This is a genomic window from Novosphingobium sp. PhB55, assembly GCF_004368805.1.
GTDB lineage: Bacteria > Pseudomonadota > Alphaproteobacteria > Sphingomonadales > Sphingomonadaceae > Novosphingobium.
This window is the reverse complement of record NZ_SODQ01000009.1, coordinates 1-57,671: the sequence shown is the minus strand read 5'-3', so window position 1 is coordinate 57,671 and position 57,671 is coordinate 1. Positions and strand designations below refer to the sequence as shown.

At 62.9% G+C, this 57,671-nt stretch carries 47 protein-coding genes and 1 riboswitch (1 of these 48 running past the window's edge); of the genes, 25 read left to right on the top strand and 22 right to left on the bottom strand.

Features of this window, described 5'->3' with window-relative positions; all coding sequences use genetic code 11:
• The 3 genes in view from pfkB to EDF57_RS21645 are tightly spaced (at most 52 nt apart) and all read left to right on the top strand, a layout consistent with a single transcriptional unit that may run on beyond the window.
• Positions 1 to 22, top strand: the end of a protein-coding gene (gene pfkB, locus EDF57_RS21655; RefSeq protein ID WP_134095785.1) for a 1-phosphofructokinase. 959 nt of this gene lie to the left of the window's left edge; only the last 22 of its 981 coding nucleotides appear in the window; its start codon lies off the left edge, out of view; it ends in the stop codon at positions 20 to 22.
• A complete protein-coding gene (locus EDF57_RS21650) occupies positions 22 to 1,713 on the top strand; it encodes a fructose-specific PTS transporter subunit EIIC (RefSeq protein WP_134095784.1) in 1,692 nt (563 codons plus the stop codon). Before pfkB ends, EDF57_RS21650 begins: the two co-directional genes overlap by 1 nt.
• Before the next feature lie 52 nt (positions 1,714 to 1,765).
• Entirely contained in the window at positions 1,766 to 3,127 is a 1,362-nt protein-coding gene (locus EDF57_RS21645) for a carbohydrate porin (protein WP_134095783.1), read from the top strand.
• Positions 3,128 to 3,182: 55 nt separating this feature from the next.
• Here the strand turns inward: EDF57_RS21645 and EDF57_RS21640 are convergent, their stop codons facing one another.
• Both EDF57_RS21640 and EDF57_RS21635 read right to left on the bottom strand, forming a co-directional pair.
• The gene (locus EDF57_RS21640; RefSeq protein WP_243841205.1) at positions 3,183 to 4,373 is read right to left on the bottom strand and encodes a CoA transferase; all 1,191 of its coding nucleotides are present in this window, start codon (positions 4,371 to 4,373) and stop codon (positions 3,183 to 3,185) included.
• An 81-nt stretch (positions 4,374 to 4,454) separates the two neighbouring features.
• A complete protein-coding gene (locus EDF57_RS21635) occupies positions 4,455 to 5,207 on the bottom strand; it encodes an FCD domain-containing protein (RefSeq protein ID WP_134095781.1) in 753 nt (250 codons plus the stop codon).
• Between the two features lie 127 nt (positions 5,208 to 5,334).
• On the opposite strand from EDF57_RS21635, the gene EDF57_RS21630 reads away from it, so the two are divergent.
• From EDF57_RS21630 to EDF57_RS21620, 3 genes are read left to right on the top strand one after another with little or no spacing between them, the layout of a single operon-like run.
• Positions 5,335 to 6,093: an electron transfer flavoprotein subunit beta/FixA family protein gene (locus EDF57_RS21630; RefSeq protein ID WP_134095780.1), complete on the top strand. Its 759-nt coding sequence runs from the start codon at positions 5,335 to 5,337 to the stop codon at positions 6,091 to 6,093.
• On the top strand, positions 6,093 to 7,022 hold the full coding sequence (locus tag EDF57_RS21625; RefSeq protein ID WP_134095779.1) for an electron transfer flavoprotein subunit alpha/FixB family protein: 930 nt from the start codon (positions 6,093 to 6,095) through the stop codon (positions 7,020 to 7,022). Before EDF57_RS21630 ends, EDF57_RS21625 begins: the two co-directional genes overlap by 1 nt.
• 37 nt (positions 7,023 to 7,059) lie before the next feature.
• Positions 7,060 to 8,709, top strand: coding sequence for an electron transfer flavoprotein-ubiquinone oxidoreductase (locus tag EDF57_RS21620; protein WP_132262166.1), 1,650 nt, complete (start codon positions 7,060 to 7,062; stop codon positions 8,707 to 8,709).
• A gap of 110 nt (positions 8,710 to 8,819) precedes the next feature.
• On the opposite strand, the gene EDF57_RS21615 is transcribed toward EDF57_RS21620, so the two are convergent.
• The 4 genes from EDF57_RS21615 to EDF57_RS25625 all read right to left on the bottom strand — a co-directional run bounded on the left by EDF57_RS21615 (position 8,820) and on the right by EDF57_RS25625 (position 14,063).
• A complete protein-coding gene (locus EDF57_RS21615; RefSeq protein ID WP_166675360.1) occupies positions 8,820 to 10,403 on the bottom strand; it encodes a glycoside hydrolase 43 family protein in 1,584 nt (527 codons plus the stop codon).
• A 65-nt stretch (positions 10,404 to 10,468) separates the two neighbouring features.
• Positions 10,469 to 11,224, bottom strand: a complete 756-nt coding sequence (locus EDF57_RS21610) for a FadR/GntR family transcriptional regulator (protein ID WP_134095777.1) — start codon at positions 11,222 to 11,224, stop codon at positions 10,469 to 10,471.
• 53 nt (positions 11,225 to 11,277) lie between these two features.
• Entirely contained in the window at positions 11,278 to 13,770 is a 2,493-nt protein-coding gene (locus EDF57_RS21605; RefSeq protein ID WP_134095776.1) for a glycoside hydrolase family 2 TIM barrel-domain containing protein, read from the bottom strand.
• A complete protein-coding gene (locus EDF57_RS25625) occupies positions 13,767 to 14,063 on the bottom strand; it encodes a hypothetical protein (RefSeq protein WP_166675348.1) in 297 nt (98 codons plus the stop codon). The genes EDF57_RS21605 and EDF57_RS25625 overlap by 4 nt, the downstream gene beginning before the upstream one ends.
• A gap of 408 nt (positions 14,064 to 14,471) precedes the next feature.
• On the opposite strand from EDF57_RS25625, the gene EDF57_RS21600 reads away from it, so the two are divergent.
• Together EDF57_RS21600 and EDF57_RS21595 are read left to right on the top strand one after the other, a co-directional pair.
• Positions 14,472 to 16,901 carry a TonB-dependent receptor gene (locus EDF57_RS21600; protein WP_134095775.1) on the top strand — a complete coding sequence of 810 codons (2,430 nt, stop codon included), beginning with the start codon at positions 14,472 to 14,474 and terminating at the stop codon, positions 16,899 to 16,901.
• A 121-nt stretch (positions 16,902 to 17,022) separates the two neighbouring features.
• Complete coding sequence (locus tag EDF57_RS21595; RefSeq protein WP_134095774.1) at positions 17,023 to 19,335, top strand: glycoside hydrolase family 3 N-terminal domain-containing protein; 2,313 nt, start codon at positions 17,023 to 17,025, stop codon at positions 19,333 to 19,335.
• A gap of 481 nt (positions 19,336 to 19,816) precedes the next feature.
• Here EDF57_RS21595 and EDF57_RS21590 read toward each other — a convergent pair whose 3' ends face one another.
• Positions 19,817 to 20,134 carry a hypothetical protein gene (locus EDF57_RS21590; RefSeq protein ID WP_134095773.1) on the bottom strand — a complete coding sequence of 106 codons (318 nt, stop codon included), beginning with the start codon at positions 20,132 to 20,134 and terminating at the stop codon, positions 19,817 to 19,819.
• Positions 20,135 to 20,307: 173 nt separating this feature from the next.
• Complete coding sequence (locus tag EDF57_RS21585; protein ID WP_134095772.1) at positions 20,308 to 21,018, bottom strand: TetR/AcrR family transcriptional regulator; 711 nt, start codon at positions 21,016 to 21,018, stop codon at positions 20,308 to 20,310.
• Positions 21,019 to 21,107: 89 nt separating this feature from the next.
• On the opposite strand from EDF57_RS21585, the gene EDF57_RS21580 reads away from it, so the two are divergent.
• Positions 21,108 to 21,518: a DUF1905 domain-containing protein gene (locus EDF57_RS21580; RefSeq protein ID WP_243841204.1), complete on the top strand. Its 411-nt coding sequence runs from the start codon at positions 21,108 to 21,110 to the stop codon at positions 21,516 to 21,518.
• A gap of 119 nt (positions 21,519 to 21,637) precedes the next feature.
• Here the strand turns inward: EDF57_RS21580 and EDF57_RS21575 are convergent, their stop codons facing one another.
• The gene (locus EDF57_RS21575; protein ID WP_134095771.1) at positions 21,638 to 22,369 is read right to left on the bottom strand and encodes an SDR family oxidoreductase; all 732 of its coding nucleotides are present in this window, start codon (positions 22,367 to 22,369) and stop codon (positions 21,638 to 21,640) included.
• A 189-nt stretch (positions 22,370 to 22,558) separates the two neighbouring features.
• Between EDF57_RS21575 and EDF57_RS21570 the strand changes: the two genes are divergently transcribed.
• Positions 22,559 to 23,455, top strand: a complete 897-nt coding sequence (locus EDF57_RS21570) for an AraC family transcriptional regulator (protein WP_134095877.1) — start codon at positions 22,559 to 22,561, stop codon at positions 23,453 to 23,455.
• Here EDF57_RS21570 and EDF57_RS21565 read toward each other — a convergent pair.
• The 4 genes from EDF57_RS21565 to EDF57_RS21550 form a co-directional block, all read right to left on the bottom strand.
• The gene (locus tag EDF57_RS21565) at positions 23,420 to 23,683 is read right to left on the bottom strand and encodes a hypothetical protein (RefSeq protein ID WP_134095770.1); all 264 of its coding nucleotides are present in this window, start codon (positions 23,681 to 23,683) and stop codon (positions 23,420 to 23,422) included. The genes EDF57_RS21570 and EDF57_RS21565 overlap by 36 nt on opposite strands.
• A 169-nt stretch (positions 23,684 to 23,852) precedes the next feature.
• A complete protein-coding gene (locus EDF57_RS21560) occupies positions 23,853 to 24,020 on the bottom strand; it encodes a DUF1328 domain-containing protein (protein WP_132265397.1) in 168 nt (55 codons plus the stop codon).
• Between the two features lie 141 nt (positions 24,021 to 24,161).
• Positions 24,162 to 25,304: an MFS transporter gene (locus EDF57_RS21555; RefSeq protein ID WP_243841203.1), complete on the bottom strand. Its 1,143-nt coding sequence runs from the start codon at positions 25,302 to 25,304 to the stop codon at positions 24,162 to 24,164.
• Between the two features lie 160 nt (positions 25,305 to 25,464).
• Entirely contained in the window at positions 25,465 to 25,698 is a 234-nt protein-coding gene (locus EDF57_RS21550) for an alpha/beta hydrolase (RefSeq protein WP_208324929.1), read from the bottom strand.
• A 561-nt stretch (positions 25,699 to 26,259) separates the two neighbouring features.
• A riboswitch (cobalamin riboswitch) is annotated at positions 26,260 to 26,505 on the top strand.
• Between the two features lie 243 nt (positions 26,506 to 26,748).
• Between EDF57_RS21550 and EDF57_RS21545 the strand changes: the two genes are divergently transcribed.
• The 4 genes from EDF57_RS21545 to EDF57_RS21530 all read left to right on the top strand — a co-directional run bounded on the left by EDF57_RS21545 (position 26,749) and on the right by EDF57_RS21530 (position 31,225).
• Entirely contained in the window at positions 26,749 to 28,782 is a 2,034-nt protein-coding gene (locus tag EDF57_RS21545; RefSeq protein WP_134095768.1) for a TonB-dependent siderophore receptor, read from the top strand.
• 50 nt (positions 28,783 to 28,832) lie between these two features.
• Positions 28,833 to 29,567: a DUF4198 domain-containing protein gene (locus tag EDF57_RS21540; RefSeq protein WP_134095767.1), complete on the top strand. Its 735-nt coding sequence runs from the start codon at positions 28,833 to 28,835 to the stop codon at positions 29,565 to 29,567.
• 423 nt (positions 29,568 to 29,990) lie between these two features.
• Positions 29,991 to 30,425 (top strand): MarR family winged helix-turn-helix transcriptional regulator, encoded by a 435-nt coding sequence (locus EDF57_RS21535; protein ID WP_208324928.1) that lies wholly within the window; start codon positions 29,991 to 29,993, stop codon positions 30,423 to 30,425.
• 53 nt (positions 30,426 to 30,478) lie between these two features.
• The gene (locus tag EDF57_RS21530) at positions 30,479 to 31,225 is read left to right on the top strand and encodes an SDR family oxidoreductase (protein ID WP_134095765.1); all 747 of its coding nucleotides are present in this window, start codon (positions 30,479 to 30,481) and stop codon (positions 31,223 to 31,225) included.
• Between the two features lie 157 nt (positions 31,226 to 31,382).
• Here EDF57_RS21530 and EDF57_RS21525 read toward each other — a convergent pair whose 3' ends face one another.
• Positions 31,383 to 33,767 carry a DUF5695 domain-containing protein gene (locus EDF57_RS21525; protein WP_134095764.1) on the bottom strand — a complete coding sequence of 795 codons (2,385 nt, stop codon included), beginning with the start codon at positions 33,765 to 33,767 and terminating at the stop codon, positions 31,383 to 31,385.
• 632 nt (positions 33,768 to 34,399) lie between these two features.
• Between EDF57_RS21525 and EDF57_RS21520 the strand changes: the two genes are divergently transcribed.
• Together EDF57_RS21520 and EDF57_RS21515 are read left to right on the top strand one after the other, a co-directional pair.
• Positions 34,400 to 37,288, top strand: coding sequence for a TonB-dependent receptor (locus EDF57_RS21520; RefSeq protein WP_243841202.1), 2,889 nt, complete (start codon positions 34,400 to 34,402; stop codon positions 37,286 to 37,288).
• 163 nt (positions 37,289 to 37,451) lie between these two features.
• Positions 37,452 to 38,285: a glycoside hydrolase gene (locus tag EDF57_RS21515; protein WP_134095762.1), complete on the top strand. Its 834-nt coding sequence runs from the start codon at positions 37,452 to 37,454 to the stop codon at positions 38,283 to 38,285.
• Between the two features lie 87 nt (positions 38,286 to 38,372).
• On the opposite strand, the gene EDF57_RS21510 is transcribed toward EDF57_RS21515, so the two are convergent.
• On the bottom strand, positions 38,373 to 39,284 hold the full coding sequence (locus EDF57_RS21510) for a LysR family transcriptional regulator (RefSeq protein ID WP_134095761.1): 912 nt from the start codon (positions 39,282 to 39,284) through the stop codon (positions 38,373 to 38,375).
• 117 nt (positions 39,285 to 39,401) lie between these two features.
• Between EDF57_RS21510 and EDF57_RS21505 the strand changes: the two genes are divergently transcribed.
• Complete coding sequence (locus EDF57_RS21505; protein WP_134095760.1) at positions 39,402 to 40,154, top strand: glucose 1-dehydrogenase; 753 nt, start codon at positions 39,402 to 39,404, stop codon at positions 40,152 to 40,154.
• Between the two features lie 922 nt (positions 40,155 to 41,076).
• Here the strand turns inward: EDF57_RS21505 and EDF57_RS21500 are convergent.
• Positions 41,077 to 41,964: an AraC family transcriptional regulator gene (locus EDF57_RS21500; RefSeq protein ID WP_134095759.1), complete on the bottom strand. Its 888-nt coding sequence runs from the start codon at positions 41,962 to 41,964 to the stop codon at positions 41,077 to 41,079.
• Positions 41,965 to 42,078: 114 nt separating this feature from the next.
• Here EDF57_RS21500 and EDF57_RS21495 point away from each other — a divergent pair, with 114 nt between their 5' ends.
• On the top strand, positions 42,079 to 42,906 hold the full coding sequence (locus tag EDF57_RS21495; protein WP_134095758.1) for an oxidoreductase: 828 nt from the start codon (positions 42,079 to 42,081) through the stop codon (positions 42,904 to 42,906).
• A gap of 315 nt (positions 42,907 to 43,221) precedes the next feature.
• Here the strand turns inward: EDF57_RS21495 and EDF57_RS21490 are convergent, their stop codons facing one another.
• The 6 genes from EDF57_RS21490 to efeU all read right to left on the bottom strand — a co-directional run bounded on the left by EDF57_RS21490 (position 43,222) and on the right by efeU (position 49,686).
• Positions 43,222 to 43,713, bottom strand: a complete 492-nt coding sequence (locus tag EDF57_RS21490) for a MarR family transcriptional regulator (protein WP_134095757.1) — start codon at positions 43,711 to 43,713, stop codon at positions 43,222 to 43,224.
• The gene (locus EDF57_RS21485; RefSeq protein ID WP_134095756.1) at positions 43,710 to 44,891 is read right to left on the bottom strand and encodes a serine hydrolase domain-containing protein; all 1,182 of its coding nucleotides are present in this window, start codon (positions 44,889 to 44,891) and stop codon (positions 43,710 to 43,712) included. Before EDF57_RS21485 ends, EDF57_RS21490 begins: the two co-directional genes overlap by 4 nt.
• Positions 44,892 to 45,466: 575 nt before the next feature.
• Positions 45,467 to 46,318 carry an iron uptake system protein EfeO gene (efeO, locus tag EDF57_RS21480; RefSeq protein ID WP_208324927.1) on the bottom strand — a complete coding sequence of 284 codons (852 nt, stop codon included), beginning with the start codon at positions 46,316 to 46,318 and terminating at the stop codon, positions 45,467 to 45,469.
• A 40-nt stretch (positions 46,319 to 46,358) separates the two neighbouring features.
• Positions 46,359 to 47,663 (bottom strand): iron uptake transporter deferrochelatase/peroxidase subunit, encoded by a 1,305-nt coding sequence (efeB, locus tag EDF57_RS21475; protein ID WP_134095755.1) that lies wholly within the window; start codon positions 47,661 to 47,663, stop codon positions 46,359 to 46,361.
• On the bottom strand, positions 47,660 to 48,841 hold the full coding sequence (efeO, locus tag EDF57_RS21470) for an iron uptake system protein EfeO (protein ID WP_134095754.1): 1,182 nt from the start codon (positions 48,839 to 48,841) through the stop codon (positions 47,660 to 47,662). Before efeO (EDF57_RS21470) ends, efeB begins: the two co-directional genes overlap by 4 nt.
• Complete coding sequence (gene efeU / locus EDF57_RS21465; RefSeq protein WP_208324926.1) at positions 48,841 to 49,686, bottom strand: iron uptake transporter permease EfeU; 846 nt, start codon at positions 49,684 to 49,686, stop codon at positions 48,841 to 48,843. The genes efeO (EDF57_RS21470) and efeU overlap by 1 nt, the downstream gene beginning before the upstream one ends.
• 333 nt (positions 49,687 to 50,019) lie before the next feature.
• Here efeU and EDF57_RS21460 point away from each other — a divergent pair, with 333 nt between their 5' ends.
• The 7 genes from EDF57_RS21460 (at position 50,020) to EDF57_RS21430 (ending at position 57,193) form a co-directional block, all read left to right on the top strand.
• Entirely contained in the window at positions 50,020 to 50,748 is a 729-nt protein-coding gene (locus EDF57_RS21460; protein WP_166675347.1) for an energy transducer TonB, read from the top strand.
• Positions 50,745 to 51,254 (top strand): RNA polymerase sigma factor, encoded by a 510-nt coding sequence (locus EDF57_RS21455; protein ID WP_134095752.1) that lies wholly within the window; start codon positions 50,745 to 50,747, stop codon positions 51,252 to 51,254. Before EDF57_RS21460 ends, EDF57_RS21455 begins: the two co-directional genes overlap by 4 nt.
• A gap of 99 nt (positions 51,255 to 51,353) precedes the next feature.
• Positions 51,354 to 52,343 carry a FecR domain-containing protein gene (locus EDF57_RS21450; RefSeq protein WP_166675346.1) on the top strand — a complete coding sequence of 330 codons (990 nt, stop codon included), beginning with the start codon at positions 51,354 to 51,356 and terminating at the stop codon, positions 52,341 to 52,343.
• Positions 52,344 to 52,471: 128 nt separating this feature from the next.
• Positions 52,472 to 54,946 carry a TonB-dependent receptor gene (locus EDF57_RS21445; RefSeq protein WP_134095750.1) on the top strand — a complete coding sequence of 825 codons (2,475 nt, stop codon included), beginning with the start codon at positions 52,472 to 52,474 and terminating at the stop codon, positions 54,944 to 54,946.
• 26 nt (positions 54,947 to 54,972) lie between these two features.
• Positions 54,973 to 56,538, top strand: coding sequence for a PepSY-associated TM helix domain-containing protein (locus EDF57_RS21440; protein WP_134095749.1), 1,566 nt, complete (start codon positions 54,973 to 54,975; stop codon positions 56,536 to 56,538).
• Positions 56,535 to 56,822 (top strand): DUF3325 domain-containing protein, encoded by a 288-nt coding sequence (locus tag EDF57_RS21435; RefSeq protein ID WP_134095748.1) that lies wholly within the window; start codon positions 56,535 to 56,537, stop codon positions 56,820 to 56,822. Before EDF57_RS21440 ends, EDF57_RS21435 begins: the two co-directional genes overlap by 4 nt.
• A 32-nt stretch (positions 56,823 to 56,854) precedes the next feature.
• Positions 56,855 to 57,193 carry a hypothetical protein gene (locus EDF57_RS21430; RefSeq protein ID WP_243841201.1) on the top strand — a complete coding sequence of 113 codons (339 nt, stop codon included), beginning with the start codon at positions 56,855 to 56,857 and terminating at the stop codon, positions 57,191 to 57,193.
• Positions 57,194 to 57,671: the final 478 nt, after the last annotated feature.

Here is a 57,671-nt window from a genome sequence, read left to right as displayed (position 1 = left end):
GATCGAGGCCGGAGAGGAATGATGGGCAAGCTCTACGCAGTTATCGAAGCGGCCGATTCCGCCGTCCAAGGTGTGCTTGCCGGTGAGGCGCTGCGCAAGGCCGCGCGTGCCGGCGGCCGCGATATCGAGATCGAAGTCCGCACCGGGCAAGGCGTGCTCAATCCCTTGCCCGAGGATTTGCAGCCGGGCGACACGCTGCTGCTGGTCGCCGCCAATGACGATGCGGCGGCCTCGCTTCCCCTCGTCCCGCATCGCCGGGTGACGCTGGAAGCCGTGCTGGCCGATCCGGAAGCCGCACTTGGGCAGGCTCCCCAAGCGGCAGCGGATACGCCGCGCGTGGTGGCGATCACCTCATGCCCCACCGGCATCGCGCATACCTTCATGGCCGCCGAGGGACTTCAGGAAGGCGCGAAACAGCTCGGCTACCCGATCCGCGTGGAGACGCAGGGTTCGGTCGGTGCCGGTTCGCCGCTGACGCCCGAAGAAATCGCGGCAGCCGACGTCGTGATCATCGCCGCGGACCGTGAGGTGGACCGCGCGCGCTTCGCCGGCAAGCGGGTCTTTGCCTCCAGCACCAAGCCTGCCATCTCCGGCGGCAGGGCGCTGATCGAACGGGCGCTGACCGAAGCGAAAACGCAAGGCGGCAGCCTCTCGACCGAGGCAGGCACCGCCAGCACCGAACGCGCCGGTCCCTACAAGCACCTGATGACCGGCGTTTCCTTCATGCTGCCCTTCGTGGTCGCGGGCGGCCTGTTGATAGCCATGGCTTTCGCTCTGGGTGGCATCGATGCCAACAGCGCGGCGGCCGAGGGCACGCTGGCGAATGCGCTGTTCCGCATCGGCGCGCAGGGCGGCTTCGCGCTGATCGTGCCGGCGCTCGCGGGCTATATCGCCTATTCCATCGCCGACCGTCCGGGTATCGCGCCGGGCATGATCGGCGGCATGCTGGCCGCCAATCTCGGCGCGGGCTTCCTGGGCGGAATCGTCGCCGGTTTCATCGCCGGTTACGGCGTCGAGTGGCTCAACCGGCTGATAAAGCTCCCGAAGAACCTCGCGGGCCTGAAGCCGGTGCTGTTCCTGCCGCTGCTGGGCACGCTGCTGACCGGCTTGCTGATGATCTACGCGGTGGGCACGCCGGTTGCCGCCGCCCTCGCCTTCCTCACCGAGTGGCTGCGCTCCATGCAGGGATCGAGCGCGATCCTGCTGGGGGTAATCCTGGGCGCGATGTCTGCCTTCGACATGGGCGGGCCGGTCAACAAGGCGGGTTATGCCTTCTCGGTCGGCCTGATCGCCAGCCAGGTCTATACGCCGATGGCCGCGACGATGGCGGCGGGCATGGTGCCGCCGCTGGCCGTGGCCCTTGCCACCCGCCTGTTCCGCGACCGCTTCACCACCGAAGAGCGGGAAGCCGGAGGCGCCGCCGCCGTCCTGGGCCTCGCCTTCATCACCGAAGGCGCGATCCCCTTCGCGGCGCGCGATCCGTTCCGGGTGATCCCGGCGCTGATGGCGGGTTCCGCGATCACCGGAGCGATCTCGATGGCGGCGGGCGTCGAACTCAAGGTGCCGCATGGCGGCGTGTTCGTCCTGCCGATCCCCGGCGCGGTCACGCATCTGGCAGTCTACGGCCTGGCCATCGTGGCGGGGGTGCTGGTGAGCGGCGTCCTCGTCGGTCTGCTCAAGCCGCGCCCCGTACCGGCAGACGCTGCCGCCTGAACGACAGCGGCCCGGCACAAGATCGGGCCGCCTCAAGAGAGGATTTCATTCGATGCGGTTCGCACTGCTCAAGGGCGCCTGCTGCGCAGGCGTCGCCGCCCTTTCCTTGTCCGCTGCCACGGCGCAGGAGGTCACCTCCGAAGACCCGCCCGCCGAAGACCGGCCCGCCGAAACCGCGAAGCCCTGGCAGCCGCTCGCGGATGACGGGATCACCCTCGCGCTCAGCTATACCGGAGAGGCGGCCACGAACGTCAGCGGCGGCCTGCACCGCGATGCCGCTTTCGCGGGGCAGGTCTATGTCGGCGCGGATCTCGACATGGATCGCATCGCCGGCATCGGCGGCGGCACGCTCCACGCCGCGATCACCAACCGCCACGGAGAGAGTCTTTCCGCCCTGGCGCTGGGCAACAACACCTCGGTTCAGGAGATCTGGGGCACCCAGAACACGCACCTCGCTATCCTGACCTGGGAGCAGAAGCTGCTGAACGACCGCCTCATGATCGAGGCCGGCCGCAGCCAGGCGAACATCCATTTCCTGAACTCACCGATCTACTGCAATTTCCAGGGTAATTCAGGCTGCGGCAATCCGACGTTCGTCTTCAAGAACAGCAACTTCACCTATTTTCCGGCATCGAGCTGGATGATCCGCGCCGAGGCCGAAGTCGTGCCGCATGTGACCGTCCATGTCGGCGCCTACGAGGTCAATCCCGACCGCAAGCGCGCCAATGACCATGGCTTCAACTTCAGCACGAAGAACGCCACCGGCGTGATTGTGCCGTGGGAACTGGGCTATGCGCGCGAGGGCGAACGCGGGGGCGGTGGCTTGCGTCTTCCCGGCCACTACATTGTCGGCGGTTGGTTCGACCGCGGCGACTATGCCGATCCCCTGCGCGACGATCAGGGCGCCATCGCCATCCTCTCGGGGCGGGATCCAGCGGTACACAAGGGTCGCTCGGGCCTTTACTTCCGCTTCGACCAGCGCCTGACGCGCCCCGATCCCCATTCCGAGCGCGGCCTCAGCGTGTTCGGCGTGGCGATGGCCAACCTGTCGGGCCGGGTGGAAGAAAGCCGCTTCTTCGATATGGGCGCGGTGCAGACCGGCACTTTCGCCGGTCGCGATGCCGATACCATCGGCTTCATGATCAGCGACCAGCGTTTCAGCGACCTCGCCATGGAGCGCATGCGCGCAGCACGGCTCTCGGCCGGCGGGAACGGGAACATCCACCGGCACGAATACATGATGGAACTCGCTTATGGCGCCCAGCTTGGCCCGGCGATCCGGATTTCGCCGAACATTCAGTACATCCTCCACCCCGACCAGACCGGCGCCCCGTTCCGCACCCGCAACAACAAGGACGCGCTGATCCTCGGCTTCAAGTTCACGATCGACGCCCCGACGCTGCTATCGCACTAGCTCCTCACCCTGGGGCTTCAGAACGAGAGAAATACCCAGCGCCCTTCCAGCCCGCTCAGAGCAACTGGTTCGATCCGCGCAGGGCGGCCACCGTTTCCTCGCTCAGGCCGAGTTCCTCCTGCAAGACGGCTGCGCCGTGTTCTCCAAGTTCGGATACGAACGGGCGCACCTGCACCCGGCTTCCGCTCATGGTGAACGGCGGGTTCGGCACCAGATAGCTCCCGGCCGCATCATTGACGTGCGACATCGCCCCGCGCGCGGCAAGTTGCGGATCGGTCAGTACCTCGTCCATCTCGCGGTAGCGTCCGCAAGGCACGCCGTGCCGGGACAGGATCTCCTCCGCCTCCGCGGACGAACGCTGGCTGGTCCACTCCTCCACCAGGCAGAGCATGGTCGCCCAGTTCGCATTGCGATCGGCATTGGTGAGGAAACGGGGGTCTTCCCGCCATTCCGGATGGCCCACCGCTGCGGTGAGCTGCTCGAAGTTCTTCGGGCTGGTGGGCGCAACCATGACGAAGCCGTCCTGCGTCCTGAGCGGCGTATAGAGCGGCCGCCGCGGGCCGCCGGGGAACTGCGCCTCCTGCGTTTCGAACACCAGCATCCCCACCATCGCTTCCAGCATGGACAGATCGATGTACTGTCCCTTGCCGGTGCGCTCGCGCTGGTAAAGGGCGGTCTGGATCGCGCCGAAGGCGTGGGTACCGCCCAGCACATCGGCCACGAAAATGCCCGAAGTTGCGGGCCGGCTGGCATCGTCCTGGTAATGCAGGTTGACCATGTCGAAGCCGCTGGCGGCATGGATCACCGGGGCATAGGCGGGGAAGTGCGCCTTGGGACCTTGCTGGCCATAACCGGAGATCGAGCAATAGATCATGCGCGGATTGATGGCGGCAAGCGTCTCGTAATCGAGACCGAAGCGCTTCATCACGCCGGGACGGAAATTCTCGACCACGACGTCGTGGCTTGCCGCCAGCCTCTGGATGAGGTCACGCATTTCAGGCGACTTGAGGTTGCAGGCAAGGCTTCGCTTGCCCGCATTGAGATGGCCGAAATAGGCCGAATGACCATCGCGAACCGGCGGACGCGCGCGGACCTGATCGCCTTCCAGCGACTCGATCTTCAGCACGTCCGCGCCAAGGTCCGCCAGCATTCGCGTGGCGAAGGGCCCGGCCATGACCGATGTGAAGTCCAGCACTCGCACGCCTGCCAGTGCGTCTCCGGGCCCGCGTTCCGCCTGTTCGTCCACCCTCACCGCTCCCATAGGTCCATATATCTAATGGTCCTACCTATTACACCAATGGGAGTTGCGGTCAATGACCGCCCGAGATCAGGCCTTGCGCGCGCTTCCCGATCCGGCCTGCGCCTTGATGTTCTTGCGGACGTGGCGATAGACACGCTCCAGATGCTTGCGCATTTCCTCCGCGGCGGCCTCGGCGTCGCGGGCACGCAGGAAGCGGATCAGCTTGAAGCGGGAGTCGATCAGCGTTTCCTGCAAGGTCTCGTAACCCGGCCCCTGCACGAATTCGTGAAGGACGCCGGACAGGGAATCGACGAAGATCCCGAACATGCGGTTCCCGGTCGCGCGCGCAAGCACGTCGTAATAGGCCGCCGCGCATTCGTAACGCGCTTCCACCGAGGTCTCCGCGCGCGTACGTTCGGCGATCTGTTCGAGTTCGGCGAAATGCGCCTCGGTCCCCCGCTCGCAGGCCAGGCGCACGACGATGTCCTGGATTGCGATGCGCGCTTCGGTCAGTTCGTCGAGAGTGACGTCGCCGAGGTGGACATAGTCCTGCATGGCCTGGACGATCCGGTCCGGCTCGGCGGACTGGATCACCGCCCCGCCCTTCACGCCCTTCAGGTTGCGGATGATCCCCGCGACCTCCAGGCTGCGCAGCGCCTCGCGCAGGGCGCTGCGGCTGACCTGGAACTGCGCGGCAAGTTCTCGCTCGGCAGGCAGCTTGTCGCCCGCCTTCAGCGTACCGGCCGCGAGCTGGGCGCGGATCTGTTCGCAGATGACTTCGAACGCGCGCTGCGTCTTGATCGGCGCGAACGCGGGTTTTTCGGTATTTGCTGTGGCCACGGCTGTTCTCTCTTCGACGATGCCCCAAGGTATCCCGATCCCACCCGCTTGAGCAATGCCCCGACCACTGAGTTGACAGACAGATACAAAACTATAATGGTCCGACCATTCAAGATGGAGTGGAGAGATGAAGATCCTCGTGCCCGTAAAGCGGGTGATCGACTATAACGTGAAGCCCCGCGTGAAGGCGGATGGCACGGGTGTTGACCTGGCCAACGTCAAGATGAGCATGAACCCGTTCGACGAGATCGCGGTGGAAGAAGCCATCCGCATCAAGGAAGCGGGCAAGGCGGAAGAGATCGTCGCCGTCTCGGTCGGCCCGGCCAAGGCGCAGGACACGCTGCGCACCGCGCTCGCGATGGGCGCCGACCGCGCGATCCTGATCGAAACCGATGCCGAAGTGGAACCGCTCGCGGTCGCCAAGATCCTCAAGGCGATTGTCGCCGAAGAGAATCCCGGCCTCGTGATCCTGGGCAAGCAGGCGATCGACGATGATTCGAACCAGACCGGTCAGATGCTCGCCGCTTTGCTGGGCCGCCCGCAGGGCACTTTCGCCAGCAAGGTCGAGATTGGCGGCGATCTGGGGGGCGATCACGTTGCCGTGACCCGCGAAGTCGATGGCGGTCTGGAGACCGTGAAGCTGTCGCTCCCCGCGATCGTCACCACCGACTTGCGCCTCAACGAGCCGCGCTACGCTTCGCTGCCCAACATCATGAAGGCGAAGAAGAAGCAGCTCGATGTGAAGACCGCCGCCGACTACGGCGTCGACATAGCACCGCGCCTCAAGACCCTCAAGGTCTCGGAGCCGCCGGTGCGTGTCGCCGGCGTCAAGGTTGCCGATGTCGACGCGCTGGTTACGAAGCTCAAGGAACTGGGAGTCGCCTGATGAAGACGCTCGTTTGGGTCGAACACGACAACGCGTCGGTCAAGGACGCGACGCTCCACACCGTCACCGCTGCTGCCAAGCTGGGTGAAGTCCACCTGCTGGTCGCCGGTGCGAACTGCCGCGCCGCTGCCGAAGCCGCTGCGAAGATCGCCGGTGTCGCCAAGGTGCACCTGGCCGACAACGCCGCCTACGAACACGCGCTGGCCGAAAACGTCGCGCCGCTGATCGTGGACCTCATGGGCCACCACGACGCGTTCCTGGCGCCCGCCACCACTACCGGCAAGAACGTCGCCCCGCGCGTGGCCGCGCTGCTCGACGTGATGCAGCTGTCGGACATTCTCTCGGTCGAAGGCGAGAAGACCTTCACGCGCCCGATCTATGCCGGCAACGCCATCGCCACCGTCGAATCGAGCGACACCAAGCTGGTCATCACCGTACGCGGCACCGCCTTCGAGAAGGCCGCTGCCGAGGGTGGTTCGGCTGCCATCGAAGACGTTGCCGGTGCCGGTGACGCAGGGCTTTCGAGCTTCGTGGGTGCCGAACTCGCGAAGTCCGAGCGTCCGGAACTGACGAGCGCCAAGGTGATCGTCTCGGGCGGCCGCGCGCTGAAGGATTCGGAAACCTTCGAGCAGGTCATCATGCCGCTCGCCGACAAGCTCGGCGCTGCCGTCGGCGCATCGCGCGCCGCGGTCGATGCGGGCTACGTGCCGAACGACTACCAGGTCGGCCAGACCGGCAAGATCGTGGCGCCCGAAGTCTACATCGCCGTCGGCATCTCGGGCGCGATCCAGCACCTTGCGGGCATGAAGGACTCCAAGACCATCATCGCCATCAACAAGGACGAAGACGCCCCGATCTTCCAGGTAGCCGATGTCGGCCTGGTGGCAGACCTGTTTACCGCCGTGCCGGAACTCACCGGCAAACTGTAAGCCTTCTTTTCCGACCCTTCTTCGAGATGCAAAGACCATGATTGAACGCGAAGAGATGCCGTATGACGTCGTCATCGTCGGCGGTGGGCCTGCCGGCCTTGCCACGGCGATCCGGCTGAAGCAGGTCGATCCGGCGCTGTCGGTCTGCGTGCTGGAGAAGGGCTCGGAGATCGGCGCGCACATTCTTTCGGGCGCGACGATCGATCCCAGGGCGCTCGACGAACTGCTGCCCACCTGGCGCGAGGACGGCTGCCCGCTGGCGGAAACGCCGGTGACCGACAACTGGCACTGGCATCTCACGAAGAAGAAGAAGTTCGGTCTGCCGCACCTGGTCATGCCGCCGTTCATGTCGAACGAGGGCAATTACACCGGCTCGCTGGGCAATCTCTGCCGCTGGCTGGCCGAACAGGCCGAGGCGCTGGAGATCGAGATCTTCCCGGGCTTCCCGGCGGCCGAGATCCTTTATGACGAGAGCGGCGCCGTGATCGGCGTGCAGACCGGCGACATGGGCGTCGACCGCGAGGGCAATCCCAAGGCCGACTTCCAGCCGGGCATGAACCTGCTGGGCAAATATACCGTGTTCTGCGAAGGCGCGCGCGGCCACCTGACCAAGCGGCTCAAGGCCAGGTACGACCTGGAGGCGGATTGCCAGCCGCAGATCTACGGCATCGGCATCAAGGAACTCTGGGATATCCCGGCCGACAAGCACGTCCCCGGCCGGGTCATCCACACCCAGGGCTGGCCGATGAGCGAGACCGACAGCTGGGGCGGCGGCTTCCTTTACCACCAGGCGAACAACCAGGTGGCGCTCGGCTTCGTGACCGCGCTCGATTACAAGAACCCCTACGTCTACCCGTTCGAGGAATTCCAGCGCTGGAAGCAGCACCCGGATATCCGCGCGATCCTGGAAGGCGGCAAGCGCGTGGCTTACGGCGCGCGCGCGATCAATGAGGGCGGCTGGCAGTCGGTGCCGATGCTGGCCTTCCCGGGCGGCGTGCTGGCGGGTTGCTCGGCCGGTTTCGTCAACGTGCCGCGCATCAAGGGCACGCATACCGCGATGAAGAGCGGCATGCTGGCGGCCGAGGCGATGGCCGCGGCGATCAACGCGGGCCGCGCGCAGGACACGCTGGGCGAATATGACACCGCCGTGCGCGAAAGCTGGATCGCCAAGGAACTGAAGCTCGTCCAGAATGCCGAGCCGATGGTCGCCAAGTGGGGCGGGGAAATCGGCACGGTGCTGGCCGGCGCCGACATGTGGCTGCGCACGCTGTTCGGCTTCGGCCTTGCCAAGCCGATGAAGCATCACACCGACGCCTCGACGCTCCAGCGCGCCGATCTCTACCAGCCGATCGCCTATCCCAAGCCCGACGGCGTCATCAGCTTCGACCGCCTGACCAGCGTGTCCTACTCGTTCACCAATCACGAGGAAGACCAGCCGGTCCACCTGAAGCTCAAGGATGCCAGCATCCCGACCGCGATCAACCTGCCCCTCTATGCCGGGCCGGAAGCGCGCTATTGCCCGGCGGGCGTCTACGAATTCGTCGATCCGGACGGTGCGGGTGCCAAGCTCCAGATCAACGCGCAGAACTGCGTCCACTGCAAGACCTGCGACATCAAGGACCCCACCCAGAACATCGAATGGGTGACGCCGGAAGGCGGCGGCGGCCCGAACTATCCGAATATGTGATCGAGAGGTCTCTCGCGAAAAGGACGAGGCGTCGGGGGTTCCTCCGAGGCGCCCAAATCGGTGCTGGCAATCGTGAAAACAGCAGCTTGACCGCGACGAAGCAAGCGACATCACTGTCCGTGCATGTCTTGCCTCGCTCGGAACCAGTCGAAATCGGCGACACCGCCTTGCGCCAGAGTGTTGAACGAGAACAGTCCCGGGCGAGTGCCCTTCCACCAGCCATACCACGCGAGTTTAAGAGGTTCGCCAGCGACGGCAAAGCTTCGTCCATCGTCGAGACTGTAACGATAAGTGGCTATGCCGTCTTTGGTCACATTCGCCGCGAGCACCACGCTGCGAACCGAGCCAGAGACGTCGGCGATCGCTGATTCCTGGCCTGCTCGGGAAAGCACGATCCGATTGGCCCCTTCATCGCGCACCACACCAAGCCAGGACGGCTGCGCGTTGAACAGCGTCAGGCCTGCCCTTTGGCCATTGGCCATTCGCCCGATCTCCAGCCGGGTCACATAGCCTGGCGCCGGTCCTTGCATGACCTGCGTAAGGGTGTTTCGCGAGGTGACGATCTGGGACGCCGGAAGCGCCGTGAGGCTGAGGAAACCGGGTCGGGCACGCAGGCTCCATGCGCTATCGTCGGGGTTGTGATTCCACTGCCACTGGATGGAGAGCCGCCGCGCCCCGAATTGATCGGAACCTTGCAGGCGATCCGAACCTCCCGATTTCCGGGTATTCGGCATGGGCCAACGAGCGACGGGCAGACCGGCATCCTGTCCGGAAACCGGCGCTCCAATGATCGGCCAATCCTGCTGCCAGGTGAGCGGCTGCAAATGTACAATGCGGCCGAAGGCTCCCGTAAGGTTGAAGTGGAGGAACCAGCCGTTCCCGTCCGGTGTCTCCACCCAGCCACCCTGATGCGGTCCCTTGAGCTTCAGGTCGCCGCCGGGAAGCAGCACGTCGCGCCATTCATAAGGACCCTCGAGGCGGCGCGATCGACCGACAGCTTGCGGCCCGGTCCCCACCCCGCCGATGGGGGCGAAGATATAATACCAGCCATTGCGCTTGTAGAGCTTGGGGCCTTCAAGGACCGGAAGCCTCTTCTTGTCCTCGGCAATGAGCTGGCCCTCATCGAGAACGCCGGTGCCGTCGGCACGCATGCGGTGCAGAATGAGCGGACCTGCACCGACTTTGCTGTGAACGAGCCAAGTGGTCCCGTCCTCATCCCAGAAAGGGCAGGGGTCCTCAAAGCCGGGGCCGGAAATTACTGTGGTCGGGGCGCTCCAGGGACCTTCGGGCCGGCGCGCGGTGGCCATGAAGATGCCTTCATCCGGGGTAGCCCAATAGACGAAGAAGCGGCCGCCGTGCTCCCGGATCGACGGTGCCCAGGGGCCGCCACCGTACTTCGTGCCGGCCGTGTCCCGCGGATTGGCGTCCGTGATCTTGAACGCTCCCACCAGATTGTAGGCCGGAGTGTCAGGAAGCCGGGCAAGAACGTGCGAGACGAGGGTCCAGTGCACGAGATCGTGGGAGCGCAGCACCGGCAGACCCGGCGACATGTGGAAGCTGGACGCCACCAGATAATAGGCGTCCCCGCTGCGGATCACGTCGGGGTCGGAGTAGTCGGCGTAAAGGAGCGGGTTCTGGTAAGTGACGGGTGAATTTTCGGCGCCAACCTTCGCTCCGGCCGTTCCGAAGCCCATCAGCAAGCCGGCAGCCACGGCCGGCAGCAAAGCACGAACCGAAACGCGGAGAAGTGAGCGCATAGTCACAAAGCTTCCACCGCGTTTCTGGTGTCTTCGAGGGCCTGCTCGATCAAACGGTTCATGCTTTCCGAGGCGCGCCTGGAGTCCCGGGCCGCAATGGCCTCGCACACTTCGACGTGCTCGGGGATGGCATTGCGCGGCAATGTTCGCGCCTGCTGCTTGAACTGGGTCGTCCACCTGACGGCTGCTCCAACGCTGGCGGTCAGGACCATCAGCGCGCCGTTACCGGTGGCCTTCAGGATCGTCTGGTGAAAATCGCGGTCCGCGTGGCGACCTGGTTCGCTCGCCAGAGTATGGCCGCGCATCGCGTCGATCGATCGACGCAGAGCCTGTACATCTTCGCGCGAACGCCGCTGGGCGGCAAGACCGGCGGCCGCGGGCTCGATCAGCCCGCGAAGTTCGAAGATGTCGCGGATGAACCCGAAATCGGGCTTGCCGGTAAAGGCCCATTCCAGAACATCGGGATCGAGAACATTCCAGCATTCTCGCGGAAGAACGCGCGTACCCGCCTTGGGCCTGCTTTCGATGAGACCCTTGGCCGACAATACCCGCAAGGACTCGCGATAGGCGCTGCGCGACACGTCGAGTTCCTGCGCGAAAACGACCTCCCCGTAGAGTATGGAGCCGGGCGGATAGTGGCCGGACACGATGTCCCGGCCGATCTTCTGTACGACCGATCCATTGAGCCGGCGCCCGGAACTTCTGATATTCGCGCCGCCGGATATTGCCGCGTCAGCACTTCGTGCGATGGCATTCATGGCGTGGTTCTCTCTCCCTCACGGCCTTCCGACGTGTCCGGCTTTCGCCGGGCCTATTCGAAGGCGACCCTTGCATTGGCCGCGCGAAGCCCCGGCGAATGGGCTGTGATCCGGAGCGTTCCCTTGCCTCGGCCGCGCAGGATCGCGAGCGCCTTCCCCCTGAAGGTCCTGGTGTGGCTGGCTTTCAGCGAGCCCACGGCCTGCGGATTGGCGCTGCCAAAGGCGGCGAGTTCGCCGGAGCCTTCCAGCGCAAGGGTCACCGGCCGCATGTCGTCAGGCAGAACCCGTCCCTTGGCATCCACCACCTCGATCTTGAGATAGGCGAGCGCATCGCGGCCGCGGCGCTGGGACAGCGGCTCGGCCGACACCCGCAAGGATACTGCCTCGCCAACGGTTTCCAGGTGAGTGCGGCCAATGACCTTGCCGTTTTTCCAGGCGACGGCCTCGAGTGTGCCGGCCGCGTAGGGCACGGGCAGTTCCGCCGTCATCTTGTCGCCGGCTGCCAGCGCTTTCTCACCGACCGTCTGACCGTTGAGGATCACCTGGACTTTGTCGCCGGCCGTATAGACGCGCACCTTGAGGGGTTTGCCTTTGTGGTCGTTCCAGTTCCAGCTCGCCAGCTCGTCCGGCCAGCCCCAGTTGGCGGTCCAGGGGAAGGTTCCATCAGGCGCAGGGCGCTGCACCGTCATGGTGACAGGAGCCAGGCCCCATGCAACATCGCGCGCCAGCGAAGAGGCTTTCTGGCATCCGATGAGGTCGAGATCGCCGCACCAGGCGTTCACCCAGGGCCACGCCGCGAAGTAATAAGGCAGGCTGCCATTCTTCAGGAATGCCGTCGCGCCGATCCCCGCCTCGCCGATGTAGTCCATCGCCGTCCACAGGAACTCGCCGAGGAAATAGGGCGCGCGGTCCATCAGCGCAGCGTAGTCGAAGACCTCGCGCGCGAAAGTCTCGGAGCCGTAGACGACCCGCTCGGGGTGGCTGAAATGCTCGCGTTCGATGTCCTCGAGCCGGTAGTTGTACCCCGGCACGTCGAGGAACATCGTGGAGGCGTTATCGACCTTTCCGGCAAATCCCGGACGCGCGGTATCGACTCCGGCGATCATCTCCTGCCCCAGGACACCGTTGAGCCCGGCGGTCACCGGCCGGGTCGGATCCAGCGTCTTCACCGCATTGGCGAGCTTCCATTCCCATTCGACGCCTTCGTCGCTGGCACGAAAGGGGATTTCGTTACCGATGCTCCACATGATGACCGAGGCGCTGTTCCGGGCAGGCAGAACCATGCCCCGGATCACCTCTTCCCAGTGCTCCCGGAAATGAACCGAGAAGTCCTGGGGCTCCTTGTGCTCGTGCCAGGCGTCGAAGGCCTCCTCGATCATCAGCATGCCCAGACGATCGCAAGTTTCCCTGAGGCTGCGCGAGGCGGGATTGTGTGAACTGCGGATGGCATTGAAACCGCGCTGCTTGAGCAGGCGGATCCGCCGCTCGTCGGCATCGCGAAACGCGCAGGCGCCCAGCAGCCCGTTGTCATGATGGACGCAGCCGCCCCGCAGCTTGATAACCTCGCCGTTGATCGCCATCCCGCGAGCGGGATCGAAAGTCACGATACGGACACCGAAGGGCTGCTCCAGCCTGTCGACGACCTTGTCACCGCGGCGCAGCTCGGTTTCGAGCCGATAAAGGTTCGGATGATCGGGCGACCAAAGCCGGGGGCCCTGCACCGTGAGCGTCTGGCGTACTTCGCTTCCCGCAGCCACACGACCTTGCGCGGCAGTGCGACCTTCGGCATCGATGAGGCGGGTGACGATTTCGTAGCCCGCCGCCTCGCCTTCGAGCGATGTCGTCAGATCGACCTCGGCCCGTCCGTCTGCGAACCGGCGAGTCCAGGCCGCAACGCCCCATCGCGCGATCCGGCACAGTTTAGGCAGCACATCCAGCGTCACCTGCCGATAGATGCCCGACCCCGCGTACCAGCGGGTATTGCGCCCTTCGTTGCGAACCCGAACCGCTACGACATTGTCGCCCTTGCGGTCGAGATAGGGCGTGAGATCGATGGCGAACGGGATATAGCCATTCACGTTGCTGGAGACCGGATGGCCGTTCAGGAAGACGTCGCTTTCGAGATAGATCCCATCGAACGTCAGTTCGATGCGCGCATCGGGAGCATAGCCGGCAACGCTGAAGCGCTTGCGATACCAACCCTCACCGCCAACGGTGAAGCCGGTCGCGCCTTTGCCAACGGCTGTCTTGTCGAACGGGCCGATCTGGGCCGGCTCGGCGCCGCCAGACACATCCTCGACACTCCAGTCATGCGGCAGGTCAACGACGCGCCATGTACTGTCATCGAGGCCGGCCTGTTCGAAACCATCCCCGCCACCGCGATGGAATTTCCAGCCATCGTCGAACGGAATATCCCGCAGCGGCCAGCTTGCTCGCTGCGGCAAGACTGGTGGTTTTGCCGCAGCCACGCCGACCATGGGAAAGACGGCACCGGCTCCTGCGACCATGAGCGCCTGGCGCCGATTGGTGTCAAATTCGAAGCTCACATGACTTCTCCCAGCCTGGCCAGTTCGGCATCGATCCGTGCCAGAGGCTCCCGCTGCACAACCCCGAAGACGAGCAGCGATTCGAGCGAGAAGTTGCCAAGGTGCGGCTTGATCATCTCATTGCCGATGCGCCGATCCATTCCTGGTATCTGTTTGTTAACGATCGCCCAGGCCGCCGGGATCGACTGCAGGATAGCGATCGGCGTCTCTCGCGAACTGAGTATCCGGGGAAGCCTGCGCGGTGGATCGTAGGCCTTCGCAGGCGGATAAAGTGGCGCGTCCAAATTGGTCATCCTCTCATGGAATTGTCTTGAGACGGCAGTGCGAGCGCCGGTTCGACGAGCGGTGGCCGCAGCGCATGGCGCTGTTCAACCAGTCCTGCGCGCCATGTGCGCTGATCCATCGGTCCTCTCCTGCTTTCTCGGTCGCCGCGATCATCGCCCCCCCGATGGGCTCGGGCTTATTTTGTGCCTTGTCTAAATAGCAACGGTGTGTTGTTTTAAGTGGCAAGGACGGCATGTCAAGCCAGCTCCGGGACGGGAAGAGGACGATGGAACCATCGGATTTGCCGCAGCCATTGCGAAGATCGATCGCGCCCGGTCCCAAGCTGAGGCGGGCATCCGGAGCGAGGACCTTCGCCTTTGACCGCGGTCCTGCGTGAGCGCTTGCTGCGAGCAAGAAAACAAAAAACGGGAGGGAATATGATCAAGACAGGATGCAACCTGCTGCTGGCGTCCACCAGCTTGTTCGCCGTGGCGACGCCTGCATGGGCGCAATCGGCGCCGGCCACCGAAAACGCCGCGGACGTCATCATCGTCCAGGCGCGCCGCCGCGACGAGGACGTTCAGGATGTCCCCGCAGTCATCGATACCGTGACGTCCGAAGAGATCGCGAAGCTCAATATCCGCGACTTCAAGGAAGTTCAGACACTCGTTCCCGGCCTGGAACTGACAACGGAATCCAACGGCGTCGGCGGCAGCGCCAAGATGCGCGGCGTCAATTTCGACGTGAATGCCAGTGGCTTCAACTCCACCGTCGAATTCTACATGAACGACGCGCCGATCGTGGCGGGCATCGTTCTTCAGCAGATGTTCGATATCGGCCAGATCGAAGTCCAGCGCGGTCCTCAGGGCACGCTGCGCGGACGCGCCTCGCCTTCAGGATCGATCACCGTCGCCAGTCGCAAGCCCGATCTCTATACCGTTGGCGGCACGGTCGACATGACGGCCAACGACATCGGCACGCAGAATATCAAGGCCGCGCTCAACCTGCCCGTCATCGAGGGCATCGCCGCCATTCGTGTCGCCGGCGTCTGGGACGAGAACGAGGACAACCGCGTCAAGCCGCTCGACACCAGCTATGGCGGCCGCGATCCCTTCGCCCGTACCCGCGCCGGACGCGTCAGCGGCCTGATCCAGCCGACCGACTGGCTGAGGTTCGAAGGCGTCTACCAGCATATGCAGCGCAATGCGGTGGGATACGATCAGGTCGCCTCCTTCAGCGAGGTCAATCCCGATGCCGCACCAAGCCCGGTCTACATCGATACGAGCGACCGCCGCACCGATCAGGTCGAGCCGCGCCGGATCAAGCAGGTCTACAACATCTACAACTGGCGTGCCGAAGCGAACCTGGCCGGCCAGACCCTGATCTATCAGGGCCAGCACTATACCCAGAACGTCCATGCCAGCACCTCCCTCGACTCCGCAGTGGTGTTCCCCGGCGATACGATCTTCCAGGCGACCCACACCCGCACCAAGTCGACGTCCCATGAAGTCCGCCTGCAGAACCAGGAACGCCTGTTCGGCATGGTCGACTACGTTGTCGGCTTCTTCGACCAGAAGAACGACGCGCCGACGGATCTCCTGCGCAGCACGGCGGTTCGCCTGCCGCTCCTGTTCGGCGGCGGCCTTGCGACTGCGGTCACGACACCGATCGGCCGCTTCGGTGGCAATCACGAGCAATCGATTTTCGGTAATCTGACGCTTCACGTAACCGATTCCACCGAAGTATCCGGCGGCCTCAGGCATATCGACTACAATTCGGAAAATACGCTGGTTGTGGGCGGCAATACCGTCTCCACCGATGGGCAGGATGCCAAGAAGTGGATCTATACCGGCTCCATCAAGCAAAACATCACGCCCAATCTCATGGTCTACGCCAGCACCGGCAGTTCCTGGCGGCCGGGCATCAACGTGGTCGGCGATTTCAACATCCTGCCCTCGGCTACCGAAAAGAGCTTCACCAACCTTCCTGCCGAAACCTCGAAGTCCTATGAAGTCGGTTTCAAGAGCACGCTCATGGGCGGTCGGATGCGTTTCAACGTCACCGGTTACCATCAGAAGTTCAAGAACTACCCCTACCGCGTGTCCAACGGCGTCTACTACGTCAATACCGTGGCGGACAGGAACAGCGCCGGACAGGTTACCGGCATCCATCAGGAAGTCGGCCAGTTCAACTTCGTGGGCGCTGTCCCTGTCGAAGTGAACGGCGTGGAAGGCGATCTCTCCTTCGATATCTCCGATCGCTGGACGATGGGCCTGCTCGCCAGCTATTCGCTCGGCAAGATCAAGAACGGCACGGTTCCCTGCAACGACCTCAATGGCGACGGTGTGCCCGACAACGTCCTGTCGGCACCATCACTTGCGCAGCTTCAGGCCGCAGTCGGCTCCGAGAACCTGGCCACCTGCCAGGTGACGCAGCGTTCCGCTTTCCAGCCCCCCTTCTCGGCCACGCTCCAGAGCGAATACAGCCTTCCGATTTCCAATAGGTTTGATGGCTACCTTCGCGGTTTGGTGACCTACAACGGCAAATCCCAGAGCGATCCCACCAACATCTACGACAACGTCGGCGACTATGCCCTGGTCAATCTCTACGCGGGCATTCGCGATCCCAAGGGAATGTGGGAGGTTTCGCTCTACGCCAAGAACCTGTTCGAAGTGGAAAAGGCGCTTTCCCGCACCAGCCCGCTTTCGACCAGCTACCAGCAACTCGGCTTCGGCGGGTTCGGACCGAACGGCCCGATCCTCACCGGGCCAACGGCCGCGACGACGACCAGCACTTACACCGGCATCACCATGACGCCGCCGCGCGAGTTCGGCCTCAATGTAAGGTTCTCGTTCGGTTCGCGCTGATTGGCGCGAACCGAACCTCCGACCTGGGCGGGTGATCCAAGATCACCCGCCCTCTTGTCGTTCACAGCCAGACGCAAAAAATCACGGGCGCGCTTCAACGCCCTATCAGGAGGATCTCGAAATGCGCCGTATTGCAGCAAAGTTCGCGGCCAGTCTGCTGCTGGGCAGCGCGCTTATTCACCCGGCTGACGCGCAAGCGGGACCCAAGCCCTCATCCTCCCAGCTTCCGGCAAACGACGCCGCTATCGAGGCCCGCGTCGAGGCGCTCCTGGCAAAGATGACCGCCGAGGAGAAGGCCGGCCAGCTCAGCCAGTTCTTCTATTTTGCCCAGATTCCAGCGATGGCCAAAGGCGTGGACGATCAGATTGCCGCCGGCAAGGCTGGCTCGATCCTTTTCACGACCGATCCCAAACTGCTCAATCGCGCGCAAAAGATGGCCGTCGAGCAGACCCGCCTGAAGATCCCCCTGCTGGTGGGTTTCGATGTCATTCATGGCCTTCACACGATCTTTCCCGTGCCCCTCGCAATGGCGGCATCGTGGGATCTGAAGCTGGTCGAACGGTCGCAGGCGGTAGCGGCGCAGGAGGCGCGGGCGGTAGGCATTCATTGGACTTTCGCGCCCAATGTCGACGTTGCCCTCGATGCCCGCTGGGGCCGCATCGTCGAGGGCGCGGGCGAGGATCCGTACCTGGGATCGGCGATGGCCGCGGCGCAAGTCCGGGGATTCCAGGGATCGTACATCGGCGCGCCCAGTCACATCATTGCCGGGCCGAAGCATTTCGCAGGCTATGGCGCTGCCATGGGCGGGCGTGACTACGACCAGTCGGAAATCTCGGAAAACCAGCTTCACAACCTCTACCTGCCACCATTCAAGGCCGCGATCGACGCAGGCGCGGGCAACATCATGGCCGCCTACATGGCGCTCAACGGCGTGCCCGCAGCCGGGAACCACCGGCTGCTGACCGACACACTGCGCACCGAGTGGGGCTTCAGGGGCTGGGTGGTCAGCGATGCCGGCGGCGTCGATGCCCTCAGGACACATGGCATTGCAAAGGATGGAACCGAGGCTGCCGTCAAGGCGATCTCGGCCGGCACGAACATGGAAATGGTGCCGCCGGGGCAGAAGGCGCACATGCCTTCGCTCGCGGCCGCCATCACCGAGGGCAAGCTGACCACCGCTGAACTCGATGCCATGGTACGACCGGTCCTCGCCGCGAAGTTCCGCATGGGCTTGTTCGAAAACCCCTATGTCGATGAAGCACGCGCTGCCAAAGTCCTCGCCGATCCGGCCCATGCCGTCGCCGCCCGCGCGGCTGCCGAGCGGTCGGCCGTATTGCTGCGCAACGAAGGCGACCTGTTGCCGCTCGACCGCAGGAAAGTCCGGTCGCTCGCCGTGATCGGGCCGCTTGCGGATTCCCAGCGTGACATGCTCGGCCCTTGGATTTTCTCGATGAACAACCCCAGCGCCGAAAGCCTGCTGGCCGGTATCCGCGCGAAAGTCGGGCAAGGCGTCACCGTGTCTTATTCCGAAGGTGTCCGCATTCCCGCACGCGTGAACCCCTCACCCTTCGACATGATGGATGGCAAGCGGACCAAGCCCGAACCCATCGACGAAGACGCCGAGATTGCAAAGTCGGTCGCCTTGGCTCGCCAGTCGGACGCCGCCATTCTGGTGCTCGGCGAGGCGCAGAACATGAGCGGCGAGAAGGCCTCGCGGGCGAGTTTCGACTTGCCCGGACGCCAGAAGGAACTGCTCGACGCGGTGGTGGCCACCGGCAAGCCGGTGGTCGTCGTCCTGATGAGCGCCCGTCCGCTCACAGTGCAGGACAGCAAGGCCGCGGCGATCCTCGACATCTGGTATCCCGGCAGCCAGGGAGCAGCGGCCGCCGCGAACCTGCTGTTCGGCGATGCCGTGCCCGGCGGCAAATTGCCGATCAGCTGGGTCCGCAGCGCCGCCCAGACCCCTATGACTTACGCGCGCCTGCCCTCCCACGATCCGACCGATGCCGCCAAGCGCTATCAGGAAGGGAGCAACGAACCTGCCTGGCCCTTCGGCTTCGGGCTCAGCTACACGAGCTTCGCCTACTCCAATCTGAAGGTGCTTACGCCCAAGGTTGCGCACGGCAGTCCGGTGAACATCACTGTCGATGTCGCCAATAGCGGCCCGCGAAGCGGCGATGAAGTGGCGCAGCTTTACATCCATCAAAAGCACGGCACCTCCTCCCGGCCGGTCCGCCAACTCAAGGGCTTCGAGCGCGTGACCCTGAAGCCGGGCGAGAAGCGGACGCTTACCTTCACGCTCAGTCCGGAAGACCTGCGCTACTGGAGCGACGCCACGCGGAGCTGGATCGAGGACAGCTCGGACTTCGAGGTCTGGGTTGGCGGCGATTCCACGGCATCGCTCGGCGGATCGTTCGAGGTGGGCGAAAGATAAGGGGCCTTTGACATGATCCGCAGCGTTCCACGATGCGCGCTCCTCGCCGCCAGCGCGCTTGGAGCGATCTGGTTTGCCTCGGTAGTGATCGCGGACACCGCCTGCCCCGATGATAGACACCCTTTCATCGCTGAGCGAAAACGCGGATCCCGGAATGGGTGAACCGCCGCATCGGTGACCGGCAGCCTGGCGCCACAAAAAGTCGCCTGGACTGCGTTTCCAGCCTACAGCAAGGCGTCGAAGGTTTGCCCTTCCGGGCTTCAGCCCTTCCGGGCTTCTGCCGCCAGTGCAAATTCTGACCGAGAGCGCCGGGGAACCGGGCGAGTAGCAAAAGGACCTCTTTCTGCCCACTGGCGAGAAAGAGGTCCCCTACCCCGCTCGATCGGGCACGGATTAAGCGGGGCGACCACCAAATTGCACGAGGCCCTCCCTTGTTTGAGGGGCGGGCTGGCTGGCCGCTACTGATCTGAAACCGGCGGCCTCAGTGGGGCTTTACCGCGTCGAGTTCGGTCTGGATGGTCGCTAACTTCTCATCGGTGAGCTGATCGCCGGCAAACTGCTGGAGCTGAGCAAGCGTCATTCCGCGGCCCATCTCGATCTGCGGGCTATTGACGATCTCGGGAATATGCTTGAGCAGAATGGCCTTCGATGCCGGATCATCCAGCATCGTGCCGAGATCGGTTTCCTGGACCTTGTAGGCAGCTTTGGTTTTGGCAGCTGCAGGCGGGGTTTCGGCATAGGCCGTCACGGATCCCGTCATGGCCAGAGCCAAAAGTACCGCCGAGAGAAGTGCGCGCATTGATAATCCTTTCCCGAACAGGAGCTGGGATCGATGCGCGTGGCGGCTCCAGCGCCGTCATCTCGATGCATCTATCCGCTGTTCAAACAGGACTATCGGATCGAGCCAGCACCAAGTCAATATAGCTACACATTGTATTATTTCGTCACGGCGATCATGAATTCGATCTCAGATCACCAGGACCCCGCCCCTCCGACAATGCGCTCGACAAGGGATCTCGCGACAACTTTCGCCTCATCGTCTTTGAAAGGTTCCGCTTCGGGACGTACGGCGATCGTTCCCCCCGTCACGGCCATCACCAGGTCTGCCGCGCCTTCCGGATCGCGCATTTTGAACCCTCTGGCAGGGCCATACTCGCGAATCGACGTCGCTATGAGCGCATGGAGGCTGCGGTAGCCCTTCTGGTTGTGGCCACTGAACCCCGATCCCGCCGTTCCTGTCAGATTGCCTGCAAGCCTGGTAATGGCGCGAACTTCGGGTTTCGTCCCCCAAAGCAGCATCGCTTCGACATAGCTGATCAGCTGCTCGACAAGATCGTGCGACAGCGCCGGATCGCGTTTGGTATTGAGTTCGGACCACGATGCAATCTTTGCATCGATCACGGATTGAAGAAGGTCCGCCTTGTCCGAAAAGCGCTTATAGAGGGTAGTGCGCGGAATGCGAAGGCTGGTGGCAACGGCATCCATTGAGGTGCCTTCATACCCCAACTCCAGGAACATTCGCGTGGCTTCGGTCAGGATGTCCTGTGTGATCTTAGCGGAATCGGCGGCTACCGGACGCCCTCTTCTTCTGACCGGTTTCTGATCTGCCTTCGCCGCCACTGATTGCCGCACCTCGTCCTGCATTTTTGACGTAATCCGCGCTTTGGAATATCGATTGCCCATGTGGTAACCGATTTGGGACGACGCACAACCGGCACGTCGATGCCTCGCCGTTCCCGTGGAAGCCACCCTTTCCGATAAACGACGCTCAGGTGCCGACTATCGTTCGTGCCGGCGAGGCTATCGCGCGTACCGTAGTTGCCATAGACTGGTTCGCCATGCCGTTCGACACTTCCCCTCTCGCGCGCTTCACCTTCGCGGGCGAAGTCTTCGAATGGCGCGGGCCCGCCCCCTTCTTCTTCGTTGCCGTGCCCACCGATTGCGTGGATGAGGTGCGCTATGCCGCCCGGATAGCCAGCTATGGCTGGGGTGTGGTGCCCGTGCATGCAGTCGTAAATGAAATCCCGTTCACGACCTCTCTTTTTCCGAAGGGAGACAGCTATCTTTTGCCAGTCAAGGCAGCGGTCAGGAAGGCCGGCTCGATCAAGCTCGCCGACAGAGTGACGATTGAAATCCAAATCACTGCACAACGCGATTTCGATGAGCAGCGTCCAACGATCTAAGGCGAGGGATAGCTCGCTGCGGCCTGGGCGCATTCCGCAAGCTGCCGCACTGGCCGCCTGAGCAGGACTTTGGCTGCAGCGAGTTACGGGGGGCAATATGCGAATGCCCCCCATCCCGGTCAGATCGTTGAGCGAACCGGCCGCACGATCAGCGTGTTGACGTCCACATCCGCCGGCTGCTCCACCGCATAGGCGATGGCGCGCGCGATCGCGTCCGGGGCGAGCGCGATGGAGCGGAAATCGACCATCGCCTGCGCCGCGACCGGATCGGTGATCGTGTGGGCCAGTTCCGATTCCACCACGCCCGGCGCGATGGTGGTGACACGAATGTCGTCATGCTCCATGCGCAGCGCTTCGGAGATCGCGCGCACCGCATATTTGGTTGCGCTGTAGACGCCGCAGGTCGGCCACACGGCATAGCCGCCGATCGAGGAAATGTTGACGAACTGGCCGCTGCCCTGGCCTTTGAAGCGAGGGAGGGCGGCGGCTATGCCGTGCAGGACGCCGCGGATGTTGACGTCGATCATCCGGTCCCATTCATCGACCTTCAGGCTGTCGAAGCGCGACAGCGGCATCAGGCCCGCATTGTTGACCAGCACATCGACGCGGCCATATTCGGCCTCCGTCGCGGCGATGAACGCCTCGAAATCGGCGCGGTCGGTGACGTCGAGCGACCGGAAGGCAACCGCGCCTCCCGCTGCGTTCAGTTCCTCCGCCAGCGCGGCAAGCCGGTCGGTGCGGCGAGCGCCCAGCATCAGCTTGGCGCCGCGCGCCGCCAGCAGCCGCGCCGTGCCTTCGCCGATGCCGCTGCTGGCGCCGGTAATCGCGATGACCTTGTCCTCGATAGCCATGATAGTCACTCCTGTTGGGGCGGACCGAACCATCGATCCGATGCCCTCTACATGGCGCTATCTGGTCGGGAGGCGGTAGAACGGTCATCCGGGATGATTGCACGATATTCCAGATTGCCCGCATCGGGGTGGATCGGCCGTGGCCAGCCGTGTAGGCTGATCTTACCGACCTCTGAGGAAGTAGCGTTGATGGCGCATCAGGAACTGGCTGAGCAGATTGCCCGATACGCCGAGCGCGACGGCATCATGGATATGCCCATCGCTCGACTGGCGCTGGTCCGCTCGGGCCAGCGCGGCGAGCCGGTGCATATGGTGCAGCGCCCGGCGCTGTGCATCATCGCACAGGGGGGCAAGCGCGTGCTGCTGGGCGATGCGGTGATAGACTATGGCCCCGCCAACTATCTCGTCGCCTCGCTCGACCTGCCCATCACGGGCGCGGTGACGCAGGCGAGCGCGGACGCGCCTTATCTCTGTTTTTGCCTCTATCTCGACCCCGCCCTGCTGTCGGAGATCGCGCTGACCCTGCCGCCCCTGCCGGCGGGCGCGGATGAGAGCAGCGGGATGACGTTACACCCGATGACGCCTGAACTGATAGACGCGGCCACGCGGCTGACGGCACTGCTCAGTGATCCGGCGAATGCGCCGCTGCTCGCACCGCTGATCGAGCGGGAATTGCTGGTGCGGCTGATGACCGGGCCGGGCGGAAGCGTGCTGCGAGCCATCGCCAGCGGCGAAAGCCGCACCGGCCAGATCGCGCAGGCGATCGGATGGCTCAAGACCCATTTCCGCGAGCCTTTCAGCGGTGCGCACCTTGCCGCCCTTGCCGGCATGAGCCTGTCGAGCTTCCATGACCATTTCCGCCGCGCCACCGCCATGACCCCGCTGCAATATCAAAAGCAGCTGCGGCTGCAGGAAGCGCGGGCGCTGATGCTGGCCGACCGGCTCGACGCGGCAGAGGCGGGCTTTCGCGTCGGCTATGACAGTCCTTCCCAGTTCAGCCGCGAATATCGTCGCCTCTTCGGCGCCCCGCCCGTCCGCGACATGGGACGGCTAAGGGCGAAGCCGCAGATGGCGATGGTGATCTGAAAGGGCCGGGGCGGAATTGCTCAGTTTCAAGTTCGGTTCTGACGTCGGAACAACCAGGGAACCGGCGAGCTGTTCGAAAAGCCGGCGCTCAGCCTGGATACGATGCGCGGCAAGAACCTGGCAGAGTATTCCCTCGTCACCAGGGCAGTGCCAGAAGTCGGATACGTTGGCCAGCGCCTCACGCAGCGTTTTCGCCGCTTCCCGGTCTGCAGCCGTGATTGCAAGCATAGTCAACTCTTGTTCCTCTGAATGCTGGATTCCAGCAAAACAGCTGGCCTAGAAGTGATACCGGATAACCGTGCGGCAGAAGCGCTGCTATGAGCGCTTCTGCCGCACGGCCTTTACCAGGACCCAAACAAACGTCTCTACACAGAGCGTTTCATCGAGCCGAAAAGCTTCAGGGTACCCTTGTGCCGCGACCAAAGAAGAAGCCGAGAACCAGGATTACGGCCGCCACCAGCAGGAAGACCTTTGCGAGGCTGGCCGAGAGGCCCGCAACGCCGCCAAAACCCAGAAGCGCAGCGATCAATGCGACGACAGCAAAAATTATTGCCCAGCGAAACATGAGTGCTCTCCCTTAGACTAACTACACCAACGCTGCGCCGACATGTTCGGAGCAGCTCGTTCTTTAGAACTTTCAAGCTGTCCCGATGTTCCACGAAACCTTGGCAGTGATATCGCGCATGTAGATGTCCTTGTTGATCGGTCAGGAGACTGGCGAGAGTTCGGATCGTTGCCCGGCTCGACGCGCAGCCATTGCGGCAAGGAATGCGGCAAGGACCAGCAGAGCCGCGCTGACCTCGAAAGTGGCGCGCACGCCGGTGGCATCGAAGATGGCGCCGCCCATGGTCGCGCCGAGCGTGATGGCCAGTTGAATGACGGCGACCATCAATCCGCCGCCGGCCTCGGCATCATCGGGAAGCACCTGAGAGAGCCAGGTAAACCATCCTACCGGCGCCGGTGTGGCAATCAGGCCCCATGCCGCAAGCAGCAGGACGGTCGGCCAGAACGAGCCACCGAAGCTTGCCAATGCAAGGGCCACGCCAGCCATCAAGGCCGGTATGACCACGAGCACCCTGCGCAGGTTCATTGCGACGAGCGGCCCTATGGCGGCCGTTCCGGCAAGACCCGACAGGCCGATCAGCAGCAGGATGATCGATAGCCAGGATATGTCGACATGTGTGACGGTTTCGAGGAACGGGCGCAGGTAGGTGAAGAGGGCGAACTGCCCCATGAACAGGACAGCTACGGCGATCAGTCCGATGAAAATGCCGGGCTTGCTCAAAAGGGTGATGACGCTCGCTTGCCGCGATCCGTGCTGCGCAGGGAGCCTGGGGAGGCTGACTGCCTGCCATATCAGCGCCAGCGCCGCGAGCGGAACAAGACAGAAAAATGCGCCGCGCCAGCCCACGACAGAGCCGAGCAAACTGCCCATCGGCGCCGCCACGGCCGTCGCCAATGCACTGCCGCCCTGAAGCGTCGCGATGGCCCGTGGAAGAAACGCTCCATTCGAGATGCGCATGAGCACTGCCGTCGACATAGACCAGCAACCGCCGATTGCGATTCCGAGAACGGCCCGCCCGGCCAGCAGCACCGGATAGCTCGGGGCGAAGGCGACGATGGCGCCGGATACGATCATAAGCCCCGTCAACCACAGGATCACAAGCTTGCGATCGAGCTTGCGCGTGAGCGACGATATCGAAAGGCTGGTCAGAACAGCGAACAGACCGGACGCGGCAATGGCCTGTCCGGCCTGCCCTTCGCTGACGATCATGTCGCGCGCCATCGGGGTAAGGAGGCTGACCGGAAGAAACTCCGACGACACCAGCACGAATGCACACAGTGTCATTGCCAGAACTGCACTCCATGGTGCAGCGCCGGGCCCCGCGTCATCCGCGGTCGTGGTTATCGAAACATGCATGCTTTTACCTTGAATGCGCGGATCTGTTGCTGCGTGCCATGTCGATGCTCGGCAGCACGGCAGAGGCACCGCTCGCTGGGGCGCCTGATCAATTGGTGACGAAGCCCTGCTCCGCCATCCTGGTGGCATAGAGGTTCGCGCTCTGCTCCTTCACCGCGCCCATTGGATGGCCGACGACAAGGGCGCCGTGGCGGCGGCCTCGATCCAGATCGTCGGCCATGAAGAAATTGCCGGCGACGGTCATGCCGTATTGGTTTCTGAAGGTGACTTTCTCGATCGTGACGCGGTCACTCACGTAGAAATTATCTGTGCCGTTGGACATGTCTTGTGCCTCCGCGAATGGGATGGTGATGGGAAGGAAGCCAGGTGCAGCTGCGCCGGCAGAGAGTTGAAGAATGGAGCGCCGGGTGGTTCCTGAAGACGCCTAGGCCTGGTGCCAGACCTGGTGTCCGAACCGCTCATGTCTGGGCATGGGATGTCTCCATTGGGAAGCGAGCCCTTCGACCGTGAGCTTTGTCTTTGAGAAGGCCATTGGCTTCAGGCGCCATGCGCCTGGTAGGCAGCGCGCCAATTTGCGCATCGAGGCGGCGTAAGGCCGGTGGGCATGGCAACGAAAACGTCATGGCCACCATCTAGGCGCGGGCGCCATCATCCATTAGCCTGAAAGATGAACATGCAGCACTGAGTGAAATTCAATAATGCAACGTGAGACCATGTCTGAAGCGCTGCGCTATCGCGAGCAGTGAGTTGGAAACCCGTCGTTCGCCCAGACGATCATTCCCGAAAGCATCGCCGCCGACGGATACCGACATTCCAGGCAGCGTTATGCTATTGCGAATTGAGATCATCACAGATATCGCCAACCGCGCCTGGGCGCTTCAGCTCCCGGGCTGATCGCGTCGGTGCCTTGAAAAAGGCTTAAAAGGGAACACGGTGAAAGGGCTCTGCGCCTTTGAATCCGAGGCTGTCCCTGCAACTGTGAGCGGCGAGCGCGATGCACATGTGCGGACGGGAAATGCCCGAGCCGCCAGCCACTGGGCCGGACGCTAAATCCTGCGAGGCCTGGGAAGGCCGTGCATCAAGCTATGACCCGCAAGCCAGGAGACCTGCCGTCGCACCGGTCGCTCTTGCCTGACCCAGGGGATGGTCTTGGCACGGTCAGTTTTCTCCGTCTGAGCGACGAGAATGCGGCGGAGGCCGCATCGGTGTCGTGCGTCAGCCGCCTTTTGGGGTGTCCGGCCACCGCGCGCGCCGACCGTTCGCGCGGACGCCTCCTGCCCGGTGTTGCTCGACGCCCCGGGGGATTGCATTGAGACAGAGTACCAAGACCGCGCTGCTTTCAGGAAGCCTCGTACTATCGGCGGTTCCCACGATGGCGGTTGCTGCCGAGACCGAGCCCGCCGACAATACGATCGTCGTCACGGGCAAGACCGGGGCTTACAACGTAACCCGCTCCAGCAGCGCGACGCGCACGGACACGCCCTTACTCGAAGTGCCGCAGTCCGTGACCGTGCTGACGCGGCAGGTGGTCGACGATCTGCAAGCGAACCGTGTCGAGGACGTGCTAGCCTATGCCGGCGGCATCACGCGCGGCAACAACTTCGGGGGCACCGGTCTCACCGACTACAACTTGCGTGGTTTCACAACCTCGGAATACTTCCGCAACGGTTTTCCGATGAACCGCGGCTATCCGCCGGCACCGGACTCCATCGCCGTCGAGCGCGTGGAGGTGCTGCGTGGCCCCGCTGCCCTGCTGTATGGTCGCGGAGATCCGGGCGGCACGTTCAACATCGTTTCGCGCGTACCTGCCGACAGGATGGCCCAGACCGTCAGCGGCCGGATCGACAGCTTCGGCGGTTGGCGCGGAACGGTCGATGCCACCGGTCCCATCGATAGGGCAAGGACCGTGCGCTACCGCCTCGGCGCGGCCGTGGAAGGTGGCGACAGCTTCCGCGATCATGTCCAGTCCGACCGCATCGTGGTTGCGCCGGTCGTCGCCTGGGATGCCTCGCCGGACCTGACGTTCACTCTCAGCAGCGAGTTCGTGCAGGTGAAGACCCCGCTGGACCGCGGCAATCCCGCCTTCAGCAACCAGCTCGACATCGCCATTCCCGCTTCACGGTTCTTCGGCGAGCCGTCCGTCGGCCGGTGGCGCGTGCGCAATGGCCTTGGCAGCATCGTCGCGGGATACAAGCTGGCGCCCGACTGGAAGCTGCGGGCGGGCGCCCAGTATTACAATGGCGAGTTGGGCGGCCCCGGCATCCAGGCCTCCAGTCTGCGCGCAGATGGCCGCACCCTGGTGCGCACTTATAGCGAGCGTACCTTGCGGTGGCGCGATCTGGATGCACAGGTGAACCTGACCGGCCAGTTCGCCACCGGCAGCGTCGAGCACGAAGTGCTGCTGGGCGCCGAGTTCGAGGCCTTCCACTATACCGAGGTCATCCGCAATTCGAGCCCCACGCTGTCGCCCTTCACGCTGGACATCTTCGCGCCGGTCTATGGCTCCGCAATCCCGCGGCTGAACGGTACCTTCACCAGCATCCGCACCCAGACGCGCACATTCGCGGGCTACGCCCAGGACCAGGTGTCATTGCTACCCTGGCTGAAGCTGCTGGTCGGCGGACGACTGGAGCGATACGAGAGCGACAACCTGAATTTGCGCAGCGGGGTCACTTCTGCGTTCAAGCAGACGGTATTTACGCCGCGCCTTGGGACGGTCTTCGTGCTGGCCCCGCAAGTTTCGGTCTACGGCAGCTATGCCCGCTCCAACAAGCCCAATACCGCAGCGGACGTGAACGGCAATGTCATCGCGCCGGAACGCGGCACCAGCTACGAGGCCGGTGTGAAGCTGGAACTGCTGGACGGCAGGCTGAGCGCGACAGCGGCGCTGTTCCACACCACCAAGCAGAACGTCGCGACCACTGACCCGGACAATCTGGATTACAGTATCGCCGCCGGCGAAGTGCGCAGCCGGGGCTTCGACTTCTCGATCACGGGCAACCTGACCAGGGCATGGCGGATCGTGGGCGGCTATGTCTTCGCCGATGCCGAAGTGACCAGGGACAATCGCCTGCGGCTGGGCCAACGCCTGCCCAACACGCCGCGCCATTCGGCCAGCCTGCTCAACGTCTACGAAGTGCAGGAAGGCGCACTCAAGGGGCTCGGCGCGGGTGCTGGCGTCACTTACGTCGGTGGGCGCATCGCCGGCACTGCGGCGACCGCGCCTTACATCCGCTCTTACGCAACGGTGAACCTGCTGGCCTACTATCCGCTGGCCGAGAACGTGAAGCTGCAGGCCAACGTCAACAACCTGTTCGACAAGAAATACGCCGAGCGCGGCTTCGGCAGCAATCTCTATCCCGGCGCCCCGCTCAGCGCGATCGCCAGCATCACGGTCGGCCTGTGATGGCCGGCAAGACCCGTCTCGTTCGCCGAACTCAAGCAAGGATGTGCATGATGAAGACTGCCATGAAAGCCGCGATCCTCACCGCTCTGCTGCTCGCACCCGCATCGCTCGCCCAGGCGCACGGCATCTACATTACCGAACGCTCGAAGCAGATCGTGCTGATCTACGGCGAAGGCGCCGACGATCTCGACATGGTGAAGCGGGAGCCGTTGATCGATACGGTCGCCGCCTACGATGCCGAGGTCAAGCCGATCAAGGCGCAGCACCGGATCTCGGGGCTCGCGATGCTCGTCGAAACCGAAACCAGGCCCAGGTTCGTGACTGCGATCCTGCAGAACGGCGTATGGTCGCGGATGAAGGGCGGCGAGTACGAGAAGAAGGGCCTGGACGAGATGCCCGGCGCCGACATCTCCACCAAGAACATCAAGTATGCCGTCCGGATTCAGGGCCCGTTCGCCGGCACCGTCCCTGCGCTTCCCGGCCAGACCCTGCAGATCGTCCCCGCCGGCCCGATCCCCGCGATGCTGGGCCGGAAGCTGACGTACAAGGTGCTGTATAAAGGCCGGCCGGTGGCGGGCGCGCGCCTCATCAACGACTTCGTCAACGATCCGGACGCCAAGGAAACCGTCACCGGCTCCGACGGCACCGTCACCTTTGCCGTTCGCAATCAAGGGCTCAACGTCGTCCATGCCGTCTACGACGGCCCCAGCGACAATCCCGCCAGGTATCGCAATGTCGAGCACACCGCGACGCTCAGCTTCACGCTGGAACACAGGCCGGAGTAACGCGAACGTCGCGCCGCGGGGCCATGCTGGTCCGGCGGCGCGGCCAAGGCATTACAGCGAAACGCGCGCGCTGGCGGAGACTGCGCGCCCGGCGCGGACTTCGCCGACGGAGCGTAGCTACCGCTCGCAATCGTCACCGAGCGCGGCCACTCTGGGCAAAACCCGCCTCCGTCAAAGCCATCGTCCGAAGATCCAGTCCCATACCCAGCGCACCCTGCGCCACTGCGTTCCCGATTGCCTGGTGCGACAGCGCACACTTTTGTGACCATCGGTCCGCGAGTTCACCCTTAAGGCCATGACCTAATTGAAGTTTGAGGCGAGCCGCGTCAGAGGACCCAGGCACTTTCGGGAAGCTGCCGCTTAATGTGATGGGCCTGACGCACCGGGGCTTACCCGCCAGCCCCAAAGATGCTTCAAGGGTGCATGATCGCTCCTCCTGCCGAACAACTGAGACAACTCACCCTCGCCTTTGAGCGGTTCACCCGTCGTTTCAAGGTGGCGGAAGCGACTGCGGCGATCGCCAATTCGCTCAATGCCCTTGATGTGCAGGCGCTGCTCTTCATCGGCGACAATCCGGACTGCAAACTGGGTGATGTCGCGAGGCATCTTCAGGTTGCGCTCACCACGATGTCGTCCTCGATCGACCGCCTCGTGCGTCGCGGCATGATCGAGCGCCACCGGCCCGAGACGAACCGCAGATCGGTGGCTCTGAACCTGACCCAGGGGGGCAAGGATACCGTGGCAGGCTACATGGAGGGCTATCAGGATGCCTGCAACGCCATGCTGGAGCCGCTCGACCCGGCAGAGCGCGCCGATTTCGTTCGCCTCACCCTGAAGATAGCGCAACACGAAACTTGAATAATACGAAGATCGTACTATCTTGACCGGATTGATGGTCAGGATGAGATAGTATGTCGAGCACGAACCGCATTGCCCTCGTGACGGGCGCCAACAAGGGCATCGGCCTTGCCATTGCGCGCCAGTTGGGCGCGCGCGGTTACAGTGTCTGGCTGGGATGCCGGGACCTGAAGCGCGGTGAAGCTGCCGCCGATACCTTGCGAAAGGCCGGCATCGATGCCCACGCCGTGCAACTCGATGTCACCGATGCCATCAGTGTCGCCGGCGCAGCAGCGACGGTCGAGCGCGAGGCTGGCTGGCTGGATGCGCTGGTGAACAATGCGGGCCTCATGTTCGCCCCTCCGCCATCCGTGGCCGAGGAATCGATCGACGAGATGGCGCAGATGTTCGAGACAAATGTTTTCGGCGTCATGCGGGTAACGCAGGCCTTTCTGCCCTTCCTGCGCAAGTCCGGTTCTGCCCGGATTGTGATGATGAGCAGTGGATTGAGTTCCCTTGGCGAGGCACTGGACATGCGCAGTGAGACCTGGCCGGTGGGCTTTGCCGGATATTGCGCGTCGAAAACGGCGCTCAACATGCTGACCGTCAAGTTGGCCAAGGAACTGGCGAGTGAGGGGATCAAGGTGAATGCGGTCGATCCCGGCCTTACCTCCACGGACATGACGGGCAATGGTCCCGGCCATTCGCCCGACGAGGGCGCTCGTCCCGCGGTCGCCCTGGCAACGACGCACGCCTATGGTCCGACAGCGGGCCTTTATGCGTGCACGGATTCCGGCGATCTGCTTTTAAAGCAATGGTAAGGATCGACCGCCTCCAGGGCATCGGCGATCAATGCCCAGTGACCGGTTCCGGCGTAAGCGGATAAACCAGCCGCCGCGCCGGATCAGCGGATCCGTCTTGCAAGGGTCGCTACCATGGCAAGGGTTGACGGGCTGTCGACGCTGCGAGAACCTCAGCTTATTCGGCTCGGGCCCTTAGACTGGTGCGCAGAGTGCCTTCCTTCACGACGATGGTATGCACGCCCGCAACCGGAGGCCGGTCCGATTCTGCCAGCTTCCAGCGCCGCCCGTTCCTGCCCGCGATGTGTATCCTCAGGGTGCGGGCTGGACCGGCGGAGTGTTCGATCTCGAACGCGCACTGTTCGAGCCAAGGGCTCACCCGGATCGGCGTGTCAGATGCGAACCGGCCGTCATCCAGCAACCGGATATCAAGGCCAAGCTCTCCGAGGCGCGCATGGAAGCGCCGTCGCACACCGTCGCGAGGATGGATCAGAAGTTGGTCATCGCGCTCTTCCAACACGCCGGAAAGAGCGATACGGCCGAACAGATCGTCATCGACCAGCGAGGTGGCGGCGGCGCGCAGAGCGCCGCAAAAGCCGAGGTCGATCTCGCAGGAATAATACCACGAGCCATGCCGATGGGGCTGGTCCAGCCACGTCTCGCCGAGGGCGGCAGGCTCAAAACCGCCTCCCGCGCCGCCGTCGTTGGCCTTTCCGGGATACCAGTAGCCATAGCCGCTTTCCGGCGTCCCGCTGTTCAGCAGCGCCCAACTGCTCAACGCCGAGGCATGGCCGAGCCGCAGCAGCGGACGATAATCGGGGGTGTCGTTCAAGGCATGATCGAGGATGGCCCAGCCGCCCATTTGCGCCATGTAGCTGAGCGTATAGGCATCGCCAGCCTGTCCGCGATAATCGCTGCCGAGAGTGTAGTACGAGGGCTGCAGCCATCCCCTGCAGAACAGGTTGGCATCCATCTGGCGTTTCGCGAAAGCGCGCGCCTGTTCGGGCGGGAAGCGCTCCGGTCGGTCGAGCGCATAGCGGGCAATCGCCTGCGTGGATTCAAAGCCGGTGGAATCGAATGCATATTCCGAGGCGAAGAGATCTTCGACTTCGTTCACGAAGTGAGCGACTTTGCGCTCCCAGTGCCCGGCCAGTTCGTCTGCCTGCGCCATACGCCCTTCGAGGCGCAAGGCCTCGATCACCTCGGGAATGACCAGTTCATTGTAGAAACCGGTGGAGTCCGCTTCCCAACCGATGATCTCCTTGGGGATCACGAACATGGCCCGCGCAGTGCCGAAGGCGCGTTCGAGATAGTCGGTTGCGGTAAGGCGCGTGTGGAAGCCGTGCCGGTCGCGCGCGATGCGATAGAGCGCGAAATAGAGGAGCGCGATGTGGGGGTAGTCGTAGGGCCGCCAGAAGTGCTTGCGGCCCTTGTCGCCCGGATCGGCACTGTCGCGGTTCCGCTTCCAGTCTGGGATGCCGTAAAGCGCGTAAGGCCATTGCTCCTCGGTCGTGCGCTGGAGGCCGCCCCAGACGAAGTGCTCGACGTAATCGTCCAGGGCGTCGATTTCGGCCTGCACCGGGTATTCCGCGTTCTTGGCGGCAAGGAAGGCGGGCTTGGAGAGGCCCGGGTCATCGCAGGTCACCTCGTAGATGCGCCAGCCCTTGATCCGGTCGTAATTGTCCGGCCCGAGCAGGGTTTCGCTCTCCATGTTCCATTCGGCCAGCAGACCATCGTACCATTTCGCCGGATCGCGATGACGGTGCGCGGCAATGAAGGCCCCGCGCTTGGCGATCATCGTCTCGACTGGTTCGGTCACGAAGAATTCCAGCGTAGTCCGCCCCCCGTCCGCCTGATGCAGCGTGACGTGGTTTTCGCCGAGCCGGGCGAAGCGCAGGCGAAAGAGCTTCCGTCCGGCCCGTTCGCCAAGCGGCGTCCATTCGGTCTGCGCAGGATGTTCGGGCTCCAGCCGGACGACCGACACACTCGAACCCAGTGAAAGGGTTACGTCCAGATCGATGGGTACGGTCATGCCCGGCACGACTTCGACGTCGATCAGCCCGTACTCGGCGATGGTCCGGCGCATCGCAGCGTAGCCGTCCACGAGCAGGAAACGAACGCCTCTGCTGGCTGCCTCCCCCGGTGCGAGCGTGAGACTGGTCGCAGGCAGGCGCCACCGCGATCCTGCCGCCTGCACGGCGGCGACTTCGGCGGCGGCGTGGAAAAAGACCCGATAGAGGTCTGGTGACCCCTTGGGCGCATCCCAGTATTCAAGCGCAGCGCCCTTTTCCGGAAGCATGGCAAGCCAAGGCGTAAGACTGTCTTTGCGCTGCCAGAAAATGTGCGAACTGCGTCCGGAAATGAAGCTGTGCTTGAGAACGGCGTCAGGATCGTCCTTTGCCGCGTGGATCATGTTGATCGGCAGCGGAAGGGCAAGATCGCCGAATTCCATCGGCAGGGCCGTTTCGTTGGAAAGCGTCAGGTTGAGGCGCAGCCCATCGGCTTCAAGCGCGAAACTGCACGTGACGAAAATGCCCGGAGCCAGGCGATATCGCGCCTCCAACCCATTCGCGGTCTGTTTGACATCCTCAGGTTCTTGCGTGCGCGTTTCAAAGCGTTGCCATGGGCCATCGGCGATGCGGTAAGTCCCGGCGGCATTTCCCATCGCGGCGCCCGCATGGATGAAATCTCCCGGTATAGCCTTCGAGGCGGCAGAGAGACTGGTGACGCGCCCTCCGTCGAAGCCCAGCCTGAAAGGCTTTCCGGGGGACGCGAGTAAGGCACTCACCTTTCGCGGCACGAGCGGAGGCGACGAGGATGCGGCCTGCAGCGGCGCCTGAAGCGCGGGCAGGAATACGCCCGCCAGTCCGGCGCGGATCAGCCCCCGTCGGTCAAGCGGACCGTACGGCGTGAAGCGAAGCTGGCGGCGAGGAATGGAGCGGCTGCCAGGCGATCGGTTGAATGCATCATCGTCAGCGCTGTCCAAGGCTCACCTCCGTCAAAGTGACGCTACGTATATCGTATATTATGAGTCAAGCAACGGCGATGATGCCTTTGGTCGAACGTGATGCAACTTGACAAATTTGTATGAAAAATATCGTATACGAATCGTTCGTAACGAATTGTTGCGGATCAGGGAGCGATAACCAAATGATAAATCATCGGATCTCCGTAGCAGCGCTACGGACGCTGCTCATGCTCAGCTGCCTTGCGCCTTCGGCAAATGCCTATGCGCAGACGGCCCCGGTTCCTGCCGATCAAACCGCGACCGATCGACCTGCCCAGGACATCGTCGTCACGGGATCGCGCATCCGGCGCGCCGCTGCCGACAGTCCTTCGCCACTGGCGGTCGTCGACGCAGACCAGATCAAGGCGACCGGCACGCAGAATATCGCCGACGTCGTCAACCAACTCCCCGCCCTTGCAGTCACCCAAACGAACCAGACGAGCAATCTCGCCGGTAACGCAGGCGTCAATGCGCTCGACTTGCGCGGCATGGGAACGCAGCGCACGCTGGTGCTGGTCGACGGGCGCCGCCAGGTCGCTGCCATTCCCGGCACTTCGGCGGTGGACCTGAGCAATATCCCTTCCAGCCTCGTGCAGCGGGTGGAAGTGATTACCGGCGGCGCCTCCGCGCTTTACGGGGCCGATGCGGTCGCGGGCGTTGCCAACTTCATCCTCAAGAAGGACTTCCAGGGAATCGAGGCCAATACCCGCTACAACGCCTCGACACGCGGCGACATGGACACGTACGGGTTCGACCTGCTCGCGGGCACGAACTTTGCAGACCATCGCGGCAATGTGACGGTCTACGGCTTCTACGAGAATACGCCCGGCACCGTGAGTGGTTCCGATCGCCCCTGGACGGCCGACGGTTATCCGATCTACGCCCGCACCAGCAGCTCCAGTCCCTATTTCATCCAGGACCACGTCCGCAACATCAACACGGCCGATGCCGCGCAAGTGGTGCTGGGCGGCAAGCTCTATTCGGTCAACCGCGACAGCGGAACCTTGCGCGATCCCATCCTCGGACCCGGCGGCCTGGTCAACGTCGTGCCGGTCAACCTCGGCACTTCCACCGACCCGCTGGGCACTTTGCTGACCGATGGCGGCGAATACAACGGCCGCTACGACGGCTGGTATCTTTCGGTTCCGTCCGAGCGCTTCAACACCCGCGCTTCGGCCAGCTTCGAGGTGAGCGACGCGCTGAAGTTCTTCGCCAACGCCACGTTCGCGCACAATACCTCGAAGGCGGGCTTCCTTCAGATGACCGCATTCGGCACCGATGTGGTTCCCGCCGACAGCCCCTATATCACTGACGAGATGCGCGCAGCCAACGGCGGCACGGTGTCCGCCGGCGGCGTCCAGTTCGCGCGGCGCTTCATGGAACTGCCGGCTCCGGTTACGGAATACGATCGCAAGCTGTTCCAGGCCGTGACCGGCGCGGAAGGCGATTTCACGCTCTTCGCCCAGCCCTGGAACTATTCGACTTACTACAGTTACGGCAAGACCACCCAGCGGGTGCGCGATGTCAACTCGACCGCCTACGATCGCTGGTACATGGGCATCGACAGCACGACAGATGCCAATGGCGAAGCCGTCTGCCGCAGTACGCTCGACAATCCTGGCAACGGCTGCGTGGCGATCAACCCGCTGCGCACCCTGACCCCTGAGATGATCGACTATATCACTTATACCTCGCACTGGTCGAAATCGACACTGACGCAGCAGGTGCTCTCAGGCTATGTCTCGGGCGGCCTGTTCGACCTGCCGGGCGGTGCGGTCCAGGTCGTGCTCGGCGGCGAGTACCGCAAGGAGCGCAACAATATCGGCGCCATCCCCGAGTACAATCCGGACAGTCCGCTCTACGATCCGACGATCGGCACCATGCAGGGCACTCTCGTCGGCAAATATTCGGTCAAGGAAGTCTACGGCGAAGTCCATGTTCCGATCCTGAAGGACACACCGTTCTTCGACACGCTGTCGCTTGACGGTGCCTTGCGCCTGTCGGACTACAGCACCGCCGGCTCGACCACGACGTGGAAATTCGGCGGCGAATGGGCGCCGATACCCGATATCCGCTTCCGCGCCACTTACGGCCAGGCGGTACGCGCGCCGAACATCGGCGAACTCTACACGGCGGACAGCGTTTCGGGCCTCTGGATCACCGATCCGTGCAATGCCTATAATCTCGCCAACCGCGCGACCCGCACGCAGTACACGGCAGCCAACTGCGCGGCGATCAACCCGGCCGATACCGTAAGCTACTGGCTCTACCGCGACATCATTTCGAGCGGTAATCTCGACCTGAAGCCGGAGACCGCCAAGACCCTGACGCTCGGCGCCGTTCTGCAACCGCGCTTCGTGCCGGGGCTGTCGCTCACGGTCGATTACTACAACATCGACCTGCGCAACGCGATCGACGCCTTCGGCGCCCAGATGCTGATCGACAAGTGCGTGGACCAGTCGTCGCTGGACAACATCTTCTGCCCACTCATCCAGCGTGACGCCAACGGCAATCTCGAATCCGTGATGACGCAGAAGCTGAACCTGTCCCAGTACCTCACCCGGGGGATCGACTTCGGACTGAGCTACAGCCTGCCGCTCTCGCGGCTGGGCCTCGCCGACGATGCGGGCAAGCTGTCGATTGACGCCAACTACACCCGCCTCCTCAACCGCCGCTATACGCTCGACCCGACCGATCCGGGCTCGATCACCGAGTACGCGGGCATCTTCGGATCGCCCAAGTGGAAGGGCGTGGTCCGCACGACCTACTCGCGCGAGGGTATGGGCTTTACCTGGAGCCTGCGCCACTTCTCGCCGATGAAGGCGGCCACCACGATCACGCCGGACAAGTACAGCAAAGTCTGGACACCGAACGTGTTCTACAACGACTTCTCGGCCTTCGTGGCGTTGACCGATAACATAGAGCTGTCGGGCGGTCTCAACAATGCCTTCGACCGCAAGCCCCCGCGTATACCGGGTGCCGAAGCCGGCGGCGCCAACTTCGAACTGAGCTACCAGTCGGGCGTCTACGACGTGATCGGGCGTACGTTCTTCCTCAGCCTGCGCTTCCACCGCTGACCATCGGGCAGGCCCGGCTCCATCTTGCCGGATCCGGGCCTGCCTTCAAAACCGGAGCAGATCGATGATCCTGTCCCCCCTATTTCGCTTTGCCCCGACCCTCGCCCTCGCACTCCCGCTCCTTACTTCCGCCTGTGCGCATCCGCAGGTGGAGAATGTCCGCATGGCGAATGCCTTGATCGGAAGTTACGAAAGCTGGTCGGTGAGCACGCCGCCGGCTTCGCTCGGGCTCGATCCCTTCTATGCAAAATATGCCGATGCGGACGGCATTCCGGTGGTCTCTTCCGCAAAAGTGCCGGACCGTGCCTTGCTGGTCGCCCGCGATATCGTCCTGGCCGAGACCGCCGAGCGCCCCGACCTTCGGCGCGAACTCGTCCGCAGCGGTGCGCGGGTGGGCATCATGGCGATCGACGAAGGGACGATGGACCTTCCCGAGCAGCGGGACTGGAAGAAACCCGCGGCAGACGATCCGCGCCTGACGCCTTGCGAACGCGCCAACTACGACAAGATCGCCGCCATGACCGATGCCGAGTACTGGAACAGCCGGGCACGAGGCATGGGCGGGCTCTATACCACGGGAGCGGCCGAGAACCTGCTGGCAGTGCCCGGGACACGCTACTTCGGCGAGAACATCCTCGTCCACGAGTTCTCTCACAACATCCTGTCCGCAGTGGAACGGGTCGACCCCGCTCTCTATGGCCGCGTCGAGACGGCCTATCGCCATGCCCTGGAACAGGGCCTGTGGAAGGGCGACTATGCCGCGGTGACGGTGCAGGAATACTGGGCCGAAGGCACGCAGTTCTGGTTCAACTCGAACAAGGCGTTCCGGGGGCCAGACTTCACGATCGTCTCGGACAGGGACCTCCTCGCTTACGATCCAATGCTCTTTGCCGTGCTCGCGGAAGTCTACTCGCCCACCCACCGGATCGCCGCCGACGCCTTCCGCGATCATCCGGCTCGCTTGGACTTGCCTCGACGCCCGAGGAACAGCTGCTGAGGCGTTCAGCATCGATCTGCAGGATCAGGGGCTAGCGGACCTTCCACAACTCGGGATGTCAAGGCCACATCGCATCCAGGCAATTTCCTATTTTCGAACAGCGGCAGGGCTTGTCGTCCTAGGTAAACCGGCCGCGATGTGATCGATCCATGCCCTGACAGCGGGAGGCAGGCCGCGCCGGGTGGTGAAAACCAGGTGCACGATCCCTTTCGCGCCGCGCCATGTCGGCAGGATGTGCACCAGTCGTCCCTCTTTCAACGCTTCGTTACAGATGTGGTCGGGCAATAGTGCAATGCCCAGGCCCTCGATCGCCGCGCTGCGAACCGCCATCATGTCCTCGCAGCCGAGGCGCGGCTCGAAACGGAGAGAATGCGCGCGCCCATCGTCTGTTTCCAATTGCCATTCGCTGTCTTCTCCCAAGTCGCTAGTGCTGAGGCAGGGCAAATCGGCCAGATCGCTTACCTCGGCCACGCGGCTGGCCAGTTGCGGGCTGCTCACCAGAATACGCATCGATGTGCCAAGCGTCCGCATGGTCAACGCGGCATCACTCGTCAAAGCGGTCCGCACACGCAAGGCAACGTCGATCCGTTCCGCGATGAGGTCCACCGCGCGATCGGTTGCCACGATCTGGAGCCGGACTTTCGGATGGCGGTCCAGGAATGAAGAAACGAGGCCAGAGACGAGTTCGATCAGCCCGGTCGGACAACTGAAGCGCACCCGGCCATGCGGCTCTGCCTGCGCCTGCTGCACCAGCGTTTCGGCCTGCTCCACCTCGGCCAGGATCGTGCGGCAGCGCTCGTAGAAGGCCTGCCCCGTGTCAGTGACCCGGAAACGGCGGCTCGATCGTTCGATCAGCCGCATCCCCAACCGCTCCTCCAAACCGGCGATGCGCCGCGAAAGCTTGGACTTCGGCTCACGTAGCGCGCGCCCTGCGGCTGCAAAGCCGCCATGGCTCACCACTTCGGCAAAATAGGCATAGTCGTTCAGGTCGATCTTCATCAGCGTTCCTTTGGTGGAACGCTAAGTGCCACATCTGCCGACTACACGCATCAGCGTTCTGAAGGCATTTCCAATGGGCAGCGGCGATCTCGCCAAAATGCTCACAGGAGACTAACGATGACGGACAAGTTCAACAACAAGGTGGTGGTAGTAACCGGCGGCACCAGCGGCATCGGGCTTGCGACGGCCAAGGCCTTTGCCGACGACGGCGCGTCGGTGTTCATCAGCGGCCGCCGACAGGATGCATTGGACGCGGCAGTGCGCGCGATCGGCGGCAGGATCACCGGCATTCGCGGTGACATGTCGAACCTTGCCGATATCGACCGGCTCTACGACGCCGTGCAGCAGAAGCATGCCCAGATCGACGTATTGTTCGCCAATGCCGGCGGCGGTGAATTTGCCCCGCTCGGCACGATCTCGGAGGAGCACTATCAGCGCACTTTCGACACCAATGTCAAAGGCGTTCTCTTCACCGTGCAGAAGGCACTGCCGCTGCTGAAGGACGGTGCATCGATCATTCTCACCGCATCGACCACCAGCGTCTCCGGCACCCCGGCACTAAGCGTGTACTCAGCGACCAAGGCGGCAGTGCGCAACTTCGCTCGCAACTGGATCCTCGACCTGAAGGACCGCCGCATCCGCGTAAACGCCGTCAGCCCCGGCGTGACAGAGACAGCCGGGCTGAACGAACTGTTCGGCGGCGGCGAGCAGGCGGAAGGCACGAAGGACTATCTGGCCGGCCTGATCCCCGCCGGACGCGTCGGCCAGCCGGACGAGATCGCGAAGGCAGTGCTCTTCCTCGCCTCCGACGAAGCCAGCTTCATCAACGGCATCGAACTCTTCGTGGATGGCGGCCAAGTGCAGATCTAAGACAATTCCGAGGCTATCCAAGGGCGCCGGTACATGCCGGCGCCCGTCTCCTTAGGCAGCACACCCTTGCAGACTATCGGGCAACTATCGGAGAGCTGGCTGCTCAGACGGAAATTAGAGAACTCTTCGAGTTGGTCGAGACCTGCCGGATGGCAGGCCTTCCGCACCTGGGGACCAAGATTTGATCGCTGAGCGTCTCAGTAGGGTCATTTCGTTCCCGGCAGCTTTCCCGCCCAGAGCAGAGCGACCGTGAAGCGATGCGCTACCTATGGAGGGCATAGCGCCGCTGTCTCGGCGCACCCGCCCACTTAGGCCCTCCCTCGAAACGGACAAGAAATGAAAGGTCTACAATTGACCGGTACCTAGGGGCCGGTTGGGCACCCGCTACGACCAAGATGTCGGGGGAGGCAAGCGAACTGCCGGTCTATCAGCGTTGGTGGACGCCAGAATGTAGAACGCTAGAATGGCTACATGCCAGGGCTCACACAATTTAACATATGGGATGAGGACGGTCGGCTGCTCTGCACCGCCTGTGGGTTCAATACCAAGCTTCAAATCCCACGGTATACGGAAGAGGAAGGCTTGCCGATTTTTATCTGCGAAGCATGCCTTTGGGAGCCAGGCTTGGACGATGATCACGCCAGTTCACCGGATGAAGTGTTGGTTCGTTTAAGGGATTATCGAAAGGATTGGGGTCAGACCGCTCCTTGGGATGGCTCCGGTGAACCGCCGCCTGACTGGAATGGCAAGCGGCAGCTTGACCACCTCTTCGCTGTTGCACCACATGTCCGCTAAGTTTGCGGGGCCGGAAAGGCCGGTTCTCGATTAAAATCGTGCAAAGCTGATCTGTCCGGTTTCGGCGGGAGCGGACGGCTCAGGAGGCCGAAGCGGAGCGGCGACAATTGGTCGCAGTTTCCCATACCTACGAGGCCTCGCCGATGTGCTCACGCAGCCAGAGGGCCTCATCGCTTGGATTGCGATGGAAATGACGTTTGAAATCACGGCTGAACTGCGCGGGGCTGGCGTAGCCGACCTGCATCGCGACCGTCGCTATGGGAGCTTCGCGCCGCGCGATCATCATGCGCGCCTCGTGCAAGCGCATGGCCTTGATGTACTGCATGGGCGAACTTCCGGTGAGAGCCTTGAATCCGGAGTGGTACGAAGCAACGCTCATCCCCGCAGCCTTAGCCAGGGCGGGAACGGTGAGTTTCTCGTGATAGCGTTCGCGGATCTCTGACAGGCTCTTCACGACCCGGTCCGCCGTCCCTTCGTGGTGAAGTGCGGCCAATAGCGGCCGAGCTTGCGGCCCCATCATCACGCGAAAATGCAATTCACGGATAAGCCCGGGACCCAGGATAGCGCACTCCTGCGGGGAGTGCAGAGCCACCAGCAACCGTCGCAGCACATCGCGAATGGAGGGCTCCATTGGGCTCGAAACCAGGCTGCGTGCTTGCTCGCGGGCGTGCGACGCGTCCGGCCTAGCCATCACTGCGGCGATCTCGGCCGCGAGAGGAAGGTCGAAATCGAGATAGATGGCGAGCAAGGGCCTGCCTGCATCCGCCTGTGAGGCCATGCGGAATGGCACGGGCACCGAGATGGCGAGGTAATGATCGGCATCGTAGCGATACACATTGCCATCGAGAAAGCCCTGCTTTGATCCCTGTAAGACAAAAACGGCTCCAGGCCGGTAAAGCACCGGCACGTCCTCGAGCATGGCTTCCGAACGCAGGATGCGCAGGCCGGGAAGGCCAGTCGAATTGTACCCATGCCGCGGCGCGAGCTCGGCCGCAATTTCGAAAAGATCAGTCATGTTCCGGGAATCGTATCATAGGATTGAGCAAGAAACTTAGAGAAACTGCCGTTTTCGGATGAGGACGATTGTACCATTTGGCAAAGCGGAAACGCAACCAGCAGGAACAACGCCATGTCGCGACACACTTTCTTCATAACGGGAGCAAATTCCGGTTTCGGCTTTGCAATAGCCCAGGCCGCGCTGGAGGCCGGCCATCGGGTAATCGGCGCGGTTCGATCCGAGGCGGCACGAAATCGCCTGGCTGAGCTTCTGCCAGAGGTCGTGACGGTCTTGTGCGATGTTACGCAGTTCGAGAGGGTTGCCGGAATTGTCGATCGAGCTGACAGCGATCATGGTCCGATCGATATCCTCATCAATAACGCGGGCTATGGTTATGAAGGTGTAATCGAGGAATCCCCGCTCGAGGAAATGCGCCGTCAGTTCGACGTCAATGTCTTCGGAGCGGTGGCGGTCGCCAAGGCCTTGCTACCGCGCTTTCGCGAACGTCGCCGCGGCTTCATCGTCAACGTGACTTCCATGGGCGGGATGATTACCATGCCGGGAATTGCCTACTACTGCGGCAGCAAGTTTGCTCTTCAGGGCATTTCCGAAGTGATGCGCGCGGAAATGGCACCCTTTGGCGTCCATGTCACGGCTCTATGCCCGGGCTCCTTCCGCACAGATTGGGCAGGACGATCGATGGTCCGAAGCTCCCGCGTGATCGCCGACTACGACGCCCAGTTCGATCCGATCCGGGCTGCGCGCATGGAGAAGAGTGGTAAACAGGCGGGCGATCCAGCCAAGCTCGCCCAAGCAGTCCTCGCCCTGGTCGATGCCGACGCCCCGCCACCGCAGTTGCTGCTGGGTAGCGATGCCCTGCGCCTGGTACGCGAACGATACAAGCACATGGAACGTGAGATCGATGAATGGGAGGGCCTCACCCTGTCAACGGACGGCTGAGCCAAACGCCGAGCAAGGACGGCCTTCGGGGATAAGCGGGACGTCCGTACCTTGGGAAGTCGGCTTCGAACGTCTGGGGAGAGTCGACTGGCGAACGGCAAATTGTCGCTCGCGAGTCGACAGTTCGATGCCAGCGTACGGCTGAGAGCGGCCCTGCACACCATCGCGCCACTTTTTGCCACCGGACGACGATTTTCCAGCGCTCGGAATGAGAAATCCTAGCGCTGATTGCACCAAGCCAAATCCGATTGCCGAGCGGGTCGAATTCCTTCGCCAACCGGCCCGTCGCTCAGAACAGGAAACGACGGCTTATATCTAGACGCCGAGGCGGGCGGCGACGCGGTCCGATAGGGCGCGCACATCGAGTGCGTCTTCCAAGCGGTCCAACAATGGCACGAGATGGCCAGCCTCGGCATCCAGTTCCTTGGCGCTTTCACTCAGAGCAGCCCAGAGTGGCGCCAGGGCGGCGACCAGAGCATCGCCCTGGGCAGATAGAGAGATGAGGCGACGCCGCGCATCGGCCTTGTCGCCGGCCATCTGGATCAAACCGGCGCTCTCAAGCGCCCGTCTCGCTTGGCTCACCGATACATGGGTGATGCAAAGCGCCTCTGCGATGTCGCCGACTGTCATCGGCCCATTCAGAACGATCTGATTGAGAACACCGAACCATCGTTGCTCGAAACGAATGCCCTGCGCGACATAAATCTCCGCCGTTTCACGATCTAGTCGTTCGGATAAGCGGCGTAGGCGCGCACCCAAGGCGGCCGCGCCCGCGGCACGGCTATAATCCTTCCGCTTCTCTGTCATGCAAGTGGTCCTGAAAGAAGATGCTCGGCTATACTTTTGATGGCGTTCTTGCTCGCAGGAGTGGCCGACATGTTCGTGAAGATCGCCACACCGGTGGTTGTGACGGGGTCCAGATAGACAGCGGTGAACACGCCGGGATCGCCGCCCCAGTGATTGATCAAGCGCTTGCCGTGGTTATTGGATTCCATCCAGCCCAGCCCTTGCCCACTCACCCACGACGGCAGGCCGGGCGGAACTGTCATGGTCAGCATTTGGGCCTGATTGCCGGACGACAAGATCCGGGCCTTGTCGGACGCTCCGCCATTTGCCGCCGCCGCAACGAAGGGCATGAAGCTGGCGATGGAGGCGCGCAGCATGCCCACCGGATAGTCCGGGAAGCCGACGGCTGGGGTGGCGACTGCCCGACCATCCACGACCTCGTAGGGGGTGGCAGCTAACTGTGGAGGCACATCTGCAATGCACCAGGAAACGGGACGCATGCCAAGGGGCGTGAACATCCGCTCCTGGGTGAATGCGCGCAAATCTTGGCCCGCGACTTGCTCCACAATATAGCCCAGTAGCGCGTAACCAACATTGCAATAGTCATAGACCGCGCCTGGGGCAGCCGACGAAAAACAGCCAGCAGCTGTATAGTAGGCGCCCCCAGATACGAGATAGTCCGTCAAAAAGGCCCTGAGCGGTAGCGGCGAATCCATCCCGATCGTTCGGAAATCGACTTGGTAATATGTTTGATCGGAAAGGCTCGACACATGGGTCAGCAGATGCCGAACTGTAATCGCGGAATCGGGATGAGCCGGATTGATGACCTTGAAATCGAGATAGCCGCTGATCGGCGCATCAAGATCGATATGGCCTGCTTCAACGAGCATCATGATCGCCGTGGCCGTGACAGTCTTCGTCACGGAAGCAAGATGAAACATCGTATTGGTCGTGACTTGCCGATGGCGCGCAATATCGGCAAAGCCATAACCCCGCATCAGCGTTACTTTGCCTGCTCGAGCGACACCTACCGCCATGCCGGGGATCGCGGCGCCTTCCAGTTGCTTCTTGAGAAACCGTTCCAGTGGGTCGTCATCCGCCTTCGCCAGCGCGGGAGCCGCAGCACCGAAGATGGAGGCCGCGAGCATTGTTCGCCGGCTCATCGGTGCACCGAGAATAGGCAGATCAAAACTTGCCATAAAAACGCCCTTAGTAGCTTGTGTAGGCGCCTACGTTATTTGATGAGACGGCGCAAGGTAGGAGCGTTTCCACACCGTGAAATGACCGGCTCGGCAGACAGTTGCCGTTCAATGTGGTCCACCGGAACGACGTGAGTTGGTAGCGCCCTGCCCCTGCTCTCGCTGACAGAGCGGACCTACAACCTCCAATTCGACAGATGTCAGACCGGAGATGTCACTGCTTTGGTGCCCTTCGTCTGGCGAGACGAGGGCATGCCATCCCGTTGCGAGGCATCGTCTTGGTAATTGCTGCCTTCCGCCATTCATTGCCGCTCCAAACATCGGTCTAGTGGCAGCATCCACGCCCCCAGCTTTTCCTTCATGCGGTAACGCTGACCCGCCATTCGATCCAGCCTACACCGAAAGAAAGAAGAGCTGGAGGGCTGGCGCGGGGCTTTGAATCTACCCACCAAACGTTAGGCACGCCCAAACAAGGGCAGCAATTTCGGCGACAGTAGAGCAGGCAAGTACTCTTCTGAGAAACTTCGAGTGGCTCACTTTCGCTGACCTTGATTTACATGCCGCCCGGGAACCTGTCAGCTGAGCCCCAGCATTCCGCGAAGCCTCGAGAGGTCTTCGGCCAGAATATTGACCTTGCCCGCCAGCAGTTTGCGATCGCGGTCGGATAGTTTGAGGTAGGAGGCAAAACCGCCGCCGGGCACGCGGTACTTGGCCAGCGTGTCGAACACCGCCTTGAAATTGGCATCGGTCTTGGCCGCGAAACCAGGGTCGCGTTTTGCGACCAGCGGGCGCAGCAGGGTCACGATCTTGAAGGCTCCCTCGAAGTTGGCCTGGAAATCGTAGAGGTCGGTGCGGCTGTAGCGGTTTTCCTCACCCGATATCTTGGTGGCGGCCACTTCCTCCATCAGCACGGCAGCACCGCCCACGACCTTGGCGGGGGGGAAGGTCAACTTGAGCAGGCGGCTCTGCAATGCAAGAACGTCCGCCATCAGCTTGTCCGCCACCTTGCCGGCGTTTCTGGTGCTCTTTTCCACCCAGAGAGCGTATTCGATGCGGTGAAAGCCGCCAAAGCGGGGATCTTTTTCAGCCTTCTCGTGATCGTCGGCGCGGGAATCGATCGCGGCGTCCAGATCGCTGAACAGCTCGGCCACCGGCTCGATCCGTTCATAGTTCATGCGCGTGGGGGCATAGAGCTTCTGGGCCAATGCGATGTTGCCGGCCTTCACCGCCGCCGTGAAAGCACGGGTATCGGCCACGAATTTGCGTACGTTTTCGTTCACGTAGAGTTTGTACTGCGCCACCGGCCCGACCAGCTGCAAAGGAGATGGCCTCGCCTGCGCCAGCGCGGTTTCGGAAAACAGCGGCAGCGAAGCAAGGGGCGCGGCGGCGAACATACCCAGCAGGGTGCGGCGCGAGGATAGGAACATGGTCGTCTCCGTGATCAAAATGGGGATTGCTCAGGATCGCTCAGGCGGCGCGCGCAGCAGCGATCAGCGTGTGGCCGATCCAGTCTGCATCGTCGCGAATGCCTGGCAAAGTGAAGAAGAAGCCGCCGCCGATCGGCTTGATGTATTCTTCCAGCGGTTCGCCATCGAGCCGCTTCTGGACGGTGATGAAGCCCGCTTCCAAATCCGCCTGATAGCAGATGAACAGCAGGCCCATTTCCAGCTGGCCGGACTTGGTGACGCCATTGGAATAGTTGAACGGACGGCGCAGGATCAGGTTGGCATCGCTGGCAGCATTGCGCGGATTGGCAAGGCGGATGTGGGAATCGAGGCCGGTCTTCGTGCCTTGCGGGTCGCGGTCGTAGTCGGGCACGTGGTGCTCGGTCGCGCTGCCGTCGACAGGGGCATCCATGGGTGCGCCGCTGGGCTTCACGCGACCCATGATCGCTTCCTGCTCGCCCAGTGGGGTGCGATCCCAGCGTTCCACGAAATTGCGGATGATCCGCACTGCCTGATAGCTGCCGCCGGTGGCCCAGCCGGGCTCGACCCCGCCAGGTGCCACCCAGACGATGCGGTCCATCAGCGGGGTGTCGTTGGAGTTGGGATTGGCCGAACCGTCCCGGAAGCCTAGGAAATTGCGCGCGCTCTCCTCCGGCTGACCGGGCGTGGAGGGGATCTGCGGCACCGTTCCTTCCTGCTTCCAGTGCAGCACCAGAAGGTCGGAAGTGTTCTTGATGATGTCGCGCAGGGCGTGGATGTTGGTATCGGGCGTGTTGGCGCAGAACTGGATCGACAGGTCGCCGTGGCACAGCGCTGCGTCCAGCGCATCGTTGGGATGCGCCTGCATCTGCCGGAGGTGCCGGGGCCTGAGTGCTGCAAGGCCGAGGTCGGCATTGAATAGGGATGCACCGACCGAAACGGTGATAGTCAGTGCATCGGGCTGCACCACCGGGCCAAGAATACCCGAACCGGCGGGCGGAAGCAGGGGATCGATATCCGGCTGCTGCCCACCACGCGTGAGGAATGCGATCCGCTCAGTCAGGATGCGGAAAAGGCGTTCGAGATCGTCGAGGCTTTCGGCTAGCACATAGAAGCTGGCGATCATCCCGGCGCTGGGGCGCGGCGTGGTGACGCCGGCCTGGTGCACACCCTGAAACGGCACGAGATCCTGCGTGTGGGTGCTGCGCGGCGCGTCGGCGACTTGCGAGCCGCCTGCCGGTGATCCGGTCGAAGCGGCTCCGGCTTGCGCCAGCGCTGTTGCGGGCATGGCCGCCAGCAGACCGATACCACCGCCCAGTACTTGTCGGCGTGACGACGGTAGTCTCATGTCAGCCCCAGCGCGGCATTGGTCTTGCCGAAATCGGCAGCGATCTTCGCAAGGATCGCCGCCATAGCACGACGCTGCGCGAGATCGAGCTTGACGGCGCGCATGGTGTCGCCCGTGCGCAGCGGAGCCAGCGCCTTGTCGAAAGCAGCGAAGTCCGCATTGAACGCCTTGTCCAGCGCCGGGTTCGCCTTCACCAGCAGGGGCGAGAGCAGTTCGGCCACCTTGCTGCCGCTTTCGTACAGGCCCTGAAGGTCCGCCGGGCTGTCGTCGCCCGTTGCGGGCCCTGATGCGGACAGGGCAGCTCCCAGCGAATCCGACAGGCGGCGGAACTGCTTTTCGGTAAAGCCGGCCAGTTGTTCGGGCTTGAGTTCGATGCCCGCCAGCCGCTCCTTCAGTGTCGCGATATCGGCCAGAAGTTTGTCACCCACCGGACCCAGCGCCCTGGCATCGCTGCCGTTGGCCAGGCCGTATTCGATCCGGCGGAAGCCCTGGAACGCGGGATCGGCGGCCTTCTTTTCGTAATAGTCTGCACGGGCATTGAGCCGCGCTTCGAGGTCACCGAAGACCTGCCCTGCCGCTTCGATCCGCACGTAGCTCTGGTGCGCAGGGGCGTAAAGCTCGCGAGCCTTGTCCAGTTGTCCGGCCTTGAGCGCGGCCACCAGAGCCTGCGCCGAACTGTCCAGCGTTTCCGCTTCGGTCAGCAGGTAGACCTGATACTCCGCCAGCGGACCGACGTAGGTTTCCAGCGAAGGCCGCGCCGCCTCGGCATCCGATTCCGTCGAAGGGGTGACGTGGAGCTTGCCGCGCGGATTGTTGAGCAGGCCGCAGGTGATGTCGTATTCGCCGGGCTCCAGCTTGACCGTCATCGTCTGGCGCAGGCCGGGCGCGATATTCTCGCGCTCGTCGATCACCATCACGCCGTCGAGGATTTCCCACTCCAGCGCGCGCTGCGTCTCGTTGACGATGGTGAAGGTGGTCTTGCCCGCAGGCACGGTGATGTCGTTAGGATCGCAGACCTTGCCGCGGATGGTCACGGTCACGGCATGGCCATCGGTCGTGCGGGGCGTCCTGCCGCTGCGGTTCGAGGCATACCAGAAGGCGATGCCGCCCAGCAGCACGAGCAGCGCGGAGCCGACCAGCGCCGCGCGAATCAGGGGCGAAGAAGAAGTCTTGGTCATCAGCAAGCCCCGGCGGGAGAGTGTGTAGGTCTTGGTGAGGGCCTGAAGAACCAGAACAGGCTGACGGCGAGGAACGCGACGTAGACGATGACTTCGCCCAGCACCGGCACAGCCTGGTAGCCTAGCAGGCCGGCAAGGACTGCACCGACCGGACCATCCATCGGCAGCGTTTCACTGAGATCGACGACCACCGTCTGTAGGCCGTTCCAGATGCCGGCCTCATGGAACTTGCGCAGCACGCCCGCCAGCAGACCGGCGCCGACAAGCAGGATGAAGACGCCGGTAAAGCGGAAGAAGCGGCGCAGGTCGAGGCGGATGCCGCCCTTGTACAGGCCGATGCCGATAGCCACCGAAGCTGCGATGCCGATCAATGCACCTACCGGCGCCTCCCATCCTCGGCTCTGCTGGAAGATTGCGAGCAGGAAGAACACCGATTCCAACCCTTCGCGGGCAACGGCCAGGAATACCATGGTGATGAGCGCCCAGGCCGGGCCGCTCTCGCGGGCCAGGGCGCGATCGAGTGAGGCGTGAAGCTCGCTTTTGATGGAGCGCGCCGCGCGGCGCATCCAGAATACCATCGAGGTTAGCATCACCACCGCCACCAGCCCGACCACGCCTTCGAACAGTTCCTGCTGCTTCTGCGGAAACTCGGCCGCGGCGAATTGCAGCGCGGCACCCGCAAACAACGACAGCGCGCACGCCAATAAGACCCCCACCCAGATCGCGGGCATCAGGTCCTTGCGGTTGGCATGGTGGAGATAGCTGGCGACGATTCCGACGATCAGCGCGGCCTCTATCCCTTCGCGCAGCATGACCAGAAATGGGATCAGCATCGAATTCCTCACGTTCCAACGACATAACCATTAATCGCTAATGCCTCGCAAAAGCAAACTAATTGATTTTCGTCTTCTTGCGCGTTGGACACGCTGTTGCGTGGGCTCAATCAACCTGATGGCGATCAAGCCGCAAAATGCAGGCTCTTGTTGCGGCCATGAATGTCGGAAGCGATGGCTGGCGGCGACAAGTCACCGTTCCACCCATAGGCCCTTGGCCGCCTCATTGGAGCTTCGGCGAATGACGGAAATCGAATGACCAGCGTCGTGACACGCTCATCGAGGATTGGGCATGCTCAGCCTGCCCCACCCCTCGAACAAGGATGTTGCGATTAACTCGCAATAGTGGTTAAGCGCGCCGACATGCCGCAATTCGTCGCAATCGAAAGATCAAGCGCCTCCCGAAGGCGAATCCGGGTGGAAAACCCGCGATTTTTCTCGCTCTGCGTTACGATTCTCGTCCACATCGCCGGATTTCTTCTCATCGTCTGCGGCCAATTCCCCCACCGTACAGACCAGAGCCTGCAACGTGACGTGACCATAATCACGACACTCGACGCCTCAGCCCAAGCTGCCCCAGCAAAGCAAAAGCCCGTTCCTGCCGCCGCCATCTTCCCACAGATCGAAAACAAAAAGCCCGCGCGCGTCCAGGAACTGCGTCACCTCTCACCCGACGCTGCTACCGCGCCAGCCGCTTCAGATAATGCGAATTTCGACCAAGCGGAACCAGAAGGCATCGCCGAAAGTCATGAACCACGCGATGCGGCCCAAGATTACCGGGAGGTATTGTTCGCGCGCCTGGCCGAGCATCGAAACTACCCGGAAGCCGCCCGTCTCCGAAACTATCAGGGCGACGGGGCCCTGTCGTTCCGCATAGACCGCCGGGGCAACCTGCTGGCCGCGGCAATGGAGCGTTCTACCGGTCGCGCCGTACTCGACCGCGCTGCGCTAAAACAGGTCCGTCGCTCCGCGCCGTTCCCGGAGATTCCCGCTGAATTGCCCGACGAACTTGTCGTCGCCGTGCCACTCCAATTCCTGATCCTTCCACCCGCCAGGCAAATGGCGGCGCGATGACCGTAAAGGCACTCTCCCTGCTCGCCCGGCATCGCGGCGCGCTTCTGGCAAGCGTGCGGCGGCGCGTCAGGCCTCCGGTCGAGCCAGCGGATATCGTCCAGGAAGCCTTTGCGCGCGCCATTCCGGCGATTGAGGCCGGTCGCGTGGTGGATGTGCAAGCTTTCGTCCACGGAATCGCCCGCAACCTCAGTGCGGAAGCCATGCGCCAACAGCAGCGATGGTCTCAATGGCTTGTGGAGGCGGACCACAGCGAACAGGTTGCCGACGATGCGCCCTCGCCGGAAGCCCATGCCGCCGGGCGCCACGAACTGGATCGGCTACACGGCGCGATGGCAACACTGCCCCCGCGTTGCCGGGAGGTCTTCGCCATGCGCCATGTCGAACTTCTGGAAAAAGCCGAAATCGCACAGCGGCTCGGCATTCATGTGAAACAGGTCGAGAAGCAATTGCGGCACGCCCTCGTGCTCTGCTCGCGCATTCTGGCCGAGCCTGGACAGGACGATTAAAAATGCGACGCCATGGCGCCAAATCCGTCCGAATTCCGACTGACTGTATGAGACGGCAGGCACATGCCGTTGCCATGGGAATCAAACGAGAGGTTGGCGATGTCGATTGAAGACGACGTGGACGCTCCGATCGGGACACTGGAAGAGCAGGCGGCAGACTGGATCGTCCGGCAGGACGGAACCGCGCTGGACGAGGCGGAACAATCCGCATTTTCGGAATGGCTAGCCGTGTCGGAACATCGCCGCGAATTCGATCGGCAGAACGCGGTCTGGCAGCGTTATCGGCGCATGGCCTCACTGCCAATCCGCGAGGAGGAACCGGCGCGTGCCCACCCGGCAAATCGCCGGACAAGCCGCTGGCGCCCCGCGCCCTCCGCCATCGCTCGTCGCTGCGCTGTGCCGGCCATTGTGGCAGTGCTTGCCTTGGCGATTATCGGAAGCACCGAGAATTGGCCGGCGCGGCTGCGCGCGGACTATTCCACCGGCGTCGGAGAGCGCCGCAGCATCGCTCTGCCCGACGGATCGGTCGCGACATTGGCAGCGGGCTCGGCACTCCGCTTCGATCAGTCGGACGGCGCGCGCGTGGCGACGCTGCTAAGCGGCGCTGCGCAATTCAGGGTTGCGCCCGATCCGCATCATCCGTTCCGCGTCGAAACCGATGAGGGGAGCGTAACCGCCCTTGGCACCGTTTTCACGGTGGAAGAACGCTCAGGCGAACCCGAAGTCATCGTGCTGGAACACAGCGTCGCGGTTCGGACGTCCAGCGGAGCGAAGGCCGTGGTTCGGGAAGGCGAGAGCACTACCTTCACCGCGCAGTCCGTCGCCCGCCCCGTTCCATCCGATGCACTGGCGGCAACCGCCTGGACGCGGGGAAAACTGATCGTGTCCAACCGGCCGCTCAGCGAAGTCGTGGCACAGCTTGGCCGACAGCGGCGCGGCTACTGGACCGTGCGCGGCGAGGCGGCGAACCTGCGGGTAAACGGAGTGTATGATCTCGACCATCCGCTCGATGCGCTGGCGGCGCTTGAAAAAACCCTTTCCCTGAAGTCCATCCGTATTTCCAATATGTTCATCGTCGTCAGCCGCTGAACTTCCGATCTCGCCAAAAATTTTTTCGCCCGAGGTAGGCTCCAAAATCCGTGCATCTTCGACCTACCTAATGAGAGTGCGTCGCATCAGCACTAGAATGCACTTGGTTCATTCGGGGGTTACAAGACATGAGGCAATTTTCCGCGCGGTCGCTGCTGGCTGCTACATGGGTCGGTTCGACGATGCTCACAGCCGTAGCCGTCCCCGTATCGGCGCAGGCTCAACAAGGCGAGGCGGCGCGGCGCTACGAGATTCCGGCCGGATCGTTGGCGCAGGCATTGAACCGCTTCGCCGACCAAAGCGATGTTCAGATTTCCTATGAGGGGCGACTGGCCGATGGGCGCACAACCCCAGGGCTAAACGGCTCTTTCGTGCCTCGAGAAGCCCTGTCCCGCCTCCTGGCCGGCACCGGACTGGTCGCACGCGCGGCGGATGCCGGGACGCTGACGATCGTACCCGCCACCGTCGGACGGCTGGAACTGGACCCGATGCGCATCCAGGCGGTGGGCTATACGGAAGAAGGCGAAGACGACGGTTCCAGCAGCGACAGGCAGACCGCCCGCGACGGCTCTCCCATTGTCGTAAACGGGCAGCATGTCTCTCCCGATCTTGTGGCGGGTATCGGCCCCTGGGGCTCGCGCAGCATCGCCGACACGCCCTATTCGGTGACAGTCATGTCGAGCGAGCAGATCGAAAACACCATCGCCCGCGATCTCGACCAGCTCTACAAGATGAACCCCGTGGTGCAGACCAATGCGCCGACGACCATCTTCGGCTATCCGAACGTCCGAATTCGCGGCTTCGACAGCAGCACCGGCATCGTCGACGGCGTGCGACTCTCGTCCTACACGTATGGACTGTCGACCGAGGAAATCGAGAGGGTCGAGGTCATGAACGGCCTTTCGGGTTTCCTCTATGGCTCGGGCAACGTCGGCGGCGTCTCGAACTACGTCCTCAAGCGGCCGACTTACGAGCCGCTCGCCAACGTGGCGGTTGGAAATTACGGCGGCAGCCAGTATTTCGGCCACGTCGATCTCGGCGGCAAGATCACAAGTGACGACACCCTGGCCTTCCGCTTCAACGGTGCTTACGCCAATGGCGGCACGTCGAAGGACGACCAGCATCTGAAGAAGTGGCTGGTGAGCGGTGCGCTTGACTGGAACGTTTCCAGCAAGCTTCTGGTACAACTGGAAGCGGCGCATACCTACTGGCATCTCGACCGTGTAGACACGCGCTTCTACACCAATGGCCTCGGCTACTGGCCCGATGCCTACGACAATTCGAAAACCTATACGCCGGGCTGGACCTACAACCAGACCACCTCGGACCGTATCGGCGCCAATGTGAAGTACCAGATCAGCGATGCAGTCTCGCTGCGATCGGCCTACATGTACAAGAAGGATGAGCGCGAATACGTGATCATCTATCCGATCGACACGCCAACCGGCTGGTCAACCTACAATATCTCCAAGACCTTCCCTTACGACACGGTTTCGCAGGGCGCCTACACGTACCTCGATCTTGCGTTCCGCACCGGCCCGATCGACCACAAGCTGACCCTGGGCGGTTCCTGGGACACCTACAAGGAAGTCCGTCACGTCGTCGGCAACGTGCCCGGCACTTATGCCGATGGCACGGCCTATCCGGCCGGGTCCAACCTGACGCTGGACGAGCTGCTGAATATGCCGACGCCGGTGTTCCACGGCGATCCGGGCCCGCTCTACAAGGCGAACGACGCTACCAACTTCAACGCGATCATCGGCGATGACGTCACCTTCACCGATACCCTGAGCGCACTGGTGGGCTTCAACTACAGCACGATCCGGACGCGCAGCTATACGACTGCGGGGGCCAGATCGTCGGGCTACAAGAAGTCCGCAATCACGCCCACGATCTCGCTGATCTACAAGCCCGTACCCGCACTTACCACTTACGCGAGCTACATGGAGGCGATGGAAGCCGGCACGATCGTGCCCAACGATGCGACGCTCTACACCAACCCCGGAGAGGTGATGGATCCGGTCATCTCGAAGCAGTACGAAGTCGGGGCCAAGTACGCCATTTCCGACAAGCTGCTGGTCACCTCCGCACTGTTCCGCATCGAGAAGGCGAACAGCTACAACGAAGTCGCCTCGACAGGCATGATAACCATCAACCAGGACGGCCGACAGGTCCATCAGGGCCTCGAACTGACGCTGGACGGCCATGTCACCGATCATCTGCGGATCGTCGCCGGGGGCACGTGGATGGACCTCGGCATCGAGAAGGCCACCAACGCGGCGCTCAAGGGCAAGAAGCCGATCGGATCGTCCGCGCTGATGGCCAAGGCCTCGATCGAATATGAGATTCCTGCAGTGAACGGCCTCGTGCTTTCGGGCGGCGCCTACTACTCGGGATCGAAATATCAGGATGCGGCCAATGCCAACCGGATCGACGGCTACACGCTTTTCGATGCAGGTATCCGCTACCGCACCGAGGCGCTGGGCCGACCAACCACATTCAATCTCTACGTCAGCAACCTGACCAACAAGGATTACTGGTCCTCGTACTGGCAACTGGGCCTGCCGCGCACGATCGCATTCTCGGCGCGGACGGAATTCTGAGAGTTCGCAAGGGCAAGGATGCGATCATGAAGCAGGGTTTCCGCCAGTCGATGGCGTGGCTGCACACCTGGGTCGGACTGATACCGGGCTGGATCCTCTACATCGTCTTCGTCTTCGGTACGGCGGCGTTCTTCCAGTACGAAATCGATGCCTGGATGCGGCCCGAACTGCCTTCCGGCACGGCGGTGACCCCGCGCGCGCTCGACGCCGCGGACGCGCTCTTGCGTCGACGCGGCGCAGGAGCGGAAAGCTGGAGCATCTCGCTTCCCAGCGCCCGTGGTGGGAGCGGCCTTGCCGTGTCCTGGAGCATACCGGGACAGGACCGGCACGACCGTAAGGAGATCACGCTTGATCCCCGCACCGGCCGGGAACTCGGCGTGCGCGAGACCCGCGGCGGGTTCTTCCTCTACCGCATGCATTTCGACCTGCATTACATCTCGGTGCGCTGGGCCCGCTATCTGGTCTGCGTGGCTGCGCTGGCCATGCTGGTCGCGATCCTTTCTGGCGTGGTCACGCACAAGAAGATCTTCACCGACTTCTTCCAGATGCGCTTCGGCAAGGGGCAGCGCTCCTGGCTCGACGCTCATAACGCCACCGGCGTACTGGCGCTCCCGTTCCACGTTATGATCACCTATACAGGACTGGTCACTTTACTGCTCACGCTGATGCCTTGGGCTATCACCGCGAACTTCGCGGACCGCGACGCCTTCTACGAGGCCTCCAGCCCCCGCCCTGAAGAGCGGGAGGTCAGCGGCGTCGCCGCCCCGACGATGCCACTGTCTCTAATGGTCGCGAGCGCCGAGCGGCAGTGGCAGGGCACGCGCCCCAGCTACATCAATATCGAGCACCCCGGCGACCGGAATGCGACGGCCCGTCTCTACCCCGAACGCACCGACTGGGCAGGCAACCGGCACACTGCGCTTTACATCGACGCAGCACAGGCCCGCATCATTCCCATTCCCGAACCGGTGAAAGGCGGCGCCAGCATGACGCGCGAGGTCATGGTCGATCTCCACACCGGCTGGTTCGCCGGATACGGCCTGCGCTGGCTCTATTTCCTGTCCGGCCTCGGCGGCACGGCGATGTGCGCCACGGGGCTTGCCCTATGGTGCGTAAAACGGCGCACAAAGTTGCCGGACCCGGCCTGCCCGCATTTCGGCTTCCGCCTGGTCGAGCGGCTGAACATCGGCTTCATCGCCGGCGCTCCTGCAGGCATCGCCGTCTATTTCCTTGCCAACCGCCTACTCCCGTCCGCGATGGCAGAGCGTGGTGAATGGGAAGTCGACAGCCTGTTCATCGCCTGGGGAGCAATCTTCGCGTGGACGCTGGCACGCCCCGCCAAGCGCGCCTGGGTGGAAGTGCTTGGCACCGGTGCCGTGCTGTTCGCGCTGGTTCCGATCGTCAACGCCGCCACGACCTCGCGCGGCCTCGGTGCGAGCCTCTATCGCGGTGACTGGGCATTTGTCAGCTTTGACCTGACCATGATCGTGCTGGCTATCGCTTTCGCCTACACCGCGCGAAAAGTGCTCCGCCACCAGCCCAAGGCAGCGCCAGCCCGGCGTAAACGTAATTCGGCGGAGGCCCCAGCATGATCCATCTCGCCATCGCCGGCCTCGCGCTGCTGGGCTTTGCACTGCTGCTGATCGCCATGGCCCGCCATCACCAGGATTGGCTGCGCCGCAAGCTAAGCCCGCGCCGATCGATTGCGATGCGCTGGAGCGGCTTCAGCGCCTTGGTATCGGCCTACGTCATTGCCGGATTCGGTCTTGGCTGGGCTTACGGCGCTGTCGCGTGGTGCGGATGGATGAGCGCGGCCGCCGCGCTTGCCTTGACCGCGCAGACCAACCGCGAACGCATCCTGCGCCTGCTTTCCTGATCCTCATGCCCCAGCAATCGAAAGAGCTCGCCATGAACCATTCCGTGACGCTCAGGTCGTCCCCTTCAACGGGCGCTGCGGCCGCCGCGCGCAATCGCCGCATGGCTGTCGCAGCACGCGTCCTGGCGGGTACGCTCGGGGCCTATGGACTGACGGCTCAGATCACCGTCGTCCTGTCCTTCATTCTCGCCCGGACCGGCATGGAACGCGCCGAAGCGGTCGTAGCCGCGACGTTAGCCAGTTTCGCAATGTTCGCCGCGATTTCGATGGCGATTTTCCATGCCCGCAGCGCCGGCTGGTCTTGGCTGTGGTTGACCATCTCAACAGTTTCGCTTTGCCTTCTGCAATGGAGCCTGAGCCCGCTTTCATAATCATCTCTTCGAACGCCACCGTTTGGTAATCAATGTAGGAAAAGCGCCGCCGATCGGAGCTCAGAAATCCGGCCCCAACACGTTTAGGATCGCCCCATTACTGACGTTCCCTCAAGTCACCGTTCGCAACCGATGTTTCCACACGTGATCTATGGTGTGAAGCCACAGCTCACTGCGCGCATTCACTGCCGTTTAATGGATCTGGCTTTCCGCCCGAAAAGGACCGACTTCAATCGCTATACCTCGAACGAATTGGGTGTTAGTAAATTCGAACGAGACATAGCGCACACCTAATTATCTCTGACCACCCTGAATCCGATGTCGACGGATGCCTCGGTACTTTCAGCAGTATCGAGCCGATCGGTTTCTTGTGCGGAACCAGTGCTAGGTTCTGTTGACAAAGTTCGGTATCCATCTGCGGATGGCAGCTAGATTGAGGAAGCTGGCGAATGACAGCGCGGTCTTGTCATATCGGGTA

What these genes read in the sequence shown, in the direction of transcription:
- EDF57_RS21650 (WP_134095784.1), top strand. Translation starts at nt 22, where the DNA reads ATGGGCAAGCTCTACGCAGTTATCGAAGCGGCCGATTCCGCCGTCCAA.
- EDF57_RS21645 (WP_134095783.1), top strand. Translation starts at nt 1,766, where the DNA reads ATGCGGTTCGCACTGCTCAAGGGCGCCTGCTGCGCAGGCGTCGCCGCC.
- EDF57_RS21630 (WP_134095780.1), top strand. Translation starts at nt 5,335, where the DNA reads ATGAAGATCCTCGTGCCCGTAAAGCGGGTGATCGACTATAACGTGAAG.
- EDF57_RS21625 (WP_134095779.1), top strand. Translation starts at nt 6,093, where the DNA reads ATGAAGACGCTCGTTTGGGTCGAACACGACAACGCGTCGGTCAAGGAC.
- EDF57_RS21620 (WP_132262166.1), top strand. Translation starts at nt 7,060, where the DNA reads ATGATTGAACGCGAAGAGATGCCGTATGACGTCGTCATCGTCGGCGGT.
- EDF57_RS21615 (WP_166675360.1), bottom strand. Translation starts at nt 10,403, where the DNA reads ATGGGCTTCGGAACGGCCGGAGCGAAGGTTGGCGCCGAAAATTCACCC.
- EDF57_RS21610 (WP_134095777.1), bottom strand. Translation starts at nt 11,224, where the DNA reads ATGAATGCCATCGCACGAAGTGCTGACGCGGCAATATCCGGCGGCGCG.
- EDF57_RS25625 (WP_166675348.1), bottom strand. Translation starts at nt 14,063, where the DNA reads ATGACCAATTTGGACGCGCCACTTTATCCGCCTGCGAAGGCCTACGAT.
- EDF57_RS21600 (WP_134095775.1), top strand. Translation starts at nt 14,472, where the DNA reads ATGATCAAGACAGGATGCAACCTGCTGCTGGCGTCCACCAGCTTGTTC.
- EDF57_RS21595 (WP_134095774.1), top strand. Translation starts at nt 17,023, where the DNA reads ATGCGCCGTATTGCAGCAAAGTTCGCGGCCAGTCTGCTGCTGGGCAGC.
- EDF57_RS21590 (WP_134095773.1), bottom strand. Translation starts at nt 20,134, where the DNA reads ATGCGCGCACTTCTCTCGGCGGTACTTTTGGCTCTGGCCATGACGGGA.
- EDF57_RS21585 (WP_134095772.1), bottom strand. Translation starts at nt 21,018, where the DNA reads ATGGGCAATCGATATTCCAAAGCGCGGATTACGTCAAAAATGCAGGAC.
- EDF57_RS21575 (WP_134095771.1), bottom strand. Translation starts at nt 22,369, where the DNA reads ATGGCTATCGAGGACAAGGTCATCGCGATTACCGGCGCCAGCAGCGGC.
- EDF57_RS21570 (WP_134095877.1), top strand. Translation starts at nt 22,559, where the DNA reads ATGGCGCATCAGGAACTGGCTGAGCAGATTGCCCGATACGCCGAGCGC.
- EDF57_RS21565 (WP_134095770.1), bottom strand. Translation starts at nt 23,683, where the DNA reads ATGCTTGCAATCACGGCTGCAGACCGGGAAGCGGCGAAAACGCTGCGT.
- EDF57_RS21560 (WP_132265397.1), bottom strand. Translation starts at nt 24,020, where the DNA reads ATGTTTCGCTGGGCAATAATTTTTGCTGTCGTCGCATTGATCGCTGCG.
- EDF57_RS21555 (WP_243841203.1), bottom strand. Translation starts at nt 25,304, where the DNA reads ATGACACTGTGTGCATTCGTGCTGGTGTCGTCGGAGTTTCTTCCGGTC.
- EDF57_RS21550 (WP_208324929.1), bottom strand. Translation starts at nt 25,698, where the DNA reads ATGTCCAACGGCACAGATAATTTCTACGTGAGTGACCGCGTCACGATC.
- EDF57_RS21545 (WP_134095768.1), top strand. Translation starts at nt 26,749, where the DNA reads ATGGCGGTTGCTGCCGAGACCGAGCCCGCCGACAATACGATCGTCGTC.
- EDF57_RS21540 (WP_134095767.1), top strand. Translation starts at nt 28,833, where the DNA reads ATGAAGACTGCCATGAAAGCCGCGATCCTCACCGCTCTGCTGCTCGCA.
- EDF57_RS21535 (WP_208324928.1), top strand. Translation starts at nt 29,991, where the DNA reads ATGATCGCTCCTCCTGCCGAACAACTGAGACAACTCACCCTCGCCTTT.
- EDF57_RS21530 (WP_134095765.1), top strand. Translation starts at nt 30,479, where the DNA reads ATGTCGAGCACGAACCGCATTGCCCTCGTGACGGGCGCCAACAAGGGC.
- EDF57_RS21520 (WP_243841202.1), top strand. Translation starts at nt 34,400, where the DNA reads ATGCTCAGCTGCCTTGCGCCTTCGGCAAATGCCTATGCGCAGACGGCC.
- EDF57_RS21515 (WP_134095762.1), top strand. Translation starts at nt 37,452, where the DNA reads ATGGCGAATGCCTTGATCGGAAGTTACGAAAGCTGGTCGGTGAGCACG.
- EDF57_RS21510 (WP_134095761.1), bottom strand. Translation starts at nt 39,284, where the DNA reads ATGAAGATCGACCTGAACGACTATGCCTATTTTGCCGAAGTGGTGAGC.
- EDF57_RS21505 (WP_134095760.1), top strand. Translation starts at nt 39,402, where the DNA reads ATGACGGACAAGTTCAACAACAAGGTGGTGGTAGTAACCGGCGGCACC.
- EDF57_RS21500 (WP_134095759.1), bottom strand. Translation starts at nt 41,964, where the DNA reads ATGACTGATCTTTTCGAAATTGCGGCCGAGCTCGCGCCGCGGCATGGG.
- EDF57_RS21495 (WP_134095758.1), top strand. Translation starts at nt 42,079, where the DNA reads ATGTCGCGACACACTTTCTTCATAACGGGAGCAAATTCCGGTTTCGGC.
- EDF57_RS21490 (WP_134095757.1), bottom strand. Translation starts at nt 43,713, where the DNA reads ATGACAGAGAAGCGGAAGGATTATAGCCGTGCCGCGGGCGCGGCCGCC.
- EDF57_RS21485 (WP_134095756.1), bottom strand. Translation starts at nt 44,891, where the DNA reads ATGGCAAGTTTTGATCTGCCTATTCTCGGTGCACCGATGAGCCGGCGA.
- efeO (WP_208324927.1), bottom strand. Translation starts at nt 46,318, where the DNA reads ATGTTCCTATCCTCGCGCCGCACCCTGCTGGGTATGTTCGCCGCCGCG.
- efeB (WP_134095755.1), bottom strand. Translation starts at nt 47,663, where the DNA reads ATGAGACTACCGTCGTCACGCCGACAAGTACTGGGCGGTGGTATCGGT.
- efeO (WP_134095754.1), bottom strand. Translation starts at nt 48,841, where the DNA reads ATGACCAAGACTTCTTCTTCGCCCCTGATTCGCGCGGCGCTGGTCGGC.
- EDF57_RS21455 (WP_134095752.1), top strand. Translation starts at nt 50,745, where the DNA reads ATGACCGTAAAGGCACTCTCCCTGCTCGCCCGGCATCGCGGCGCGCTT.
- EDF57_RS21450 (WP_166675346.1), top strand. Translation starts at nt 51,354, where the DNA reads ATGTCGATTGAAGACGACGTGGACGCTCCGATCGGGACACTGGAAGAG.
- EDF57_RS21445 (WP_134095750.1), top strand. Translation starts at nt 52,472, where the DNA reads ATGAGGCAATTTTCCGCGCGGTCGCTGCTGGCTGCTACATGGGTCGGT.
- EDF57_RS21440 (WP_134095749.1), top strand. Translation starts at nt 54,973, where the DNA reads ATGAAGCAGGGTTTCCGCCAGTCGATGGCGTGGCTGCACACCTGGGTC.
- EDF57_RS21435 (WP_134095748.1), top strand. Translation starts at nt 56,535, where the DNA reads ATGATCCATCTCGCCATCGCCGGCCTCGCGCTGCTGGGCTTTGCACTG.
- EDF57_RS21430 (WP_243841201.1), top strand. Translation starts at nt 56,855, where the DNA reads ATGAACCATTCCGTGACGCTCAGGTCGTCCCCTTCAACGGGCGCTGCG.